We start from the raw sequence: 57,671 nt of genomic DNA on the forward strand, positions 1-57,671 counted from the left end.
CGTTTTTTCTTTCGTCATGAAGCTCATCCTCCTATCCATCTCTTACATGTTAGCGAAATCATAAATATTTGACAAATGTTTAAGACTCAGTTTGCTTGTTTCTCTCCCATACCATATAATATTATCGCTGTCTAAGCAAAAAAAGGAGTGGTCTCTTGCTAAAAGAAATTCGTCTTAAAAATATCGTATTTATTTTAATAGGATCTGCGATTTTTTCTTTCGGTCTTGTTCATTTTAATATGCAGAACAATTTGGCGGAAGGCGGATTTACAGGTATTACACTGCTTTTATATTTTCTATTTCACATTGACCCATCTATTTCAAACCTTGTCTTAAACATTCCGATCTTTTTTATAGGCTGGAAAATGCTCGGCAGAACGATGTTTACTTATACAATTGTAGGAACAGTGAGTCTTTCTGTCTTTCTTGCCATCTTCCAGCGCTTTCAAATACATATGCCTCTCCAGCACGATTTAGCCTTAGCCGCCCTCTTTGCAGGTGTATTTATCGGAACAGGCCTCGGAATCATCTTTAAATTCGGCGGTACAACAGGCGGTGTGGACATCATTGCAAGACTGATCAACAAGCATTATCAGGTGGCAATGGGACGAACAATGTTCATCTTCGACGCATGCGTCATTACCATCTCTTTGACCTACTTAAATTATAAAGAAGCGATGTATACACTTGTCGCAGTGTTTGTTGCTGCGAAGGTCATTGACTTCATGCAAGAAGGCGCTTACGCTGCCAAAGGCGCCATGATTATCTCTGAAAAAGATGACATCATTCAAAAGAAAATCACAGATGAAATGGAGCGCGGTGTCACCATCTTAAAAGGGGTCGGTTCCTATACGAAACAGGAGCGCAACGTTCTTTATTGCGTCGTTCCGAAAAACGAGCTTGTCCACCTTAAAAGCGTCGTGACCTCAGTCGATCCTCATGCGTTTGTATCTGTCAGTGACGTGCATGATGTACTCGGTGAAGGCTTTACATTAGATGAACACAAAAAGCCGCTCAATCCGCATTAAAAAAGAAGCACCAGTTTTGGGCTTCTTTTTTTATGATTTAGGATAATCAGCCTGACGTTTTTGCTTCTTTTCTTTTTCTGCACGATATTTCCGAAATCCAACATACGTTAACGTTAATAAAATGATACTCCCGGTTGTTAAGATGACCCATAAAAGCGATGGATCCGCTTCATCTTCATCGACGTGAGCAAACACACTCGATAAATCCTCTTCCAGCTTCGTGAGACGTTCAAGCTTTGTCCCACTTGATGCTTTTAAAAATTCACCTTGCTCAATCACTTCCATGTGCTGCTTAATTGTCTGCAGCTTTTCAGGCGAAATATCAATGGTTAAACTTGGATAGATCATATCGTATAAAGAAACCAGCTCATTCCAAGTTTCATAAAATGTCGTCGATTCTGGATCTTTTACTTCTTTTTTCAAAGTAGGAAAAGAGCCCATAATAGGCTTCTCCAGCGAACCCCAAAGAGGCTCAGAATCCGACTGGATCGCATCAAGCAGCATTCTAAATTGAGAGGCATAACGAAGCTTTTCGCGCTCATTCAATTCTTCCTGCGGCAGCCCTTTTATCATATCTTGATAGCCAAGTGTAATTTGCCGAATCTGCGTATTCGTCAAAGTTCCACGCCAATTCTCAGCTTTAAATGTCTTTTCAACATACAATGCGACTTGTAACGCCTCATCATATTTAGCTTGTCTCGTTAATTGAAAGATGGAATCTGATAGTTCCGTTAATTCTTGCAGCGTGTTAGCAGCTGTTTCCTCACCTTTGACAACTGCTGGCTGTAATACGAGAAAAAATAATAGAATCATCGCGATTGGCTTTCGTTTCATGCAAGTCCCTCCTAGCCCTTCTCCTTACAGCGTATGAAGAAAAGGACAAGGTTAGACCAACATTGTTAAGGGAGTTCCAGCTTGACCGATTTTTTCGATAGAACGAGATAATACGAAACAAGAAGAACCGCAATACTTAGCCAAAACGTCACGTAGCCGATCTCGTTTGAGTAAGCAGACAGCATAGAATAACGGGGCATCATACCAAATACATAATCAATTACATCATTATGTAAGATCCAAATGCCTGCTACCACGAGATGACGCATTTGAAAACGATAATATGGCGCAAACAATACAGCCTGAACCGCCATCGCAAAGTGAGACCCAATCAGCATGTATCCTTCCCACGGAAAATCATCAACAGATAAAAGCACAAAGATATTCATTCCTACTGCCCATAGCCCATATTTAATCAAGGTTACAAGAGCTAGTGCTTCAAAATAAGGAGCGTTTCGTTTCATCAAAAACGCAAGTAATACAAATAAAAAGAAAAAGCTGGCTGTTGGACTATCTGGTACAAAAGCTAAAAAGACAGCCGGCGTCTCTACGAGCTGCGGAATATACCAATAGTAGCCATACACAGTGCCAAGGAAATTGATCATAAGCACCAGCACAAGCATGTAGCGCGTCGCTAGCAAATATTGAATCCATCTCATATGTCTCTTCACTCACGATCTGTTAAAATCAGAAAAAAGCTGACAGCGCCAGCTTTTTCTCTTTTGAGTATATCCTTGTACTTGCATTTAAACAACTGAATTATTTTGATTTGACCTCAGATAAATATTTAGAGAGCTTCTCAAGTTCTTCATCACTGCCTTTAAAGACACCCTTCGGCATGTTGCCTTTTCCTTCTACAGCGATTTTAGCGATCTCCTCAGGCGAAAGACCGTTGTCAACGAGTGACGGTCCAGCTGCTCCGCCCTGCATGTTATCCCCGTGGCAGGAGATACATGTCTGCTCTTGATAAATTTTATACTCTTCAGCTGAAGTATCAATCTCTGCTTCTTTCTTAATCTCACCTTGTTTTGCCGCTGCTTCCCAATCATGAGTTGCAACAGACTCCCACGTTAAATATGTTGCTGCGCCGACTGCAAGAATCATCATCCCGACTGCAATTGGTCTTCTATACGGTCTGCGTTCTGGACCTGAATCAAGAAATGGTGCGAGCAAAAGTGCACCAAACGCAATTCCAGGCATAATCATCGCGCCGACGACAGTGAAGTTTCCTGCAGCAAATTCATATTTTAATAACTGGTACAAAAATAGGAAATACCAGTCTGGCAGCGGAATATAGCCAGTATCTGTTGGATCAGCCATCCGCTCAAGCGGAGGCGCATGAACAACAGTTAGGACAAGAAATCCAATTAAAAAAACGGCACCTACAAGCCATTCCTTTAAAAGAAAGTTCGGCCAAAAGGCTTCTGTTTTTCCCGGATATTCGGAATAGTCTTTAGGTATGTTAGGTTTTCTTTCTGCCGGTATTCTGGAATCTCCGACAAACTTCATCCCTTTTCCCCTATGCAAAGTCATCCCCTCCTCATTGAACATTCATCAAACGCAGCATTTTATAGCGGTCCAGAAATTCCTTGCTTACGAATCATAATAAAGTGGGCAGCCATCAGCCCAAATAATGCCGCTGGCAAGAAAAAGACATGGATAGCGAAAAATCTCGTCAGCGTTTGTGCCCCTACAATGTCAGGATGACCTGCAAGCAGCGTTTTGATCTCTTTACCAATGAAAGGTGTTGCTTCTGCTATTTGAAGACCAACCTTCGTCGCAAACAGCGCCTTCATATCCCATGGTAAAAGATAACCTGTAAAACCAAGTCCAAGCATCACAAAGAAAATGAGCACACCAACAATCCAGTTCAGCTCTCTAGGCTTTTTATACGCCCCTTGGAAAAAGACCCTTAGCGTATGTAAAAACATCATCACGATGACTAAACTCGCACCCCAGTGGTGCATCCCTCTGACAATCTGGCCAAATGCCACTTCATTTTGCAAATAATAGACAGATTCCCAGGCATTTTTAATATCCGGCACGTAATACATCGTTAAAAACATGCCCGAAAGGACTTGAATGACTGTCACAAAAAACGTTAAACCGCCAAAACAATACACAAAAGCGGAGAAATGATGTGCTGGGTTGACGTGCTCTGGCACCTCGTGATCCGCAATATCTCTCCATATTGGTGTAATGTCCAGCCGCTCATCTACCCAATCGTAAATCTTGTTAAGCATCGTTACCCTTCCCCTTTCGGCACAGCTTTTCCAAGATAGAGGTATCCGTCCTTCACTTGCTGCTTATAATGGTCAAGCGGTGCAAGCGGTGGAGTTCCGGGTACGTTTGTACCATCCTTGTCGTACAGCCCATAATGGCACGGGCAGAAAAATTTGTTTGGATTTTTCGGATCACTGTTCCAGTTCACTGTACATCCTAAATGTTTACAGATTGGCGATAAAGCGACAATTTCATCCCCTTCTTTGTACACCCATGCTGACCTAGATTCCTTTGACTCGTACCATGCATCTACTTGATCAATTTTAAAGTCAAAGCGCTTCGGTTCCTTTGTCAGTTCATCTACACTGACAACTTGAACCATATCCTGATCCTCTGTTCCTTTTAGCACAGGGTCAAGCGCAAAGCGAACCATAGGCATGAGCATTCCAGCGGCCATAAATCCCCCCACGCCGGTCAACGTGTAATTCAAAAATTGACGCCTGGACACTCCATGTCTCTTCTCGCTCATTTTTTTCTCCCCCCCTCAGGTCGTCAGCTACTTTATAACTGAATTAGAAAAAATTTCATAAAACTAGGACACCCTCATAATATATCAATCTATTCACAAGGTCAACATTCTAAAAAGCTATGTACAATGCAAATGTAAGGGTTTTTATGAAGGGTTCCATTTTTGTAACAAAAAGTTCAAAATTTGTTCTACACTGTCTTGAATGACTTTTTGCTTTAATTCAACCTTCAAATGCTCCAGCGGAACCGGCTTGAGCAAAAATAGCGATTCACTGATCTCAGTATGCTCTTTCCACTGGTGATCAGATGTGATCAATACGACATGCTGAAAATGATCCTTGAGCGACTGCTTCATTATGAGTATATCTTCTTGTTTCCGGTCACTCACTTCCAAATATGTATGTGGCGGAAAAAGAAAAACCCGCCCTTTTAACTGTCTTTCAAGTTCATCTGCTACAAGAATAGTAAACTCTCCTAAAGACACGGTTTGTTTCATTTGATCCGCATCAATCCCAACTAATGGAATGATAGCGGTATCAATGTAAGCTTTAGATTGCAAAAAGCGATCCGCGTCCTCTGATTGAAACCTCATCAATTTCCCCTCTTTCATGACATAAGCCCTGCCTGTGTAGGGCAAGGCTTATTCGTTCAGTTTATGACAATAGGCTTAATTCTTTTGCCAGCTTATTAAATGTTTCTTGATCATGACGGTCAAGTGCTTCATCTATCTCTTTCATGAGCCGTTCTTTTTGGAAAGTTGCGATTGAATGCTCAAGCACTTTCTCAGCAAGATCCTTATCTTTTTCGTTCTCATAAAGATCCTTTGGAATATGAGGATTTGTTTCAAGAACAGCTGCATATTCCGGCGAACGATAAGCAGAACGGAAATTCAATTGAATAAACAAATCCTGCTGTTTATTCAAACGAATATCATGAAATGACTTTTCAGCATCTGTCGTCATGATGTTTTCTTTATAAAATCTAAAGGGAACTTCATCCACACAGTGTGTTGACATGATGATTCCCCTTGGGCAAAATTCTGCTTGCTCTACAAAATGAACCTTTTCCATCAAAGAGTCGTGACTCATTAAATAATTTAATATCCAAACACACTCTCTTCGCTTTAGCTGATAATGGTTTAAGAACCACCGGATAAATTCCTTTTTTTCATTGACAGAAACAGGGGTCTGCATGTTATTCCCTCCTCTATCGTAAATTAAATTGCTATACATGAATTATTCAACAAACCAGTTCTTCATTCCTGCAAACTATAAGGAAATTTCGTCTTCAATTCTTAAAATCGTTTCTTCAATTTCTTCATTCGTGCCATCTTTCTCTAGAACTTTGCGTAATAACGGCAATGCTTCTTTTTGTCTGCCCTCTTCTAAAAGGAACGAAGCGTATTCATATAAAAAGTCACGCTCCTCATCAAAATCAGGCAGGGCAAGCTTGAAATACTCGGCAGCTTCTTTGTATTCTTCTCGCCCGACAGAAGCAGATGCAGCATACCAATTCCATTTTGGATCATCTTCCCCAAAGCTTTTAACCTCTTTAATAACATCCAGAATTTCATCAAACAGCTCTTCATTTAAATAGATCGCCAGCAATGTTTGAACTGCTTCAATATAACCCGGATCGAGAGCAAGTGCTTCTTGAAGCAGTTTTTTCGCATCTTCTGAATCCCCATTTTTCAAATCAATCTTAGCACCATATAAATATAATTCTTTGTTATACTCATCAACTTTAATACCCTCTTTTACTACTTCTAAAGCCTCGTGATATAGTCCTTCTTCCTCATAACTTTTCGCTAAAGGCATATAAAGTGACGAATAGGACGGATCAATATCTTTCAGTTCTGTAAGCTGCTGAATGGCTGTTTTCGTTCTGCCAGCCCTCATTGCTGTAAATCCGTAGCCAAAAAGAGTATTTGGGTCTGCTTGATCTTTTACTGCCTTTTCGTACCATTCAAGTGCATCCTCAAATTCTCCAGCTGTGCTGAGCGATTCAGCGAGCCGCTGATACACATTGACACCGCCAACCTCATGCTGCTGATCTGCCACTTTGTAGAAATAATCGGCCGCTTTTTTTGAAAGGCCTTGAGAAAAATACAACTCACCTAATGCAAAATCGATGATGGCTTCATTCGGAAGTAGTTCTTTCGCTTTTAAAAGCTTTTGTTCACTGACTTCAAATAGTCCTTGCATTTGATACAAATCTGCCATTAACAATAAACTCTCTGGGTACGCATCATCATCTTCAGGAATCGTTTCTAATACTGAAATCGCCTTCTCTTCTTCATCAGAGTCAATCAACAGCTCTGCATAAAAACATGTTAAACCTGTTTCCTCTGGATATAAATCATGTAAATCACTGATGAGATGCCGTGCTTTATCGATATCTCCCCAATCATAATATAATTGAGCCGCTTGCGCCTTTTCTTCATCATGCAAATGCTTCTCTGCTTGAGCAAGTGTTTGGAGTCCTTTTTCAGTCTCACCCGCCTCAACTAATTTTATGGCTTCTTGTAATGAACTATTCAAATCAAACCGTTCCTTTCTGTTTCCAAAAACCTAAACTATTGTTACTTCATATCATAATCGACAGGTACACATCCAGCAAATATGTTGCTCTTTTAAAATGAACCCATTTTTGTGTTTTAAAGACTGTTTTTCATTTCATCCTATACGAAACTGATGATTTGTAAACTGCAGACACTATTTTCATCGGACAAAATGTTTTTTTTCAAGGTTTCACCTTGAGACAAGCTATGCTATATTTCTGACAAATATGCAAAAGGAAAGAAAAAGCCTGAGGACCTCCTCAGACTGTTTTCGTTAAATATTCAATGTGTTCAAAGAAATTCGGGTATGAGACACGAACAGCATCTGTATCTTCAATCTCAATTGCTTGCTTTGTCACACATGCGGCAATTCCCAGCATCATACCGATACGGTGATCTCCGTAGCTTGAGACGACTGCGCCGCCTTGAAGCGTTGTTTTACCATGAATCTTCATACCATCATCTGTTGCTTCAATATCAGCACCGAGTTTTTTAAGTTCTGATACGACTGTATCAATTCGATTGGTTTCTTTAACTTTTAACTCAGCAGCATCTTTAATGATCGTTGTTCCTTCTGCTTGGGTCGCAAGAAGCGCAATAATCGGAATTTCATCGATGAGTCTTGAAATCATGTCACCAGAAATTTCAATCCCTTTTAATGATGAAGTAGAAATCGTTAAATCACCATACGGTTCTCCGCCTTTGGCATCTACTTCATTGATCTCAAGGTTTGCACCCATAAGTTTCAGCACATCAATAATACCTGTTCTTGTTTTGTTTAGCCCGACATTTTTTAAGACAATCCGGCTGTTAGGAACGATTGATCCAGCTACAAGGAAAAATGCAGCTGAAGAGATGTCTCCAGGAACAAATATATCTGTTGCTGTTAATGTCTGGCCGCCTTCAATGGAAACACTTTGTTCATCTTCATCTAGTTTTACACCAAACATAGAGAGCATTCTTTCTGTATGATCTCTTGATTTATGTGGTTCAGTTAATGTTGTTGTACCCTCTGCTTGCAGCCCAGCTAAAAGGACAGCCGACTTAATTTGTGCACTTGCCACCGGAGACTCATAAGAGATGCCTTTTAAATGACCGCCACGAATAGACAGTGGTGTATACTCGCCATTTGCTCTGCCGTCTATTTTGGCTCCTAGTTGTTTCAGCGGATCCGTCACACGTTTCATTGGTCTTTTGGCAATACTCTCATCACCAATTAGTGTACTGTGAAACTCACAACCAGCTAATATTCCCATCATTAATCGAATGGTTGTACCAGAATTGCCAACATCGAGAATGTCAGACGGCTCCTTGAGCTCTTTCAGTCCTTTACCATGAATGACAACATCTGTCCCTTTTTGTTCAATTTCAACGCCCATCTTTCTAAAGCAATCAATCGTACTTAAACAGTCAGCTCCAGGAAGAAAGTTTTTCACTACTGTGGTCCCTTCAGCAATTGCACCAAACATCACTGATCTATGTGAAATAGATTTATCACCTGGGATATGAATTTCTCCATTCATAGGAGCATTTTTATGAATTTTCATGTTTGTCACCTCAGTCAGCATAAAATGTATCGTAATTCGCTCTATTTTTTATACAGATTTCTGCACGCTTGCGGTCGTCGTCTGTTTGAAAACTAATGCGTAAAATCCCATTAATGTCTTCCCGCGTCTCAATAATACGGATATTTGTAATACTAATATTTTCACTTGCTAGATGCCCTGTAATCTCCGAAATGACCCCAGGGTGATCCGGAACATCGACATACAGATCATAAAAAGCAGGAATGGCTCCTTTTTTCCTTAGAGGCAGTCCATCACGATATTCCTTTGCATCTTGAAAATAAGAGAACAATCCTTCAGCATCTTCTTGCTCTACGAAGGTTTCAATGCGGTTAATCTCTTTTTTCCATTCATGAAAACGGTCTAAAATCTTGTGTTTATTGTGCAGCAGGATATCCCTCCACATTGCAGGATTGCTTGAAGCAATTCGTGTGATATCACGAAAGCCTCCAGCAGCAAACCGTTTAACAAGTGGGAATTGTTCTTCAAAATGATGTGCTTGATGCACAAGGCTGGCTGCAACAATATGAGGAAAATGGCTAATTACACTTGTCACAGCATCATGTTCTTCTGGTGTCATCTCGATGAAATGAGCATTTGTCCCCTTTAACAAATCCATCAACCGATCAACAGCTTGGCGGTTTGTTTCCTTTGCAGGCGTTAAAATGTAGAACGCATTTTCAAATAAGAAGTCTTTTGCTGCAATAACACCTGACTTATGAGAGCCTGCCATTGGATGTCCACCAATAAATTGGTACTGCTCAGGCAGCGCTTTTTCAGCAAAATGGACGACCTTTTGCTTTGTGCTGCCGACATCAGTGATTGTGAGCTCTCTTTCAATTCCAGAGTCTGCAATATCACTAAGCATCTTTACTGTTTGCTGGACAGGTGTTGCCAAAATAATGGTCGAAGATTCTTTTAAACCAGCCAGAAACGAATCAGCTGTTGCATCAATAATTCCCAGCTTTGTTGCAGCAACCATTTGCTCTTTGGAAACATCAAATCCTACAATTTTTTTATGAGGATACTCTTTTTTAATCGAGAGTGCAATGGATCCCCCAATTAAACCGAGTCCAGCGATTAATATTGTTTCGTTTGCATCATTCATATTCATCACCTGATTTTTCACGAAAATTAAACAACCTATTTCAACAGCTTATATGTATTGAGGTTGGTACAATGAAAGCCATATCCTGCCTTAGGATATGACTTTATGGTTATGCTACGCACGAATGCCTTGCAGTAAATCGGCAAGTGTACTTAGAATGTCTTCATTTTGCTCTTTTGTTCCGACGGTAATACGTAAAGAAGTCGGAAAACCAAGTGCTTTCCCGGAACGAACAATGTAACCTTTTTTCAATAATGCATTGAACAATTCATCTGCATCTCTTTTAAAATCAATCAGCACAAAGTTTGTTTGAGATGGATAGATATATAGTCCAAAACGGTCTGCAAAATCTTGATATTGCTTGAGACCTGCTTCGTTTTTTTGTCTGCATAATTGTATGAAATCTTGATCTTTGATCGCTGCACGAGCAGCTGCCTGAGCGATACGGCTGGTATTAAACGGCTCTCTCGCTGGTTCAATGGCAGTAATCAGCTCTTCTGATGCAATTCCGTAGCCTACTCGAAGCGCTGCAAGTCCATATGCTTTAGAAAACGTTCGAAGGACAATGACATTTTGATAATTGTGTAATAAAGATAAACTGTTTGGAAAATCTTCCGCACGAACGTATTCAAAATACGCTTCATCTAGAACAACAAGCACGTGAGCTGGCACTTCGTCTAAAAACGCCACAATCTCAGATTCTGACAAATGATTTCCTGTCGGGTTATTTGGATTACATACCCAGACAACCTTCGTGTTTTCATCGATCGCATCCAGCATGCCCTTCAGATCGTGAGCTCCTCCTTCTAAAAGAGGCACTTCTCGAATTTCAGCATGTTCAATCACTGCATTGTGACGGTATTGCGGAAAAGATGGAGATGGGATGACGGTATTTGTATGTTGGTCAAGGAATGCTCTCGCAATAATTTGCACAAGTTCATCTGAGCCGTTCCCGAAAATTAATTGCTTTTCACTTACCTGAAGAAACTCAGCAAGCTCCGTTCTTAAACTTGCGCTGTATCCATCAGGATAAATCGCTAAATGTTCGAGCTCAGCTTGTATTGCCTCTCTTGCATGTACAGAACATCCAAAAGGGTTTTCATTTGAAGCCAATTTCACAATTTTGTCTAATTGATATTCTTTTTTGACCTCTTCAATTGGTTTCCCAGGTTGATACGGTTTTAGCTGTTTTAATTGATCTTTGATTTGCAAAATGTTTCACCTCATTTGAATGAATAGAGGGGACTAAATGTTTTTGCATATGTTTCAAATTCCCTTAAAGCCTCTTGGCGTGTATCACTTGCCAGCAATTGTTCTTGAAGCTCTTCAATTTTTTTCACAAGTGCACTTCCGACAACAACACCGTCACTCAGTTTATTCATTGAGTCTACCTGCTCTCTTGTTGAGATGCCAAAACCGACCGCAACCGGTATGCGACTCAGCTGTTTCACTTGTTGAATAAAATCTGTAATTGACGCGTCAAAGGATTGTCTGACACCTGTTACACCAAGAGATGAAACACAATACACAAAACCTTCTGCCTGCTCTACAATGTTTACTAATCGTTCCTTGCTTGTTGGTGCAACGAGTGAAATATATGAAATGTCATGTGTTTGACAATTCTTTTGCAGCTCGCTGCTCTCTTCAAACGGCAAGTCGGGTGTTAAGAGTCCCGAAATATGATTTTTGCGCAGTAAAGCGAAAAAGTATTCTGTGTCTAATTGTAACACAGGATTATAATACGTAAATAGAATTACAGGAATTTTTACACCGTTTTTTTTCATCTTCCCTGCTAATTCTATCGCTTTTACGATATTCATGCCATGATTTAGAGCTCTTTTGGAGGCTCTTTGAATGACAGGACCGTCTGCTAATGGATCGGAATAAGGAACACCGAGTTCAATCGCATGTGCACCGGCTGCTTGAAGGGAGATAGCTAAATCAATTGTGATGTCTTCTGACGGATCTCCAGCTGTGACAAATGGGATAAATAATTTTTCGCCTTGCTCTAATTGAAATCTAATCATTTTGTTTTCCCCTCACTTTCGAGCACGTTCATTAATGTATGCACATCCTTATCGCCTCTTCCTGACAGGCAGACAAGGACGATTTCATCTTCATTCATCGTCTTGCTTACCTCAAACGCCTTGGCTAGTGCATGTGCAGATTCAATTGCTGGCAGAATTCCTTCTTTTTCAGTCAGCAGCTTTAGTGCATCTAGTGCTTCTTGATCTGTTGCACTCACATATTGAACCCGCCCGCTCGCATGTAAATATGCGTGTTCTGGTCCAATTCCCGGATAATCTAAACCAGCGGAAATAGAATATGGCTCAATAATTTGGCCAAATTCATCTTGAATTAAATATGTCAAAGACCCGTGGATCACACCTTTGGTTCCTTTCGTGATGGTTGCAGCATGGAGCGGCGTATCGATTCCTTTTCCAGCTGCCTCTACACCAATGATATCTACCTCTTCATCTAAAAATGCCCGGTACATTCCAATGGCATTACTTCCGCCGCCAACACAGGCAATGACTTTATGAGGAAGTCTTCCTTCTTTTTCAAGCAGCTGCTCTTTTGCTTCATCACCAATCATGCGCTGGAACTCGCTGACGATTTGAGGATACGGATGAGGGCCTACAACGGAGCCGATCATATAAAAATGATCACTGCAGTGCTGAACCCAATAGCGGATGGCTTCGTTGGTTGCATCTTTTAGTGTGCCATTTCCGCTTGTGACAGGTATGACTTCAGCGCCAAGCAGTTTCATTCGGAAGACATTGAGTGATTGTCTTTCCACATCTTCTTTCCCCATAAATACCGTGCAGGATAACCCGAACTTAGCGGCCACCGTTGCAGCAGCTACTCCGTGCTGGCCCGCGCCTGTTTCTGCGATGATGTTTGATTTCCCCATTTTTTTCGCAAGCAGGGCCTGCCCAAGTGCATTGTTAATTTTATGAGCACCTGTGTGATTTAAATCTTCTCTTTTTAAATAGATTTTTGCGCCGCCGAGGTATGCTGATAATTGGTCAGCATATGTAAGCGCAGTTGGTCTGCCTGAATAGTTTCGAAGTAGTGATACATATTCTGCTTGAAAAGCAGGGTCTTCTTTTAATTCACGAAATGCCTGCTCGATTTCTGCAAGTGGCTGCATGAGCGTTTCCGGGACAAATTTCCCTCCGAATTCTCCGTATCTGCCAATCTCATTTGGATATGCGTACATCATTTAACATCCTTTCTTCGAGCGCTTCGATCTTAGCGCTGCTTTTCTTTCCGTTTTCTTCTATTCCGCTTGAAAGATCGATCGCTTCTGGACCATAGGCAAGGAGCTCTGCTATCGTTTCTGGTGTGATGCCGCCTGCAATTATGCAAGTTTTCTCCAGCCGTTTTGCATGCTTAACGTATGCAGGCACCGCCTCCCAAGCAAAAGCTGTTCCAGAGCCGCCTCTCATCCCTTTTACTTTCGCATCAATGAGAAAGCCATCGACAACAGGTGCAAATTCCGTCATTTTTTCAAGCGTGTTTGTGATATTGGATGCGTGGTGGAACACTTTCCAAACGACAGCCCCTGTTTGTTGTTTGATTTCTTTAGCGTCATCCTGCGTTTCATCTCCATGAAGCTGTACAATATCTAAAGGTATATGTTTTGTGATCTCACACACTTTTTCGATCTTTTCATTTACAAATACACCGGCAATTTTTTTCTCACACTTTGTTTGGATGAGCCATTGTTTCACTTGAACTGGCTGGACTTGTCTTTTACTTGGAGCAAAAATAAATCCAATGGCATCTGCGTGAGATTGCGCAATACATTCCACATCATCTTGTGACACTGCCCCGCAATATTTTACATAAGGCTTCATCCTGTTCATTCTCCAAACAATGTCTGAACGGCTTTTTCTTGTGAATGTTCTCTCATTAATGATTCTCCTACAAGAACTGCACCCGCTCCATGTTTCTTCACAAAGGCCAGATCATCAAATGTTTGAATACCGCTCTCACTCACTAGTAAAACATCTTTCGGAACAAGGGGTGCGATCTCTTTTGTTTGTTCGACTGTTGTTGTAAATGTATTTAAATTCCGGTTGTTCACTCCAATGATTTCAGGAGTGAACAACTTTAAAATATTTTCCAGTGTATCTGCTGCATGTACTTCGACAAGGACATCAAGGCCTTTCTCTTTCGCTTCAGCATAGAGCTCTTGCAGCTTTTGCGGCTCAAGTACTTCTCCAATTAATAAAATGGCATCTGCCCCTATACGTCTTGACTCTTCTACCTGTATGGAGTCAATGATGAAATCTTTTCTTAAAATTGGACGATCTACGTGTTTTTTAATGAGGGATAAGTATTCGTTTTTCCCTTGAAAGAACGGTTCATCCGTTAAAACAGATAAGCAATCAGCGTTTGATTTTTCGTAAGCTTTTGCTGTTTGTAAAGGATCAAAATTCGGTTGAATGATTCCTTTGGAAGGAGACGCTTTTTTCACCTCCGCAATGAGACCAATTGAGCGATGAGGATTCATGAGTGCTTCTTTAAATGATCGTCTTTCAAAGTGTCCATCTACTGGTAACTGCAATGTTTGAATATGTTCTTTTTTGCGGGCAATGATTTGATTAAGCATAGATCTCTTCCTCTCTCGTTTTTTGTTTTAATCGAGCCAATTGTTCTTTGGCTGCGCCGTTTTTAATCGTTTCAATCGCTTTTAATGTTCCGGCCATGAGGCTTTCTGACTTCCCTGCGACATATAAAGCCGCTCCAGCATTCAGGGCTGTAATATGAAGCGGCGCCCCTTCTGTTTGATGATTCAATATATTCTGAATCAATTTAGCACTCTCTTCCGGTGATTGGACCTGAATTTCTGATAAATATCCTTTTTGCAGCCCAAAGTCTTCGGGATTGAGTGTATATTCTGTCATGACATCTTTTTTGAGTTCAATCACATATGAATTTGCTGTAATCGTTAATTCATCCAGTCCATCTTCTCCGCAAACAAACAGCACATGTTCTGGCTCTAACGGTGCAAGGGCTTCTGCCATTAATTTTGCCTTTTCCTTTGAGTAAACACCGATGATTTGCTTTTTGGCTTGCATTGGGTGGCAAAGCGGGCCTAAGAGATTAAATACCGTCCGGAAGCCGAGCTGCTTGCGGACTGCGGCTACTTGTTTCATAGATGAATGATACAATGGTGCAAATAAAAAACCCATGTTTTTCTCTTGTATTTGTCTTCTTGTTTCTTCTGGTGTGGATTGAATATGAATCCCAAGACACTCTAGTACATCGGCACTCCCGCTTTTAGAAGAAACTGATCGATTTCCGTGTTTGGCGATTTTGGCTCCAGCAGCGGAAGCGACAATGGCAGCGGCAGTTGATATATTAAAGGTGGAGAGTCCATCGCCTCCTGTGCCGCAAGTATCTACTACATCAAGCGCTCGTTCCATTGGTGCTGCATTTTGCCGCATGGCTTTCACAAAACCCGTCATTTCTTCAGCGGTTTCTCCTCTATGCGCTAAAATCGAGAGACTCGCAGCGACTTCAGCATCTGTTAAAAAGCCGCTCATCATATCATGCATGAGTTTATTTGCTTCATTTTCTGATAGAAAGCCTCCATTAACAAGAGCTGATAGTCGGTGATTCATCCTGCACACTCTCCTTTTCTGAGAAAATATGTTCCGCAAGCTGAATGGCTTTCAGAAGTGCTCCTGCCTTGTTACAGGTCTCTTCCCATTCATTTTCTGGGACAGAATCAGCCACAATGCCGGCGCCTGCTTGTATAGAAGCGGTCTGATTTTTGACGCTCATCGTACGAATCGTAATACAGGAGTCGATATTGCCGTCGAATCCAATATAAGCAATACAGCCGCCATACGTTTCCCTTGGCTCAGGCTCCATTTCATTTAATAATTGCATCGCTCTTATTTTCGGGGCACCTGTTAATGTGCCTGCTGGGAATGCGGACATGAGCGCATCAACTGGATGTGTATCCCGCTTTAGCTTTCCTGTCACAATGGAGATGATGTGCATGACATGAGAGAAGTTCACTACTTTTGTAAAGGTTGGTACGGACACACTGCCGTATTCTGCCACACGGCCTACATCATTTCTGGCAAGATCCACTAACATGTAATGCTCGGCTTTTTCCTTTTCATCTTCAAGCAGCTCTCTTGCTAGTTCAGCATCCTCTTCTCTTGTTGTTCCTCGTTTTCTTGTGCCAGCAATAGGATGAATTTCTAAATGACCATTTTTGGCATGGATTAATCGTTCTGGCGAGCTGCCGACTAAATCACGATCTTTTAATTTCATAAAATACATATAAGGAGATGGATTCACAATCCGAAGCACGCGGTATAACTCAAATGAACTCACTGATACAGGGATATCAAATCGCTGCGAGAGTACGCCTTGAAAAATGTCACCTGCTCGAATGTATTCTTTGATTTTTTCTACGTCTTTTAAAAATTGCGCTTTTTCATAGGTTGACGTCACATGTTCAAAGGATGGCGGCTCATTCATATTCCCTGATAAAATCAGTTCTTTCATATCAACCTTTGAATGGAGCTTGTGAATCATCTGTTCAAGCTGTTTTTGATTTTCTTTGTAAGCTCGAATTTTTTCGTCTTCTGTTTCATGTCCGGCCAGCTGAGTGTATTGGATAAAATGAACATGATTTGTTTCATGATCAAAGGCAATCATCGTTTGGCAGACAAATAATGTGCAATTTTCTGCCAGCGATGCGCTGCGGTGAGGCCTGACAGAAGGTTCAATGTTTGGGATCAGATCGTAGCTTAAGTACCCAACAGCCCCGCCTGTAAATGGGATATCAATATCTGGCGTTTTGATTTGATATTGCTCCTTCATCCAATCCAGCAGTTCTTTCAGCTCTTGCTTTTGCATGACTTCCTGCCCCGCAGCGTCACGTGCAACGTATTTGTTTTGGTCATCATGTAAGGTTAAAAACGGGTGCAGTCCAATGAAGGAATATCTCGACCAGCTGGAAGACTCATCTTTGCTTTCTAGCAAATACACAATATCTTGTTTGAGTTTTTCAACAATTTGAATCGGTGAGAGCGTATCGACTGTAATGGTTTCAACAATTGGGATCGTTTTGTAGGACTCACTGTCCTTTAAAAATCGGGTCAGGTTTGATTGGGAATTCATAAGCACACTCCTTAAATGGGATTAAGGAGAATGAGGGGACATATAGAGGGTTTGTATGAGTATACGAAATAAGCCTAAAAGAGGGTTGCTCTTTTAGGCAGTATGATTAAATAGAAGTATCGTATCTCTGCTCAACTCTACTCATCTCAACTACCCTAGTCTCATTCTCATCTTCTCTAAGCTTGCAATGCCGTTTACACCTGTGTGTAAACTTCGGCTGTTCATATCGTATTATAATTCCTTGTTTTTTGTCAACTGTAAATCAGGGCGAAGCGTCACAGCTTCTTCCAAGTATACATGCTGTATGTCTTCCTGCTTTGTATCCGTCTGGACAGTCATTAAGACACGAATACATTGCTTTAAACCGCCATCAATGTCCAGTTCCTGCATGCAAGTAACTGGTACATATGTCCATCCTTCAAACTGACGAAGTGCTTTTGCCGGAAAAACGGAGTGAATATCTTGTGTAGCTGAAATCAAGATCTGCACGACACGTTCTGGATCTACTTGGTTTCTTGAAATGATCGCTTCTAACAGCTGTTTCGTTTTGTTTAACACTTCTGTTTCTGTATCTTCTATTACAGTTGTAGCCCCACGTATCCCGCGAAACATCATAGACATCCCTCCTCCCGTTTCCATTCTTCGAGCCAGTAGTGCAGCTCATCTTTTGTGAAAGACTGCAAGGTGACGTCTCCAACCTGTTTTAATAAAACAAATTGAACACTGCCGCCCCTTGCCTTTTTATCTCCAATCATCCGGTCAACAAAAGTTTTTGTGGAAATATCTTGTGTGACTTTGACCGGGAACCCGAGCTCTTTCATCCACTCTTTTAGTTCCAAACGATTAAGGCTGAGTCCCAGCTGCTTTTCGCTCACATACAGTGCAAACTGCATGCCGATTGCAATGGCATCTCCGTGTGTGATGGCGCCATATCCATACTCTGCTTCAATGGCATGCCCGAGTGTATGGCCTAAATTCAAAAATGCACGCACACCTTGTTCTTTTTCATCTTCTTGAACGATAGACGCTTTGACTTGAATGCCTTGATACAGCATATGTGCCAGCTCGCTTTTTGATAAATCCGTCAAAGAACGAATGGCCATGAGTTCTGATAAAAATTCTTCACTTGAAATCAGTGCATGTTTGATGACTTCTGCAAAACCTGATCTTCGTTCAATTTGAGATAGTGTCTCAAGCATACTAGTATCATAGATCACAGCTTTCGGCTGATGAAACGCACCGATTAAATTTTTACCGAGCGGATGGTTGATCCCTGTTTTCCCGCCAACTGCACTATCATGTGCCAGCAGTGTGGTCGGCACTTGGATAAAATCAATGCCTCTCATATAAGTGGCAGCAGCAAAGCCAGCCAAATCTCCAATTACGCCGCCTCCCAGCGCAATGATGCAGGAGGAACGATCAAGCTGAAATTGAATGGCTTTCGTATGAATATGCTCAAATTCGGCAAAGGATTTTGACTGCTCTCCGCTCGGCACAACCACTTTGTTCACAGGCCACTTCTGCTGAAGTAAGCGAACCATCTCATCACCATAAATGGCATCAACAGCTGCATCTGTGACGATTAAGAGCTTCGTATAGGAATGCCCAGTGGAAGTTATCAAGTCGACGATATTGCGTTTAATCCCATCACCGATAAATACAGGATAAGTGGCTGAAGACGTCTTAACTTCCAGTGTTTTCATTAAAATTCCCTCTGAAGCTGGCGCATTTTCTCAACATTTTCTTTAATGCGGTCGATTTGGTCAAGGCCAAACTGCTCCACAACTGCATTGGCAATTTCCCATGCAACGACTGCTTCTGCAACAACACTTGCAGCAGGAACAGCACAGCTGTCAGATCGTTCAATACTTGCAGAGAAAGGTTCTTTTGTTTCAATGTCAACGCTTTGAAGCGGCTTATAAAGCGTTGGGATTGGTTTCATAACCCCTCTTACGACAATTGGCATACCCGTTGACATTCCGCCTTCAAGACCACCTAGGCGATTTGTTTTTCTCGTATAGCCCTTTTCTTCATCCCAGATGATTTCATCATGGACCTCACTGCCATTTTTAGAGGCTGCCTCGAAGCCAATACCGAATTCAACCCCTTTAAAAGCGTTGATACTAAGTACAGCACCAGCAAGCTTGCTGTCCAATTTACGGTCGTAATGAACATAGCTGCCAACCCCAACCGGCATCCCTTCAACGATGACTTCAACAATTCCGCCAATTGAATCGCCGTTTTTCTTCGCTTCATCAATTGCATCCATCATTTTCTGACCTGCTTCACTGTCATAGCAGCGAACAGGTGATTCTTCTGTTACCTTCTGCAAATCTTCAATAGACTCATATGCTGTATGAGCTGCTTTCACTCCGCCAATTTCAAGAACGTGGCCAGCTACTTTAATCCCTAGATGCGCCAAGATTTGTTTGGCAACTGCGCCTGCTGCTACGCGAACAGTTGTCTCGCGGGCTGATGAGCGCTCTAATACGTTTCTCATATCACGGTGTCCATATTTGATCGCCCCATTTAAATCCGCATGTCCTGGTCTTGGACGGGAGATTTGACGCTTCATTTCACTTTCTTCTTCTTCTGTGATCGGCTCTGCCCCCATCACCTTTGTCCAATGCTTCCAGTCGTTGTTTTCAACAACAAGTGCGATTGGGGAACCTAATGTTCTCCCGTGGCGAACACCACTTAACACTTTCGCCTGGTCTTTTTCAATCTGCATTCTTCTTCCGCGGCCATGACCTTTTTGTCTTCTAGCCAATTCATAATTGATGTCATCCTGCTCTATGTAAAGTCCCGCTGGAACTCCTTCAATAATTGTGGTCAGTTGTGGACCATGTGATTCACCTGCTGTTAAGTACCTCATGACTCAATCTCCCTTCATCGCATTAACGCTTTTAAGTAAAAATATAATAACACACTTGCTACTAAAAAGTCAGCTACATACCCTTCTTTTGATAAAAGAAAGTATCAGCAGATGTCAGTCCAAACTTTTCTGGGTGAAAAATTTGCTCTGTAGAACCAACAAATAATACGCCATTTTGTTTTAAACTGCTGCTCATTTTTAAGTAAATTTCTTCTTTTGCCTCTTCAGTAAAGTAAATCAGTACATTTCGGCAGACGATGAGGTCAAGCTGTTTTTCATATGGATCTGCTAAAAGGTTGTGCTTCTTAAATTGAATATGCTTTCGAACCTCATCCTTCACAGTGTAAAATGAAGAATCTTCTTTTGTGAAATATTTTTGCTTGATATGATCTGGCACCTCTTGCAGAGAGCGTTCATGATATCTGCCTTTTTGAGCTGACTGCAGAACTTTATCATCAATATCAGTTGCAATAATTTGGAAGTCTTTCACAAGAGGATGACTTGACAGCAGCATGGAGAGTGTATATGGCTCCTCTCCTGTCGAACATGCTGCACTCCAAATCTTTAGGGTGCCGCCATTTTTCGAAAGCAGCGGCAGGATTTTTTGATCAAGTACTTCCCAGCGCTGATAGTTTCGGTAAAATTCTGACACATTTATCGTCATGCGGTCCATCGTCTCATCTAATAATGCTCTGTCCTTTTCAAGCGCGGCCGCGAATGCTTCAAAATCTTTATATCCTTTTTTATCATAAAGTGATGTTAATCTTCGTTTCATTTGTGCTTCTTTATATAAATTTAAATCAACCCCGGTTAGTTTTTTCCATTTTCCAACAAATACTTGATATGGATCCATCAATGTCCTCTCCTGTCTCATCTATCTTTGTCCTAGTATAGCTGTTTTTATCGAAAATTTGTATCTTCTCATGAGAAATTTCGTGTAGAAAGTTCAATATAAAAAAAGCCAAAGTGCTCATTAGATGAACACCTTGGCTTGAAACTTAATAAATCCAGCTTGAGATGGTTTGATCCCAGCTTGTGAGTTCTTCTTGTTTGAAGAATAAGTTAATTTCTCTTTCAGCACTTTCTGGTGAGTCTGACCCATGGATAATGTTTTTCCCAACAGTCAATCCATAGTCTCCTCTTATTGTGCCTGGAAGCGCTTCCTTTGGATTTGTTTTGCCGATAATCTGTCTTGTCACGTCTACTACCTGTTCACCTTGCCATACCATTGCAAATACAGGTCCTGACGTAATAAAGTCAACCAATTCCCCGAAAAACGGTTTTTCTTTATGCTCTCCGTAATGGGTTTCTGCTACTTCCTTTGGAATACTCATTAGTTTTGCACCAACAAGCTGAAGCCCCTTTTTTTCGAATCTTGACACAATGTCACCGATTAATTGTCTTTCCACACCATCAGGTTTGACCATAAGAAATGTTTTGTCCATATACGTTTTCCACCCCGTCGTTATGTATGTATAGGCTTACATTGTTACAAAGTGATCGTATCATTTTTTTTTATAATAATCAATTTTTGACATAAAATTTCACAAAAAAACCAATCAACATCACGTTGATTAGAATTTTCGTTTCCCAATATATTTTGCAATGGAGGCGAGTGACGTTCTCGCACGTCCTCGAGGAAGTTTGTCGAGCTGTTCAAAAGCTTTTTTCAAATACATTTCACTCACTCGAATCGAGCGGTCGATCGCATCTGTTTGTTTGAGGCTTTCAATGACAGGCTCCAGCTGCTTCTCCGTCGTTTCACTATTGATCAGCTTCAATTGACCTTCTAGTGTCGGATTTTTCAGTGCATATAAGACTGGGAGTGTGACATTCCCTTGTAAAAGGTCTCCTCCGACAGGCTTGCCCAGCTCTTCTTCAGTTGATGTGAAATCAAGGACATCATCAATGATTTGATAGGACATGCCGACATAGTATCCAAACCAATAGAGGGCTTTATGTGTTTTTTCATCTGTACCTGCTGCAATGGCGCCTAATTGACAGCTGCCTGCAATGAGCAAGGCTGTTTTTCGTTTGATTCTTCTTAAATATGTACGGAGGTTTTGATCCATATTATATTTATCTTTCACTTGCTCTATCTCACCAAGACAAAGCTCGACGACCATTTTTGACAAAATTTCATGTGCCATTGGGTGATTGATTTTTGTCATGTATTCAAGTGATCTCGCAAACATATAATCCCCTGTGTACATGGCAATTCTGTTATCCCATTTTGCCTTTATCGTTGGTTTGCCTCTTCTCAGCTCTGCATCATCAATGACATCATCGTGAACAAGTGATGCCATATGAATCAGCTCGAGGGCAACGGCAACATATTTAATTTTATTAATGTCATAGTCACCAAACATGCCTGAAAGGAGAACAAAAACGGGGCGGATTCGTTTTCCGCCCGCTTGCAGCAAATGAAGACCTGCTTCACTTAATAATGCATAATCAGAGCGAACTGTTTGTTCAAGCTCTTTTTCAATTATATCGATATCATGATTTAAAAAAGAGATCATTGCTTTTAATTTCATTATCTTCACCCAAATATCGTTTATTCAAAGCTTCTTTCCGATATGTGTTGCTGCTACACCGCCTGTAAATGGATGATACGAGACATCAGACAACCCGGCCTCTTCGAACAGAGCCGCCAGCTCTTTCATGCCAGGGAACGTTTTGGCTGATTCTTGAAGCCATGAATACTCCTGATAGCTTTTGGCAAACAATTTACCAAAGAGCGGCATAATGTATTTGAAATAGATGTAGTAGCCCTGTTTAAAGCCGATCATCTCAGGCTGTGAAGTCTCGAGACAGACAACCATTCCGCCAGGCTTCACTACTCTTGTCATTTCCTTGAGCACTGTTAAATAATCAGGAACGTTTCTAAGTCCAAAACCGATGGTGACATAATCAAATGAGTTGTCCTCAAAAGGGAGCTCCATCGCATTGCCATGAAGCAATTCAATTTGTTTGTAGCCCCCAGTCTTCACCTTCGTTTCTCCAACACTCAGCATGTTTTTACTGAAATCAAGGCCTTTGACCTCGCCTTTTTCTCCAACAGCATCTGCAAGCGCAATTGTCCAATCGGCTGTCCCGCAGCATACATCTAATGCTTTAGACCCTTTTTGCACATTCATAAGTTTCATTGTTTTATCGCGCCATTTTTTATGCTGTTTAAAGCTGATGACAGAGTTCATTTGATCATAGTTTTTATAAATTTTTTCAAATACACCGTGTACTCGCTGTTCTTTTGATTGCTGCATGACTTACCCTTCTTCCACTTTCTGATGGTACGCAGGCTCATTTTTCATATGATCCAAGCGATTTAATAGCTCTTTTTGAACGACCGGAGATGAAACAAGATGCTCCTTGATCGTTCGTTTGGCCTTTTCATAGCCTTCATTCTCAAAATTGTCAAAGCACGAATAGGCGTCCCTATAACGATCGTTCAAAAAAAGTTTTAAATGTTTGTCATTTTCTGCTTGTTTCATGAAGCGTTTATAAACAAGAAAACGACTTGCAATCTCATTCCAATGCGTTAATTGAAAATGCTCAGAAATCCTTTGGAAAAGCGCAGATTCAACTGTAGCTACACTTTTGTAAAAGTGCGCTGCATCTTGAATGGACCGGTCATACAGTCTAATTTTATGTTCATTGATCTCTTTGATCGCCGTAGCGAGCGTGCGGATCATATAAATGTCTTTCATGTCAGAGAGAAGAGAATAATAGAGACCGCTGAAATAGTCTCCTGCCAGGATGGTCAGCTGACGATTTTTGAATTCGTCTTGCTTGATGGCTGCAGCAGTTGTGACTTCGTCATGGGTATCAAGGGCAATTTGCACAAGCATCGCCGTTAAAATATAATTTTCTTTTTTCTCTGCATCAATTTGAGCTTCTTCAAACATTGCATGAAAAAGAAGGAGCTTATCTTCATCGATGAGTGGTGCGCGTAAATGCTTCGCCAAATAAGGATGAGAAAGCTTTTTATTTAATTTTATATTTAGATTAGATAAAATTCCGTAGATGTCTTGCAAAGATATCACCCTTGTCCCAAAAAATTACAGTTTCATATGTAGACCTGCACATTGTATAGAGATTTATTATACCATATCAGCTCTCACTTTTATGCTATCAAGTGCTACAAGTTCTTTATTTCTTTGCTTCGCTTTGAATTTCGCCGAAGCTTGTTTGAATGACAGCATCGCCTCTTACTTTGATCGCTGACGTATGCTCAGTAAATTGTGCAATGATCACTTCACCTTTATCGAGTTTCTCGGAATGGTGAAATCTTGTATCAGAGCCTCTTGTTAGGCCGATGACGTTTACACCATTATCAATGGCTTTAATCACCACAAAATCAGATGCTTTATTTTCACTCATTTTGTTCACCTTCCATCTATTGAATTAGTCGTTTTTAATAAAGGAAAGCACTTCTGCTCTTGCGGCTGCATCATTTGCAAATGTGCCGCGGACGGCTGATGTGACTGTTTTAGCGCCTGGCTTTTTCACTCCGCGCATCGTCATACACATATGCTCTGCTTCAACGACAATCATCACGCCATGCGGATTAAGTGTTTCCACCATACTATCTGCAATGGTTGATGTAATGCGTTCCTGAAGCTGCGGGCGTTTAGCCACGGCTTCTACAGCTCTTGCCAGCTTACTAAGTCCCGTTACTTTTCCTCCGCGCGGAATATAAGCAACATGGGCTTTCCCGTAGAAAGGCACAAGGTGGTGTTCACACATTGAATGGAAAGCAATATCTTTTACAAGGACGAGTTCTTCGTGGTCTTCGCCAAAAATGGTTTTAAAATGTTCTTTTGGATCTTCATTTAATCCCGAGAACACTTCTTCATACATTTTTGCGACTCGTTTTGGGGTATCAAGAAGTCCTTCACGATCCGGATCTTCTCCGATTGCTTTTAATATATCGCGTACCGCGTGTTCAATTAATTCTTTATTTATTTCACTCATGTATTATATCCTCCAAAGGCGATTACATTTCATTCAGATTCTAGCACACTTCAGATCCTAAAAGCAAAGGAGAGCGTTCTAAACGAACCTTTTGATTCAAAAGGAAAAGCCCCTTATGAAAGGGGCTTTTCTAGACCAGTGTGAAACTGTATATGTATAACTCCTTCAACAGGATCATTACACATAACGATTATTTACCTGCCACCGCGTCTTTAAGTGCTTTACCTGGTTTGAAAGCAGGTACTTTGCTTGCAGGGATTTCGATCTCTGCACCAGTTTGTGGGTTACGTCCTTTACGAGCTGAACGCTCACGTACTTCAAAGTTACCAAAACCAATAAGTTGGATTTTGTCACCATTTTTAAGTGCATCTAAAATTGTATCAAAAACAGAATCAACTGCTTTTGTCGCGTCTTTTTTAGATAACTCGCTTGCTTCAGCAACCGCGTTAATAAGTTCTGTCTTGTTCATGCCTTTCACCTCCTCCCAAAAATATGCATTCAGTAGATTGTTATCATTTCTTCACAATTCATCTTCTTTCTATACCCTTTTTCAGAAAAAAAGAGCGTCTAGAAAGCGTTATACATGGCTTTTCATTAGAAAACATCTCTTTGAAGGAATGTTTGTCCAACAAAGTGAAGATTTTCTGTAAGTAGATTAACACATATGAAATACCATATCAAGCATTTTAAAGGGAAGAATCCTTATTCGTCAAGGATTAAGGGCACTTTTGCGAACGAATATTCCTAATTTCAGCCTGAATCTGACTAATCTTTATACAATTGTCTTTTTATGACTCATTCTACACGCAAAAAAAAGACCCCATCAATGAGAGGTCTCACTTGCTATAAAATAATCGCGATCAAACCGCCTGATCCTTCGTTAATGATTCTTTCAAGCGTTTCCTTCAGCTTATATCTTGCGTTTTCCGGCATGAGAGACAGCTTTGCTTGAATGCCTTCTCTGACAAGGGAGCTGAGGGAACGGCCAAATATATCTGAATTCCAGATCGAAAGCGGATCATCTTCAAAGTCTTGCATTAAGTAGCGGACGAGCTCTTCACTTTGTTTTTCTGTTCCGATAATCGGTGCAAATTCGCTCTCTACATCTACTTTGATCATATGAATAGATGGAGCGACCGCTTTTAATCTCACGCCGAATCTTGATCCCTGCCTAATGATTTCCGGCTCATCTAAACTCATATCTGATAACGCTGGCGCTGCAATCCCGTAACCAGTCTGCTTCACCATTTTTAATGCGTCTGATACTTGATCATATTCTGTCTTAGCATGAGCAAAGTCTTGCATGAGCTCTAGAAGATGGTCTTTTCCTCTAATTTCTACACCAACCACTTCTTTTAAAATATGATCATATAGATCATCTGGCGCATACAGGTCAATCTCCGCAATCCCCTGACCCATTTCAATTCCTGCTAAACCCGCTCTTTCGATAAAATCAAATTCACTGAATTGACCAACGACACGGTCGACATCTCTTAATCTTTTAATATCCTTTACAGTTTCCTTTACTGAATCCTGATAGCTCTCTCTCAGCCAGTGATCTTCTTTTAGCACCATCACCCAGCTTGGCAGGTTCACATTCACCTCTAGAACTGGGAATTCATATAATGCTTCACGAAGAACGCTGAGTACGTCTTGCTCTCTCATACTTTCTACGCTCATGGCGAGTACTGGAATATCATACTTTTGGCTAAGTTCCTGCCGGAGCGCTTCTGTTTCAGGATGATATGGCCTCACAGAGTTAATGACCATAATAAACGGCTTTCCAACCTCTTTGAGTTCATCAATTACACGTTCTTCAGATTCAATATAATCATGTCTTGGAATTTCTCCAATGGAACCATCTGTTGTAATGACTACACCTATTGTTGAATGCTCTTGAATGACCTTGCGTGTACCAATTTCCGCTGCTTCATGAAACGGGATTGGCTCTTCATACCACGGCGTATTGATCATTCTTGGGCCATTTTCATCTTCATACCCGCGCGCACCAGGGACAGTGTATCCCACACAATCGACAAGTCTGATGTTGACATCAAGGCCGTCACTCACGTGAATTGATGCTGCTTGATTCGGTACAAATTTTGGCTCTGTGGTCATAATGGTTTTTCCTGCTGCGCTTTGCGGCAATTCATCCTGTGCTCTTGCACGATCTGCCTCATTATTGATATTCGGGAGCACCACGAGCTCCATAAACTTTTTAATAAACGTAGATTTCCCTGTACGAACAGCGCCAACGACTCCTAAATATATATCGCCTCCTGTTCGTTCAGCGATATCCTTGAAAATATCGACTTTTTCCAAGTGATCCCCTCCCGGACTTGCTATCCTCGTTTTCAAATTAAATACTCTATTCTTCAATCAAACTGTGCTTGAAAGGTGTCTGGACAATATATGTGTATGACGTTGTCCTATTTGAATATGACACCTTTTTGTTTTGAGAGTAAGTTTAGCCATAAAAAAACCTTTCTCCTCATTTATATGCAGAGGAAAAAGGTTCATTCTTGTTTATGACGTCTTTTTTTCTAAAAAGGCAGGCTCACCTTTTTTGTTGATGGTATATGGGACAGAAAACGCGGGTACAAACGGGGTTTCCTGCCAATATACATCTTGAATGTTTTCACCTGGTTTCAGCTTTTGCTTCGTATTCTTCAAAATGTGAGCAAAATCACTGCGGTAGTCCACATAGATGTCACCGTTTGATGAAATCAGTAATGGGAGGGAATTCCCTGTCACAGGACTTATCACCGCAGGCGGCGATTTTAATCCTAGTTTTTTTTCATTTAACGTATATAAATTGGCTGATACGACTTTGCCGTATGGCGGATATGTATGTTCATCTTGATACATCTTGATTCTAAGCCGTAATTCATTGATGGTCTGTGTCATTTTGACATCAAGCAGTTTCACTGTGGGTTTCTTTTCGACGTCTGTGAGGACATAAATATATTCGCCCCCGCCTTCATAAGATGTAGACGGTACATCGTGTAAATATCTTGGTGACAAGCGCTTAAAGTCGATGACATATTTCTGATAAACCGGCGTGTCTGCTTCTTTCGTTTCTATAGGCAAAAGACCATTTGTTGCTTTTTGAAATTCCTCAATCGCTGTCTGTACACTTTGCAGCTGCTCTTCGTATGGCACCCGGTTCTCAGCTTTGCGATTTTCTGGATACAGACATCCTGTTAATAAAATAAGTGCTAACAGTGTGACACTGACTTTTGCTTTGATCATCACATTCTTCCTTTTTCTTTATTCATTGACCGGTCCGCTAAAGACAACTAAAAACACAATGATACCTGATATCAGCATCAAGCTGTATGCAACGGTCGAGGCCGTTATTTTAAGAAATTTGCTTTTCAGCTTAAACCTGCTGAGATAAATGGTTACTACGGCTAAAAACATGAGCCCCATTGAACCAAGCGCAAACCACATCTTGATTAAAGCAAAACTCATCGTGCCTGTCCCCCTTCAAAACGAACGAATTGTAAGCGTTTATATTTCATTTTAAACCAAAAATAAGGTAAATATCAATCATTTTTCCAATCATTCAGAAAAAAGCGCATAAAAAAACTGAAGCAAAGAGGGGGACTCTGCTTCAGTCATTGGATCGACTATTTTCCTCATTCTGTAGAGGCAAAGCTCTATTCAAACTTCATTGCTATGTTATGCAAGTCTTCCCCTTCTTGCATCCTCTACATGCCTAAGTTCAGTCTTTCCTTTTATTTTGTTTGGTTTTCAAACATGTTCACAAGGTCTTCCATCTCATGTGTTTTCACACGTGCCATCAATGATTCTACAGCATCGTCCACCTTTTTCCCCTCAAACAGGACGCCGTAAAGAGCCTCTGTGATCGGCATGCTGACCTTGTATTCTTTGGAGAGCTGATAAGCGCCTTTTGTTGTGCGGACGCCTTCGACAACCATGCCCATTTTTTCAAGCACTTCTTCGAGCTTATATCCTTTACCGAGTAAATTCCCGCAGCGCCAGTTACGCGAATGAACACTTGTACATGTCACAATCAAATCGCCAACGCCTGTCAATCCAGCAAATGTAAGGGGATTCCCTCCCATTTTTGTGCCAAGACGTGCGATTTCAGCAAGTCCTCTTGTGATAAGCGCCGCTTTTGCATTGTCACCATATCCAAGTCCGTCTGTGATACCAGCCGCAAGAGCAATGATATTTTTCAATGCGCCGCCAATTTCCACCCCAATCACATCAGGGTTGGTGTACACTCTAAAATGATTGTTCATGAACAAATCTTGAACAAATTGAGCTGCTTCAATGTTTTCTGACGAGACAGTGACAGTTGTCGGATGACGCAGACCTACTTCTTCTGCATGACTCGGCCCTGATAGGACAACGACAGCCTCTCTTTTCTCAGATGGGACTTCTTGTTCAATCATTTGAGAAATTCTAAGAAGTGTATCTGGTTCAATTCCCTTACTGACATGGACAAATGGCACCTTCGATGAGATCAGCTCATTTGCCTGCTTCAATACCTCACGAATGGCCTTTGTTGGCACAGCGACAATAACCGCCTCTGTCCCCTCTAAAGCCTGCTTCATATCGGTTGTCGCCTGAATAGACGCTGGCAGTTCGACATTTGGCAAGTAATCATGATTTTCATGTTTCTCATTGATTTGATCAATGAGCTCTTGTCTATGTCCCCACATGTGTACATCATGATGATTATCAGCTAATACAAGCGCAAGAGCTGTTCCCCAGCTGCCTGCTCCAAGTACTGAAATTTTCTTCATCCTGCTCACCCTTTTTATTTTCTCGCTCTCGCAAATATTTTAATCGGTGTTCCTTCAAAACCAAATGCATCTCGAATGCGGTTTTCTAGGAAACGCTCATAAGAAAAGTGCATAAGCTCTGGATCGTTGACAAACACAACGAAGGAAGGAGGCTTAATGGCCACCTGTGTTGCATAGTAAATCTTTAGGCGCTGTCCGTTATGGGTCGGCGTTGGATTCATCGCCACCGCATCCATGATGATATCATTTAAAATATTGGTTTGAACGCGCATTGCATGGTTTTCGCTTGCTGTGATAATGGACGGCATTAATGTATGAATTCTCTTTTTCGTAAGAGCAGACATAAACAAGACAGGTGCATAATCAAGGAATTGAAAATGCTCGCGGATGTTTTGCTCAAATTCCTTCATCGTACGCTCATCTTTTTCAACAGCATCCCATTTGTTCACGATGATGACAACAGCTTTACCAGCTTCGTGTGCATAGCCAGCAATTCGTTTATCCTGCTCAATAATGCCTTCCTCGCCGTCAAGTACAACAGCGACAACGTCAGAGCGGTCAATGGCTTTTAATGCACGAAGTACACTGTATTTCTCTGTTGTTTCATATACTTTCCCTTTTTTCCTCATACCTGCTGTATCAACAATGACAAAGTCACGCTGATTGTACGTAAACATCGTATCGACAGCATCTCTTGTTGTACCAGCGATGTTGCTGACAATGACGCGGTCTTCTCCGAGCATCGCATTCACTAAAGAAGATTTCCCTACATTCGGACGGCCAATTAAGCAGAACTGGACAACTTCTTCATCATATTGCGTATCCGGTAAATTCTTAAAATGTTCTGCCACTGCATCAAGCAGATCACCAAGACCTAATCCGTGTGTTCCAGAAATCGGATACGGCTCGCCAAATCCGAGTGCATAAAAGTCATACACGTCGCTTCTCATTTCAGGGTTGTCCAGTTTATTGACAGCAAGTACAACTGGCTTTTTCGTGCGATATAAAATTTTTGCGACTTCTTCATCCGCAGATGTCACGCCATCTCGGCCATTCACCATAAAGATAATGACATCCGCTTCGTCCATTGCGATTTCTGCCTGATGGCGAATTTGCGCCAAGAATGGCTCATCTCCAATATCAATTCCACCAGTATCTATTAAATTAAAGTCATAATTTAACCATTCAGCAGAGCTATAGATTCGATCTCTTGTTACACCAGGTGTGTCTTCTACAATCGATATTCTTTCGCCTGCGATTCGATTAAAAATTGTAGATTTTCCAACGTTGGGCCTTCCAACAATGGCTACGACAGGTTTACCCATAGTACCCTTCCTTTCAATCCAGCCGCGATTCAATATGTTCATCATCATGTTTCAACCGGGATTTATAATTTTCATTCAGTTTTATGAAATAAACCCTTCAAACATGAAGGGTTCAACTTATATATTATATCAATTTTTAATCAGACCACAATGAATAACTTAAAAATGTTTGACAATCAAGTAAAGATCTTCTCCAATGCCGTGTGCAATTCCATCTAAAATGGCCTCTAAATTCATGGCATACATGTCGAGCTCTTCTTTATTTTCACAGAAAAAAACCGCTGTTCCGCCAATGACCCGCTCTTTATTAGTTGTTGCCACAGCCAATATAAATTGTTCAATGGTGTTCGCCATGCCCTATTACCTCACTTTCTTTTTAATGAAATCTGTCGGCATTCTTATGGCATTTTCTAAAATAGGCACCTCTTCTAATACACGGACAGCCAAATCTTCACGCTGCCATTGCGGTAAAATGAACACACCAAGTGTACCGGTATTCAGATCACGTTTTGCGAGCGGACAGAGCGATGGTTCACCAGAATCGCGGTACACGCCAAGCACGTTCGATAAATCAAATAAAATGGCTTGCCGCTGTCCAAGGTTAGCAATCGTTGTAGCAGAGTTGAAATTTTTCGGTGTCAAAATAAAACCCATCCCATGCTCTAAAATGAGCTTTTGCTTTTCAGGCAGCCCGATATTCATAATGTATATATCATTCACATAAAGCCCTGCCCCATCAAAGCGAAGTTCCCCTTTTTGAATGCTGACGATATCCTTTAATTGACTGCCTGACATTAATAGCTTTGCCATGAAAAAACAAAGAATACCGACTACTGTTCCAGCAACAAGCGAGAAGAAAATACAGGCTGTCGTTGTAATAAGTGCAGTGAGAATCGCAATATAATTTCGACTTTCAAAGGCAATGGCAATGCCTTCTATATATGTACTGCCTCGTGAGACAAGCTCATACGAATCCATTTGGGTTAACGTATTTCTTTCCATATTTCGGACATCTCGAAATTGCGTGGCTGCCAAAGTGAGAAAAGTAATCGCTGTAAATTCCTCCTGAATTAGTGCAGGCATAATGATCGCACCTAATCCTGACGCAATAAAACCAAGTGCAATGTGAATCACTTGTCCATGAATATACGTAGGGTATTGCCGGTAATCCGTTCTTAACATGTAAAGTCTGGCCGCCATCCCAAAGATGACACCAATAATCACAGGAAACGTATAGTCTGTCATGTTGATTTTGCAGCCCCTTTTACTGATTTTCTTGATGAACGGGCGTTCAAGAGCTTTTCAAACTGATCGACACCTAATAGGAAGACGGCTCCTTGTACAACGAAGGAAAGAAAAGAGAGATCCCCTATGACAATTGATGATGTGAGGCGGTGAATCGTCAGCGCATAAAGGGCTTCGCCAAGACATACTGACATCATCCATAAGGTGATTCTTTCCGTTAACGGCTGTCCATATGTCATACACATTAAGATCAGCAGGGCAAATACGACCCAATCCACCTTTATTATCGTGAACCAAACAGGGTCATATAATGCAAATATCATAAAAAAGGCATACGCGCTCACCATCGAGCCCAATTGCATGATTCTCATCATTCGGTAACTAGGCCTGAATATGACGAAAGCAGCACATGCATATAAAAAAGTCATCAAGAAACCCGCATTGATGCTTATATCTAAAACGGATATCATGACATGACTGAATATAATATGGACAAGTACACAGATGCCCAGCACGCTGCGCCACAAACTTTTTTCCATGATAAATGTCACCATAATCCAAACGAACCATATAGACCAATAATAGTACAAAGCCTCCAACGCCTCATCACCTCAATTACATTATGGGAAAATCCCCAATTTTTAAACATGCGGATCGTTACCCGCTTTGCATGAAATAAACAAGAGGTGACACCCTAATAACCTGAGGAGGGATGCATGATGGGAAAAGATAGACAGGAAAAGCGTTTAAAGGCGTCAAAAAGAGTGGAATCTGACCGTGATCAATCCATTCATCATAAGGGTGCAACAACATTAGAAGGTCCAGAAAGCGCTCGAAAAAGAAATCAATAAAAAAAAGGCATGTGATCATCACATGCCTTAGATTTGTTGACAAAGGGCTAAAATGATGTTTATTTTAGCCCTTTGTCTTCTTTTCAGCGTGATAGAAAACCTTTGCAGCCCTAGGAAGGACGAGTACCGGAGCGGAGCGAATTGTACATTCGTGAGCACCGGCACGCAGGACTGACACCGAATGCGAGGGTTTGTCTACGCGCTGAGGCATGTGATATCACATGCCTCTCTTACTATAGTACGTTGTGTCAACGCCTCTTTCTTTAAGCCAATGACTTGTTTCCCCTGAGATCACAACTTGAGCCTGTCTCAGTTCTTCAATCGTCTTCACGCCAAGCACTGTCATCATCATCTTGATATCTTCTTGAAGTTCCATGATATCTGCGATGAGGCCGCTTTCTCCTCCACTGGTCAATGATTTTAAGAAAAATCCAGCTAGACCAGCAGCAGATGCGCCAAGAGCCATTGATTTGGTTACATCAAGAGCATCTTGAATACCTCCGGAGGCTAAAATCGTTTGATTCGGAAAGGCTGTATGTACTTCAGCAAGACTCGCTGCAGTTGGAATTCCCCATTGATCAAAATAACGAAGTGCTTTTTGGCGGCGGAGATTTTCAATCTTAGAAAAGTTCGTTCCACCAAATCCGCCTACATCTACGGCTGCAACCCCAGCATGGAATAACTTTCCTGCCGTCTCCTTACTCATGCCAAATCCGACTTCTTTTACAACAACAGGCACACCAACAGATTCAACGATAGCTGCAATCCGCTCAAGCGCCCCCCTGAAATCGCGATCGCCTTCAGGCATGACAATCTCTTGGATGACATTCAGATGAATTTGGAGCATATTTGCCTCGAGCATGTTGACTGCTTCTTGAGCTTGCTTCATTGTCGCTTCACTGCCTAAATTCGCAAATACAATTCCATCCGGATTGACTTTACGAACGACTTCATATGTTCGTCTTTCTTCTTTATCTTTCAGTGCAGCCATTTGTGATCCAACTGCTACTGGGATATTGGTCTCCTTCGCTGCGATCGATAAAGAGCGGTTGATCTCATAGGTGGATTCTCCGCCTCCGCCAGTCATTGCATTGATAAAAATTGGCGAACCGAAAGTCAGTCCGCCAATTGTCGTATGTGTATCAATTTGTGATGTCGCAAGATCTGGTAAACTGGCGTGAACGAAGGAAACATCATCTAAACCTGTTGCTGCATGCTGGCCAGTGGACAGCGCATGCTCAATATGCTGCTTCTTTCTTTCTGCTCGCGTCAATTTTGATCACCAAATTATTTTAGTTTATTGAGTTTATCGCCGATCAGGTCACCAAGCTGGAATCCGCTTGTGTTTTCTTCTTTCGCCTGATATTGACGATAATCCTCTTCGATTTGTTTTTCAGGATTTTCCTCTAAATCACGGATGCTTAGTGAAATACGCTCTTCGTCTTCATTCACATCAAGCACTTTCACTTTCACAGTCTGCCCTTCTTCAAGGACTTCTTGCGGCGTGCCGATATGTTTATGAGAGATTTGGGAAATATGCACAAGCCCTTCTACACCTGGCAGAATTTCAACAAATGCACCAAAGCTCACAAGACGTTGAACGGTTCCTTCAAGCACATCACCTTGTTTTACCTTTTCACCAATTTGGCTCCAAGGTCCTGGTAATGTTTCTTTAATAGATAGTGAGATACGTTCGTTATCACGATCAACAGCAAGTACTTTGACCTTGACTTCCTGTCCTTCTTCTACTACGTCAGATGGCTTTTCAACATGCGCATGGGATAGTTGAGAAATGTGAACTAATCCATCAATGCCGCCAATGTCAACAAATGCACCAAAATCAGTAAGCCTCTGCACTTTACCATCAATCACACTGCCTACTTCAAGCTTTTGCAGGAAGTCTTGCTTTTTGTCTAATTGCTCTTGCTCAACGACTGCACGGTGCGAGAGAATCACGCGATTTTTTTCGCGGTCAAGTTCTACCACGACAAGTGAGAGTGTTTTCCCTTTGTAATCTGTAAAGTCTTCTACATAGTGTGCTTCTACAAGAGATGCAGGAATAAATCCGCGCACACCAATGTCAACGACAAGACCACCTTTTACAACGTCTTTTACTTCAGCTTCAAATACCTCTTTTGTTTCAAACTTTTTCTCTAGGTCTTCCCAAGCGCGGTCTGCATCAACAGCACGTTTAGATAAAATCAAAGCATCGTCTTCGACCTTTGTTACTTTAAGCTCTAACTCGTCGCCATCTTTCACGACATCTGATGCTTTTTCAACGTGAAGACTTGATAATTCACTGATTGGGATGATACCAGGTTGTTTCACATTGACGATATCTACATTGACATGCTTGTCCTCAACTTTAGAAACAATCCCTTTCACTACATCTCCAACCTCTGGTACCTGAACATCGATTTGATTCATTTCCTCTGTCATTTCGATAACCTCCTTGGTCCAAACCTACACAGCTTAGTTAAAACGACTAGGCGAATATGTGTCTTAAGCATGATGATTGCCAGCCGAATATGTATTATAGAAACATTCAAATCAATATAATTGCTTGAATGATCAATAAAAATAGTATTAGTATAAACTTCTAATAAAAGGCCTTGTTTGTCAAGAGATAAACCTCTAACTTATAAAAGTTTTCTAAAATTTCTTACTGTTTCTCCACGCGGTCTGCTGCATCTAAAATTTTCCCTGCCACCTCTTGAATAGAAAGGGAAGTGGTGTCAATTTCAATGGCGTCATCTGCTTTCTTCAAAGGTGAAAATTCGCGCTCAGAATCAAGCTTATCGCGTCTTGCAATCTCTTCGATCAGCTGATCGTAATTGACATCGTAGCCTTTTTTCTGATTCTCTTCAAAGCGGCGTTTTGCTCTTTCTTCTACTGATGCAAGCAAGAAAATTTTCACTTCAGCATCTGGAAGTACGTGAGTGCCTATGTCTCTTCCGTCCATAACGACGCCGCCTCGTTTGCCAAGCTCTTGCTGCCTGCGGACCATTTCTTCCCGAACAGCTCTGTGCTTTGCAACAACCGATACTTGGTTGCTTACGCGGTCTGTGCGAATATCCTCTGTGACATCCGTATTGTTTAGATGGACTTTTTGACCCTCGTCTGTTGTGACTAGTTCAATGACCGTTTTTTTCAGTAATGAATCAAGTGCCTGTTCGTCTTCAAGGTCTACACCTTGATTGAGTGCCGCAAGTGTAATCGCGCGGTACATAGCACCTGTATCAATATAAATATATGATTTTTTGGCTGCGACAATTTTTGCCACAGTGCTTTTGCCTGCTGCTGCAGGACCGTCAATTGCAATAGATAATTTCTTTTTCATAATACCTCTCCTTGATTGAATCTCCCTTATGAATTGTAACACGATCACCGCTCAAACGGGGGAATTTTCTATCAATCCTTCTGCTTAAACGTTTCAATCCATTCTTCAATGCTCATGTTGTTCACACCCTCATACTGCACGACTTTTGACAAAAAAAGTTCTCCTTTCGTCAAATGAAGTGTGATCTGAACGGTGAGCAATAAAACAAGCTGAATGAGCACCACTTTCAATAACCATCTTTCCATTGTCTTCATACAAAAAGCCTCCACGCTAGATTCTTTCCTCTCTAGTATGGAAGCTTTTTACACCCTTTATTCTTATGCTTTTTTCACACGTGTTAAAAGCTGCTGCTGGAAGCAGTATTTCATGATGTGCTGCTGGTGGTCATTTGTGATCTCTGAAAACTCCATGATCGCTCTTTTTTTGCCAGACTGTTCATCTTCATATACTCGATTCATCTCTGCAACCGCTTTTATTTTCACGGGCTCTTTTAGGGGAAGTTCAAACTCTGTGACCACTTCTCCATATTCTTTCAATGACACGCCCTCAGGAACAGAGATTGCTACGCCGCCAGCACTCATATTTACAATAAACGTCTCAAAGGCCTCTTCGTCCGTTTGCATGATAGTAGCTTTGACCATCGTATCCACTCTCAGATATTCTCTACGCTGAAGGCGAATCATTTCTTCTTTTGGCGGAATGGAAATGACAATCATCGGAATATCTTCTTTTCTTTTTCCGATGACTTCGCTTGTACATTTGTATGGAATTTGGTTTTCGTCAAAAAAGAAGACGGTGATTTCTGTTTGCTGGTTTAAGTAGATGGTGCGTCCCGTTTCTTTATCAGCTGGATAATTAATGCAAATATCATCGTTATTATTTTCCAAAACCTTCGATTTTGCTGTTTTCACTTCTTTGTTCTCATTGACATATTCGATTGTGATTGCATCCCCTATTTGTAACATTCCTCATCACTCTTTTCATCTGTGAAATCGTATCCTCTCCTATATTAAACCATGTCTAAAACAAAAGGAAAAGACTTATTAGCCTTTTCCTCGTTTCCTTTTTTATAGGTCTTTATATATAGGTTCTGCGTTTTTTAGTTTATCTACTCGCTCTTCTTTTCCAGTATCTGCATTAATGAACATGCGATACGTATCGTTTTTTATCGTTCCGAGGAACTCATAGCACAGAACTTCCTCTGACATATCATTTTGCACAATCGCTAAATGAGTATCTTCGATCTTTACATGCTGATTTAATGTTTTCTTCGCTTCTTTTTGCGAGATTTTAGGTGCTTTAATGTCGCGTGTTTTATGATTCGTTAAGTAATCCTTCGCTGAAAACCCAACAACCTCACCATCGTCCAATGCGACTTTCATGCGTATACTATCTGGATAAAGCAGAACATTTTTCTGAAGAGGAACATAGGTAAATACACCGATATTATCAAATTGTGCACTTTCATCTAAATGGAACGATTCTGTGTCAAACCCTTGCTTCTTTAGGAAGCTGAGTGCTTTTTCTGATGCCTCATTCAAACTGATTTTCTGTTTTTTCACGTCACGATTCTGAAGAAGGTAGACTGGGTGTCCTCCTTTTTCAGTTAAGTCTAGATAAAAGTTTGCATGGCTGTCTGGATCAGACATCGATAAGCTGTACACGTCGCGATTGGTTTTGCTGCCGCTTTTTCTCACTTTAAAATGTTGATTATGGTCTGGTGTGAATTGCTGTGCAATGCGGATCGCTTCTTTTTTTGAAATCTTATCGCCTTTTAAATGATTGTAGCCTTGTGTTTCTTTTTCTGTGGACACATTTGTAGGCCCAAGATCGACATCTGCAAATGCATCTGCATTTCTCTCGACTGTTTTCAGCCCGTCAATGATGGTGTTGTCGTTCTTTCGATCGCCGTCAGCGAGCGCCATTTCAACATCCATCCATTTTAAGTTTTTATTAAGTACGAGGTGCTGCACTTGTCTAAGTTCGTTTTGGATATCTGACGCTTGATTATATAGAGCTGTAATGGTTTTGTGCGTATCTTTATTTAATGGTTCATCTGATAAAGATTTGACTGATGATTTGTAGCTAAAATCTCCGACATTCGCCAGGAATTCTTCCGTTTTATTAAAAGGCATCAATGTAAGCGGGAGCTGGCTGACATTGTTATGCGCTTCTGATGACATTCTCCATACATCTGCAAGTGCTGGTGAGATGGACGTTTGGCTGTTCATCGCAAGTGTTGCGCCCAGTTTGTCATGCAGCTGATCCACCTGATACGTTAAATCATGGAATGCTCTTTGGTAGTTGTTCTCAGCATGAAGCAGTACGGCGTCTTTTTCTTGATGTTCTTTATAGCCCCAATAACCTGTTGAGATGACAGCAATTCCTAAAATAGCAATCAATATTCCTCTGATCATTTATTTACACCTCTTTTTATTCGCAGAATATATGTTTCCCGATTCGTTTAATTTGTGGTCTTCCCCAAATCCATGGACTTGTTGCTGTATCAGGATTAAAGTAATAGATGGCGCTCTCAGATGGATCCCAGCCATTGATTGCATCAAATACAGCTTTTTTTGCCGTTTCATCTGGCGTCATATAAAATTGTCCATCTGCTACAGCAGTAAACGCAAGCGGTTCAAAAATGACTCCTGCGATCGTATTTGGAAAGGTCGGATTGTTCAAACGGTTTAAGATAACGGCCGCGATGGCCACCTGTCCTTCATACGGCTCACCTCTTGCTTCACTGTACACAGCTTGCGACAAGAGCTGAATGTCATTACTAGAAAAACCACCAGGCATGTTGGCTGCTGTTTGTTTTGGTGTTTGATTTCCCTGCTGGCTGCCTGACTGATTGCCAGACTTCCCAGATGATCCACTTTGACTTTTTTGATTTTCGTTTGTACCTTGGGCTGTCTTTTTTTGCGAACTTCTTTGCGCAGGAGCCTTTGTTTGCTGATCAAGAGGCTTCCCGCCATAATGGGTAAACTGGTTCCCTTCCTGCAGCTGCTTTTGAACAAACTCTTTGTAGTATTTCGTCTTTTGAACTAATAAGCTTTTTGTTTTCTCACCTACAAGTCCATCGACCTTCTTCATGCCAAATTGGCTTTGAAAGTTGCGAACGGCCCAGTACGTTCCCCAGCCATAGACGCCATCGATTTTGCCATTGTAAAAACCATTGTATTGGAGCCGCGCTTGCAGCTCGACTACATCTTCTCCTGTTGCCCCGCGCTGGATGACTTGGGCGGTGAAGGCTTCACTTTTACTGGCTGTCAAAAGTGAAGACGCAAGAAGAACGATTGAGAAGATAAGAACAATTTGTTTCATGAAACGAGCTTTATCCATATTTGATCCTCCTGTACTTTTGATGTTTGAATATATGTTTCTTCCGATCCCTATTTTTATACATTCAACACAGGAGAGAATTGGATGGAAAAGACAAAAAAACGCCCTATAAACAAATAGGACGTTTTCCAAAATTAAATTTGCACCATTTTTACCGCACGGGCTTTTTTTGCTTTCCTTAAACCAAACCACCATAAAAAAATCATGAACGGCACCATGATATATCCCCAGTTTTTCATCCCTAATAGAATGAAATCATACAGGCCGTGAAACAGCACAGGGAGCGTTAAAGAAAGGATCAGCCATTTGCGCTGCTCTTTTTTATCAGAGAAGCGGGCTTTTCCGATATAAAAACCCATCACAACACCAAATAATGCGTGACTTGATACAGGTAATAAAGCACGGGTAAACGCATATTCGACCCCGTGACCGACTAAGTAAAGGATATTTTCAAGTGTTGCAAAACCAAGTGAGACACTCGTTCCATACACAATTCCGTCATAGTGTTCGTCAAACTGGGCATGTGCATAAACGCTGACCATTAAAATAAACCATTTTAATGATTCCTCTAAAAAGCCCGACGTCACAAATGAAATCAAGATAGGGTTTGTTGCGATATTTTCCTCTTGAAGGACATATTGAATAAACATGGTTGGAAACACAAGTATGACACCTAGCATAAAAGATCTGATGACCATGTGAACCGGCTCATTGTCGTACTGATCTTTCAAATAAAAATAACTTAAAAGTGCGATGCCGGGAGCTAAACCTGCTGAGATGATTGCGATCATAACCAGACCTCTTTCCCTACATTATCCTTCATTATCGTACCATGATTTACCCTTTTTTTATATGACTCGGGCCCATTTTTCTAAAAATATCTTTCTATATAATCCCAATTTATAAAAAAAAAGAACCGAACCCCTTTGAAGGATTCAGTTCATTTTTTATCCGTTGATTCTTTTGTTGATTTCTTCTGCAATGAGTCCGCCATGAAATCTTCCATTTTCAATGAAAATTTCATTGGCATTATTTCCAGCAGCAATGACTCCCGCAATGAAAATACCTTCAACATTCGTTTCCATCGTCTGTTCATCAAATGCTGGACGGCCTGATTCTGGATCAATCGTGACACCCATTTTTTCTAAGAAAGAATGATCTGGGTGATAGCCAGTCATAGCAAATACATAGTCACTTTTCACTCGATCCGTTTGATTTTGCTGGTTTGTAAAGATCACATCTTCTTCTGTGATTTCTTTCACCTGCGCACCAAACTCCATTCGAATGGTTCCATTACGGACAAGCGCTTCAAACTCTGGTAGTATCCAAGGCTTGATGCTGGATGAATATTCAGTTCCTCTATACAGCACAGTGACTCTGCTTCCGCATTTCACAAGTTCTAGCGCAGCATCCACACTGGAGTTCTTTCCGCCGATCACCGTCACATCTTTATCAAAATATGGATGTCCTTCTTTAAAATAGTGATATACGTGAGGAAGGTCTTCTCCTTTGACGTTCATATAGTTTGGATGATCATAGTAGCCAGTCGCAATGACGACGTAATCACATGAATAGTTGTCTTTTGATGTATTCACCGTAAAACGGCCATCTTGTTTTGTCACGGCGTTTACTTTTTCAAAAGCATGTACACGCAGTTTTTTTCGTCTGACGACCTCTCGGTAATAAGAAAGTGCCTGAATACGAACGGGCTTACGGTTCTCAGTAATAAAAGCGACATCACCGATTTCAAGCTTTTCACTTGTACTAAAAAAGGTTTGATGTGTTGGGTAATGATAAATACTGTTCACGACATTCCCCTTTTCAATCACAAGTGCATCAATCCCAATTTGCTTGAATGCGATAGCAGCTGATAACCCGCATGGGCCGCCTCCTATTATGATCGCTTTTTCTTGTTTCATTTGTTCCACTCCTGTCATTTCACTGCAATAACAATTGCTGGGCTGTTTGATTCTTTGTTCCATTCCATAAAAAAATCTCCTATTTAAGGATAGGAGATTTTAAGGCGCGATGCAAATCAGCCGCTTAAATCCAGCCTCTGAATCGAGAAGCTTCAGCCATTTTACGTACACCGACCATATATGCAGCAAGACGCATATCAATTCGGCGGTTTTGCGCCATTTCATAAATATTATTAAATGATTTCACCATCATATCTTCTAAACGAGTTTCAACTTCTTCTTCAGTCCAGTAAAACCCTTGGTTATTCTGAACCCATTCAAAGTAAGAAACAGTTACACCACCCGCGCTCGCAAGCACGTCTGGAACAAGTAGTACACCACGATCTGAAAGAATTTTGGTTCCTTCCAGTGTCGTTGGACCATTTGCTGCTTCTACGACAATTTTGGCTTTAATATTTGCCGCATTATCTTCTGTGATTTGGTTTTCAATGGCTGCAGGTACTAAGATATCACAATCCAGCTCAAGCAGCTCTTGGTTTGTAATTGTATCGTTAAATAGTTTAGTGACGGTTCCAAAGCTGTCACGTCGGTCAAGCAAGTAGTCAATGTCTAGACCATCTTCATCGTATAATCCGCCGTATGCATCTGAAATCCCTACGATTTTTGCTCCAGCATCATACATGAATTTAGCTAAGTAGCTTCCTGCATTTCCGAATCCCTGTACGACAACACGAGCTCCGTTAATGTCAATTCCTTTTTTCTTCGCCGCTTCTTTGATGCAGATCGTCACACCTTTTGCTGTTGCAGTATCACGTCCATGTGATCCTCCAAGAACAATTGGCTTCCCTGTAATAAATCCTGGCGAGTTAAATTCATCAATTCTAGAATATTCATCCATCATCCATGCCATAATTTGAGAGTTCGTAAACACGTCTGGTGCTGGAACATCTTTTGTTGGTCCAACAATTTGACTGATGGCGCGAACATAGCCGCGGCTTAGTTTTTCAAGCTCTCTGAATGACATTTCTCTTGGATCACAGATAATACCGCCTTTTCCTCCGCCATAAGGAAGATCCACAATTCCACATTTTAAACTCATCCAAATTGAAAGCGCTTTTACTTCTTTTTCCGTAACGTTCGGGTGGAAACGGATTCCGCCTTTTGTTGGACCGACAGCATCATTGTGCTGTGCACGGTAACCAGTGAAAATTTTCACCGATCCATCGTCCATACGTACTGGAATTTTGACCGTTAATAGACGAATTGGCTCCTTCAGCAATTCATACACTTCCTGCGGATACCCTAATTTGTCAAGCGCTTTATGTATGACGGTTTGAGTTGACTTTAAAACATCTAGCTTATCTTCTGCGTTATGAGCGGCGTTTTGATCGGCTGCCATTAAAATAAACCCCCTAGAAATCTTTCATGATCTACTGCTCCCTTTCAAGCAATAGTATACACCTTCGTACTGGTAAAGCAAAGGTAAAAAGCGTTTTTTATCAAAATAAAATATCAGCGTTTATAAATATAAAAAAGGATATAAAAAAATACTGTTGTTTCATCACAACAGTATTAAATATAATAGAAAAAAGTGATTAAAAATACATTTGAATCGTTTTCACAGCATCTTCTTGCATGATCACTTTTCCATATTCTTTTAGCCGGTGAATGGTGAGTGTCGTAGGTGAACCAAACTCTGCTAAAATCGAAATGACTGTATCAGCAGATAATTCTCCAACATCATCCAGGCTGAGATAATATTGACCTTCATAATGGTAAACTGTACCCCCTAAAAGTCCAATACGACTTAAACTATGGGACAGTTGAATCACATCTTCAAACGAGGCAAATTGATAGAGCACATGCTTACTCTCGTCGAGCTTGACTTGCATCTCAATGTAATCTTCATCAAACTCATCATCAGCATCTTCCTGCTGACTCTTTGTGACAATGACGACCATCCCCTGCGCCTGAAGAGAAAATACTTCAACAGCAATCGGTCCATTCGCTTCAAAACCGAGCTCCTGATTCGCCTCGTTCATCATGTCTTTAAACAGCTGATGGACTTTGAACGAATCTTTCCAAAGGTCTTCTTTCGTAAGACCTCGGTCTGTCAGGTCATCTAGTGTGAGAAAAATTTTGATTTTATTATAATTCAGACGCTCCAGTCGCATAACGTTCCCTCCTGCCTCTTCTAAACACACATCATACTGTAGTATATGAGATGATGAGTCATAGGTTCTTAATTTTGTATTCAGTTTACACTGTGTCAAGACGGAAGACAAGCATGAAGCTATGCTTACGGTGACTTTTATGGAAAATATTGAGGGTGCCGCAAGTTAACGCGTTTTTAGAGGCATTAAATAGATCAGATGGGTTTCTGGTTCTGCTCCGAGACGCATGGGAATTTTTGTGGTCCCGTAGCCATTACTAATGAGAAAGAACGCACCTTTGACCTGGCCTGTTCTTCCTTTTTCATACGGACCAAATTTCCCAATTCGGATCTGTCCCCCATGCGTATGACCGCTCAGGACAAGGTCGATTCCCTCTTCTTCACTCATCAAATGATGCACATCTGGATTGTGTGATAAGAGAATATTGACATCATCTTTCACAAACTCAGGCCGTATGGCTTCATAATCTGCTTTTTCAAGCCGAATATCATCAATTCCTCCGATTTTGATTCGCTGGCCTTCGAAATTCCATACAGCCGTTTCATTTTGCAAAGTCGTGACATCGTATGCATGAAGAATTTCTTTAAACCTTTGCTGGTGCAGCTCATGATCATTATTTCCCCAAACAAAATAAACCGGCGCAATTCTTGATAAACGTTTCACATTTTCTTCAATCCTTGCGTAGGGCACACCTTTTTCTGCTAAATCTCCGCCAATCATAATCACATCTGGCTCTTCCTGTCTGATTTCTGCTAATAAAGTGTCACTGATGAGACGTCTGTGTGTATCAGAAATAAAGAAAATGACAGCAGGCCGGTCTGATTGAAGTGCTTCTATTGTAAAATAATGCTTTTTGATGTTGTTTTGTTTTGCCGTTTTCACCATTTTTGCCGTTACACACACACCTGTTGTAACAGCCGCAATGGCGGCAGTAAATCCGATGGCATATTTCATCACAAATGGCTCCCTTACGTATCTTTCTTTCATAAGACGCTTGAAAGAAAAAAGACGTTTCAACTGTTAAACGTCTTTTTTCTCATTTATTTACTTTCATAATAGAGATTAATGTCATACTGCTTCTGCATATAGTGAAAAACCGTCTCGCGCTCTTTCCACTGATTTGACTGCGGCCATAAATCTGTGCTTTTTTGTATAATTTCACATCGAAGCCGATGATATTCATCCTCAGCCTTTTCTTCTTTTTTCTTATAGTAATAAGATGCGTAAAAAGCAAAGACCTCGGCCATGATCCAAAACAGAAATACTTCATGCCCAAGCAGTGTGGCAATCATGGCTTCCAGCTGAAGCGAGCCGCCTCCCGCATTTGCCGTGATCACAAAATAAAACAAAAGAATGGCCAGCGATAGAAGGGCTGTCCATTGCCATCTTTTGCACTGCTTGGCAAAACCCTCATATTTATACTTTCTTTTGATCAATGTTTCCATCATCTTCTGCGTCGGCTGATCCATATATCGGCTGATTGCGTGTAATGTCATCACATACACCCTGTCCCTTTTTTCTACATATGTATGTGCGTGCTTCTTCATTCATGTCAGGTGATTAGTTTTCTAGTGGAATATTCAGCACTTGACCACTGTATACGCTGTTACCTTTTAAGTGATTATAGGCTCTAATTTTCTCTTCACCCGAACGGTTTTTGTAATACTTCATTGAAATTCGATACAGGTTTTCCTCTGGACCAACAGTGTGCTGCACGACACGGACTGGCTTTTCTTCCTGCTTCTTTTTCTCTTCGGCTTCTTTTCTTTTTTTCTCTTCCTGCTGCTTTTGCAAGGCTAGTTGCTGCTGTTCACGCTTTTTGGCAGCTTCAGATCTCGCGCGTTCTTTTTCTTTCGCTGCTTGTTCACGCTCTTCTTTCTCTTTAGCAGCTTTTTCTTTTTTCTTCTGTTCAGCTTTTTCTTTCGATCGCTGTTTTTCTTCCTCTTTCTTTTGCTTCTCATCATCAGACGCATCCGCTTTATCAGCGCTTGAGTCATTTTTTGTTTCGGCAAGTGCTGACGGGACTGGGTCTGTGTCAGCACTTGATGTAGAATCAATATTATATACATCTTGATTATTATTATGGTTGATTTCCTTTGATGTGTAGTAGATCAAAAGGAAGAACACCGTGACGACAATAATAGGAAAGATAATAGCCAGTGTTGTAAACAATGGATTGCGCACCTTTTTCGTGCGCTGCTTTTTATATTCATGGAAATCTTCTCGTGTAGGAAAGTGAGAGTCATCTGAAGGCTCTACTTCTTCTTCAAAAATTTCCTCTACATCGTCATGGATGTTTGTCAGCTGCTCCTTCTTTCTCTTCATTCTCGACATTTCTTCCATGTTCATCCCTCCCCCTATATTTCAAACGAATTTGACAAGCAAAGACTAAGTCAATGACAAAATGGGTCATGACAGGAACAAATAAATTCCCCGTCCACTCGTATAAAAGTCCTAAAAAAATACTAATAGAAACCACAAGGATAAACAAGAGTATTTTTGATAAGTAGCGAAAGTGAAGGAGCGCAAACACAATACTGGCAATTTCCAGTCCAAATTGCTGCTGGACGATCCCTCGGAATAGAATTTCCTCTGAAAAGGCGATGAGCAGTGTTAACCAAACAATATGCGGGATGCTGCGGTTTTTGAACATTTTTTCATTTAATCCGCCATCATCATACATATGAGCAGGAAACACCTTCATGACAATCGCATCCACAATAATCACAACCGCAGCGCCGCCAATTCCATAGGTCAGTATCCGCGCATCTTGGATCTCCCAAAGAGATGTGAAATCTGTCCAATGATCGAACATAAATATACCTAGTAAAAAGGAAATGACCAGCATCAGCAGCTGCGTGAAATACAGCTGTTCTACCACTTGTCGATCGGTTAATTTTTCGATGATCCGGCGATGTTGTTCAATCAATGCTGCGCCTCTTTTGTCAGATGAAACATACGATCCAGCACGGTCTTCCAGTGTTTCATTTCATTCAGCTCCAATGGTTGATCTTTTTTTTCATAATCAGACAGGTCAAGTCCGCAAGAAGAGCAGCAGCTGCCAGAGAATGCGCTCTCTGGTTGATCAAGCTGTTCGTAAAAGTATGATAACAGAGATTGTCTAAAGCAGCCATGATCTGTGATCCGCTCCTTAAATTGCCACACTTTTCTCAGTTTTTCTGTTTGTCTGTCCTGCAATTTCTCTTTCAGTTTCATCAGCAGCACACGCGGCTCGTCAGACTGATACATCCTGTAATAATGGATCAGCATTCTTGCACGTGTCTCCTGAAGCCCTGATTCCATCAATTGTTCACGTAATTTCTTTTCATCATTTGTCTGCATTTGTGTCAGCCTGGCTAAGAAGAAATCAATTTCTGGCTCATCAAAGCCCTCTGCTTGTATTAAATGCTGTTGAATATCCGCATCCTCTTCTGTATATAAAAGAATGCTGACACTCTTTTTCCCGTCCCGTCCTGCTCTTCCAATTTCCTGCATAAATGCTTCAATTGACTGCGGCGGGCTCATATGAATAACAAATCGTATATCTGCTTTATCAATTCCCATTCCAAAAGCACTTGTACAACAAATAAGATCAAGCTGTCCGCTGATAAATTGCTGCTGAATAAGCATACGGTCTCCTGCATCCATCCCGCCATGGTAATACTCTACACGCTGATGGGTTTTTTGTTTCATAATGAGCGCCATATCTTCTGTCATTTGCCGGGTTGGGCAATAAATCAGACCGGGGCCTTGCAGATATTCAACAAGCTCAATGGCCCGTTTTTCTTTTGCTTCTTTCGTTTCGTGCGCTTCTTTGACCAATGCGATGTTTGGCCGGTTGACAGAATGGATATGAAAGTCTGGATGCTGCAATCTTAACGTTTGTACGGTATCTTTTAGCGTTTGTTTTGTTGCAGTTGCCGTCAATGCTAAGGCGACAGGATGACCTAACGCTTCTCTCCATTCTCCCAGCTTGGAATATTCCGGACGGAAATCATGCCCCCATTCGGATATACAATGGGCTTCATCGACGACGAACAGACCAATATGCATCGATTTGAGCTGTTCTAGCAGCATCTCTGACATTAATGCCTCAGGGGCGACGAATAAAAATTTATATGATGGCAAATGCCGAATGATATGCCGTCTCTCCTGAAAAGACAATGTGCTGTTCAGTGCCGCCACTCGTTTTTCTCCGCGCATTTTCATTCGTTCGACTTGATCCTCCATAAGCGATAACAGCGGCGAAATAATGAGAACTAATCCATCTGTCATATAGCCGGGAATTTGATAGCAGATGGATTTCCCGCCGCCAGTAGGCAGCATGGCAACCGTATCCTTTTGATTCAGTACACTTTGAATAATGTCCTCTTGACCCGTTTTAAATGAGTCGTAACCAAAATATCGCATGAGCGTCTGATGAAGCTTATCCATTTGCTTTCACCATCCTTGTCAGAGCCAATCGTATTTGAAAATAAGTAAATGGATGTTCGAGTTTTTCTTTAATCAGCTTCATCTTATTTGTTTGAAGCTCTCTAGCTACTGCATGAATGGCCTGCTGCTGTTCTTCGCTCACATACGGCTCTATTGAGAAGCTCGGTTCATGTATGGAAAGCTCGACAATATGGTCTTCGATCGTTGCCTTTTTTAAAGAGCGAATGTGAGCAATTTGATCAATATCAAAGCCTTTTTGCACAAGCTCGAGCGTTTTGTGCGTAGAGGTTGTCAGCACGCGTTTGAATTCAAGGTCACCTACGAGCTTTTGCATGAGCTGCGCCTCACCTTTTTGGGCAGCATGAATAAAATAATGGAGGACATTCCAAAAAAGCAGGTACACATACCACACATCTTCTTTTAGCCACTCTGCCATTTGCTGATACGTACGCCCAATTCTTTCATTTGAGGTCAATGAATAAACAAATATCAGCGCCTCTTGATCACTTATACGGCTAAGGAGCTTTTCGAGTTCATGATGCAGCTCTTCCGAAAGCATATTCTTCTCGTGATGCTGTTTTAAGAAGGATTTCGTCCAGCTTTGTACAGATACATCTCTTTGTATTGGGACATATTGATGCGATCCAGCCAGATGGTGAGACAGCACTTGTACAAGTAACGAGAGCCTCATCCATAACACCTTTGCTTTATCATGATATTTGGCACCATGAAAATAAGCGGGCATCGGTTTTTCTGAGAAATGCTGGTTTAGCATTTGCTGTCCTGCATCTGTAACAATGAATGTCTCCCCTGTTTTTTTGATGTAGTGCTTTTCGTCAAGCTTTATAGTAGAGCGATTCAGCTGATCCCTCGTAAACCCCGGGTAACAGCCGAAATACTTTGAAAGCTGAAACAAACTGGCATCCTGTATGGTTTGTGATGATTTTTTTCCTTTAAAAAGATGGTAGACAGCACTTATGGAGCGTTCGCCGTTCAATTTATATACGCTGTCCATTAACATGACATCCAAGTAATGAAGAGTCATTCGCCAAAGCACCTGTCTTCCTGACAAAATTCGAATATTTTCTCCCTTTATTTTAACAGATTTCATAGAAGAAGAAATGTTTAAACTCAATTTGTGGGGGAAAGTTATGAACAAACCCTTATGTGATAAGCATTCTCAATCACTTTACAGTTGAAATGTGAAATTAAAATCATTACAATAAGGTTTGAGGAAATTGTTTTTTATCGGTGAAACTAAAAAGGTTAGACCATTTGTTCCATCGAACAATCTGGGAGGTATTTTTTTAACATGGCAAAATATACAATTGTAGACAAAGACACATGTATTGCTTGCGGCGCATGCGGTGCAGCTGCTCCAGACATTTATGATTATGATGATGAAGGCATTGCATTTGTTACGCTTGATGACAACCAAGGGACTGTAGAAGTTCCAGAAGTACTTGAAGAAGATATGCTTGATGCATTTGAAGGATGTCCAACAGATTCAATCAAAGTTGCGGACGAATCTTTCGATGGTGACCCGCTTAAGCATGAATAGTATAAAAGCCCCTTATACAGGGGCTTTCAGCATGTAAACAAACCCTCGCATTCGGTGTCAGGTCTGCGCTCCAGTGCTCACGAATATTCAATTCGCTCCGCTCCGGTACTCGTCCTTCCTAGACTGCAAAGGTTTTCTATCATGCTGAAAAGAAGACAAAGAGCTAAAATAAAGATCATTTTAGCTCTTTGTCAACAATCCAAAAGCCCCTTATACAGGGGCTTTTTTTATATTAACTATTTTGAAGTCGGCGTTTATTTTCAAACCATGGACGCATTTTCACAAAAATGAGGCTAAACACGATGGTAATGATGATGCCTTTAATAAGATTAAAAGGCAATATCCCTGCTGTTATCGTCGCCTTGAGCATATTATCCGAAAGTTGAGGTGCATTTAAAAACCATGTGTAAGCCGGCAGAAACAGGAAGTAATTTAAAATACTCATCATCACAGTCATAAGCACTGTGCCCAAGAACATAGACCATACAATTCCCTTTGCCGATTTGATTTTTTTGAAAATGAAGGCCACTGGTAAAATGAACAATACACCTGCTGTAAAGTTCGCTACTTGATCAACAGGAACACCAGACATACTGCCATGGATGAGGTAATGCAGTACATTTTTTAACGCCTCAACAGCAATACCTGCACCCGGCCCATAAATTAAAATCGCAATAATCGCTGGAATATCGCTGAAATCAATTTTCAAATATCCTGGAAGCCCAGGGAACGGGAAGTTTAATAACATTAAAACAAATGAAATACTGCTAAGCATACTGATTACGACTAAACGCTTTACTTTACTTTGATTCAATATTCTCTCTCCTTTTCGATCAAATCTTTCGAAAAGAGGATTGTTCCATTTTAGCCACAAAAAAACCGCCCTTGAAAACAGGAGCGGGGAAATTGGGCTAGACAAATAAACGTGTGAACATCAATGTTTTCAACGTTTATGAACCTCCATCTTCTCCCATCCAGACTATACTGTCGGCTTCGGAATCACACCGAATCCTGCCAAAAAGGCTCGCGGGCTTAGAGACTATGCTCATCACCGCCGGTAGGGAATTGCACCCTGCCCCGAAGATTGATCATTATTCAATTCGACATTATTATATATGATATATGAGCATTTGTACAGATAAAAATCCTGAGCAAATTCATCAGTTTTAAGAAATCGTAAAAAACACAAAAATTCTAATGACAAATGCGTAAAAATTGGTTATCTTTTGTTTAAAGGTGTTCATTCTTTATAAAGACACAAAGAAATGTTCGTGTTTCCTTTTTCACTTTACTGCTTTAATTTGATTGACACAGTGAAAAGGAATATGGTAAATTATCAGATATTTATGACGTTTATTTTAGGAGGAAATCTAACGATGTTTCGAGTATTAGTCTCAGATAAGATGAGCAATGATGGTCTTCTACCACTTTTAGAATCAGATTTTGTTGAAATTGTCCAAAAAAATGTAGCAGAAGCAGAAGATGAATTACACACGTTTGATGCCTTACTTGTCAGAAGTGCCACAAAAGTAACGAAAGAGCTTTATGAAAAAATGACTTCATTAAAAATTGTCGGCCGTGCCGGTGTCGGAGTAGACAATATTGACATTGATGAAGCGACCAAGCATGGCGTCATTGTAATCAATGCACCAAACGGTAATACGATCTCGACAGCTGAGCATACGTTCGCTATGATTTCATCACTTATGCGTCATATTCCGCAGGCCAATATTTCTGTCAAATCAAAAGAATGGAACAGAGGTGCATATGTTGGTGCTGAGCTTTACGGAAAATCTCTTGGGATTGTCGGTTTAGGCAGAATCGGAAGTGAAATCGCCCAGCGTGCAAGAGCATTCGGCATGACAGTCAACGTGTTTGACCCATTTCTCACAAAAGAACGTGCAGAAAAAATTGGCGTCAATGCGAAATCACTTGATGAAGTACTCGAAGTATCAGATATTATTACTGTACATACGCCATTAACAAAAGAAACAAGAGGACTTCTCAATAAAGAAACGATTGCAAAAACGAAAAAAGGTGTTCGCCTTGTAAACTGTGCGCGCGGCGGCATTATTGACGAAGCTGACCTTCTTGAGGCACTTGAAAGCGGCCATGTCGCAGGAGCTGCACTCGATGTATTCGAGGTAGAACCTCCAACTGATAATCCGCTTGTGGATCATCCACACGTCATTGCAACTCCGCATCTTGGTGCCTCTACAAAAGAAGCACAATTAAATGTAGCGGCGCAAGTATCTGAAGAAGTCCTTCAATTTGCAAAAGGCCTTCCTGTCATGTCATCTATTAATCTACCAGCGATGACAAAAGACGAGTTCAAAAAGATTCAGCCTTATCATCAATTTGCAGGAAAACTTGGACGTCTTGTCTCTCAATCCATGAGAGAACCTGTAAAAGAAGTAGGCATTTCTTATGAAGGCTCTATTTCAAAACTCGAAACATCCTTTATCACAAAGAGTCTCCTGTCAGGCTTTTTAAAAGAGCGTGTTGATTCGACTGTGAATGAAGTAAATGCTGGAATGGTCGCAAAAGAACGAGGCATTAGCTTTAGTGAAAAAATTTCTTCCAGCGAATCTGGTTACGAGAACAGTATTTCTATTGAAGTCAAAGGTGATCTTTCAACCTTTACTCTAAAAGCGACTTACATCCCGCATTTAGGGGAACGCGTCGTTTCTATTAATGGCTTTAATATTGATTTTTACCCAGATGGACACCTTGTCTACATCCAGCATACAGATGCACCTGGTGTGATTGGAAAGGTTGGACAGATTTTAGGCGACCACGATGTCAACATCGCAACAATGCAGGTGGGACGTAAAGAAAAAGGCGGCGAAGCCATTATGATGCTTTCTTTCGACAAGCATCTAGAGGACGAAATTGTGAAAAAATTAACTGAAGTGCAGGATATTCTTTCTGTCCGCCTGATTGATCTATAAAAAACAGTGATAAACCTCATGCTTTGCATGAGGTTTATTTTGTTGAAACCATTAAACGGTCCCCTGTTCGAATGAGGTGAGTGGTCAGCTCATTGATCTTTTTCAACTGTTCCACAGTCATTTCATGCGCCTTTGCTATCGACCAAAGGGTATCCCCTTGTTTAATGACATATGTATTTTTTTCATGTCCATTTACATGAAGAGCCGGCTCTTGGAAACGTTCCACAGCAATCATTTTGAGCGGATCTATTGCATCCTCTTTGCTGACTGACCAATTGCCACGATGTACTTCAAAATGCAAATGTGTGCCTCTGGAGGCCCCTGTGTTGCCAATTATACCAATCGGCTGTCCTGCTTGTACATGGTCACCCTTTTTCACAAAACGCTCGTGTAAATGAGCATAGACAGTTTCGTATCCGTTTGGATGCTGAATAAATACAACTTCTCCATATGTAGCCGATACATACGAACGCGTGACCACACCTTCACTTGCAGCAAAAATGGATTCTCCTTCTGGCGCAGCTATATCTAATCCCTTATGCGAGCCGCCCCTTGTCCCAAACAAGTCAGTGACTTCTCCTTTCACTGGTTCCACCCATTCGGTTGTCTTCTGTGCATGGGCAAATGGTGCTAAGATCAAGAGCAAAAAACAGCTGGCACCTATGAAGCAATACCTTTTCATCAGTGACTCCCCTTCTTTGAGGTTCTTTTCATGACAGCTTAGTATACAGCAAGAAGGCCATTTTCTATACATCAAAAAAGAACGCAATGAAATGCTTGCGTCCTTTAACGTTCTTTGATGACAACTGGATTCGGCAGAGCCGGCACCTCTATTGGTTCATTTAATTCATATGGTCCTACTTGATCTGTTCCTGCATATTGAATGGTGACATCTGTAAAACCAAAATCTTTCGCTGTGAGCAGCAGACCTTCAATGAGTAGAGTATGATCAATTGAGTCCGATAATTGCGCTGATGCTCCAAACGTGATGGTTACATGCTTACCTTTTGATGTCACTTCTTTAATGGGTTCTTCTTTAATTAATGGTTCAAGTCCAGAATCACTCGTGCGTTTCATGGCCTCTACCGCATCTTCATAAGTAGAATAATGTGTTTTTGAGGGCACCAAAAAAGTCCCGCTCTTATTTTCTAACACGTAATAAGCTTTCTTCGTTTGTTTATCAATTGATATCGTGCCAAAGCTGCTAGTCCCTAATTGAAGATGAGAACCTTTAACTGACCTGACCTCCACTTGTTTATACCTGCTCCATTTGAGCGTTTCTTTTACCATATCTTTAAATCGATTGGCTTCCTTTATCGTATCAAGGGACAAATCATTTTTTAACTGAAAAACAAGTGTATTCCCATTTTCACGAAGGTCCACCATCTCAAGATAAGATTGAAGAGGCTTTGTCATTTCAGGCAGCTGCACCTGTTCATATGTGTTCATCATTTCCTGCAAATGGCCATGTTCATTCTCTTTTTCAATACTTATGGGAACCACTTGAGATGTCGATTCATCTATGTATGCAACCGTCATATACTTTTGCTTGTCTTCATGAGAAACAACGTGTGTGGTACCATTTGCCTGTTTGACCGGCTCTAATGTGGCATTTGCCTGTCCTTTGTCAGCACTTGATTCCATTTTCATCTGTTGATGCTGTTCTTGAGCAGCCGGCTGAAATAAATGAGGAGAAATTAAAAACGCCATAAATAAAACCACAACGGTTGCCACCGCTGGACCGATCCATTTGACACTTTTCTTTTTCTTCCCGCTTGCCATCAGCACCTGCTGGTATATCTGCTTAGATGAACGGTTGTCCTCCACCTTTGGAAGCTGACTTAGTAACACCTTGATTCGTTCTTCGCTCCAATCGGACCTGTTCGTTTTCATTCACTAGCTCCTCCTTCAAAAGCTCCATATGTTTTCGGAGCACTTTCAGGCCTCGGTGCTGCGTTGTTTTGACTTTGCTTTCCGAGAACTTTAGCGCCTTTGCCGTCTCCATGATTGAGTAGCCCTGGATAAACCTTAAAATGATGACAGCTCTTTGATCAATCGTGCAGTGATCAAGCGCGGCATAAATTTCTTTAGTATTTTCATCCTGTACAGCCAGTTCGTCTGGGAGCAAGTCTGGGTCTTTTACATCCTGCTTATCCCAATCAAACGTGCCGAGTACCCGTTGTCTAATGGTTTGCTGCTTGCGAAACCAGTCAATCGCCACATGCCTTGCAATTGAAAACAGCCATGTTTTCTCGCTGCTTCTTCCTTCAAAAGTTTTATATGAGTGAAGTACCCGAATGTAAACCTCCTGTACGAGATCCTCTGCCTGATTTTTATCTTTAACCATATAAAATAAAAACTGGTACAAATCTTGATGGTACGAATCATATATTTTTTGAAAGGTTTCATGCATAGGAAACCCCTCCGTTCACTTATTTTTGTCGAGTGACTCTTATAAAACGTTACATTACAACTTTATGACAAATATATTACAAGTTCGACAGTTTGGAAAGGGCTTTTTGTTTAACTTCTCCTTAAAAATTTGAAAATAGAAAAAACACTTCATTTTCTTTACGAAAAGAAGTGTTTCTCATGTAACAAGATTCTTCGTCAAGATTAGACGAGTTCCTGCTTTTTTCTCGGAATATAGAATGTGAAGTGTGTACCTGCACCCGCTTTGCTATGAGCATGTATAGAGCCTTGATGTGCCTCGACAATGTTCTTCACAATCGCAAGGCCAAGTCCAGTACCAGAACGTCCTCTTGTCCTTGCTTTGTCGGCTTTATAGAAGCGTTCGAAAATAAAGGGCAGATCCTCTTCCGGAATTCCGCTCCCCGAATCTTTTACATCCATTTTCAGTCCGTTCTCCACCGATTGAACCGAAAAGTGAACCTCGCCGCCCTCTGGTGTATGACGAATGGCATTATCAATGAGATTCGTAAACACTTGCTCAATCTTATCCGGGTCGAATACAAAGTACGGTTCATCCACTTGAATATCATACGTAAGGTCGATTTGTTTTTCTTTCGCAATCCCGAGAAACTTACGATAAATCTTCTCTGTCAGCTCTTCCGTATCTGTTGATTCAAGATTCAGTGTAATGTGACCTGCTTCCATTCTCGCTAAATCTAGAAGATCATTCACAAGACGTCCCATTCGCAGTGATTCATCATAGATAATTTGCGCAATCTCTTTCTTTTCCTCTTCTGATCCTGCAATATCATCTACAATTGCCTCACTGTACCCTTGCAGCATGGCAATTGGTGTACGAAGTTCATGACTGACATTGGCAATGAAATCTTTTCTCAGCTTATCAAGTCTTCGTTCCTCCGTCATATCACGAAGGACTGCAACTGCTCCCCTGACATCCTGCTGATTATACAGCGGAGACATGAGAAGAACCCAGGTACGCCCTTGCAGCGTAACTTCGATCATTTGCTCTTTTTCTGTGCTGACAGCTGTATGAAATAGCTCGCGCGCTTCTGGCGGCAGTTCATCTCCATCTTTGATCTTCATATTTTGCTCATAATACCATGCCTGTAAAAATCGTTCTGCTGGAGGATTTGTCATCAAGATCGTTCCATCAATATTGATGGTGATGACGCCATCAGCCATACTGCTTAAAATATTAGATAAATGTTCTTTTTCTTGATTTAAGGCTGTGATATGGAATTTAAGCTGCTTCCCCATTTGATTAAAGGCGATCGCCAGTTCTCCAATTTCATCTTGCGTTAAAATAGGAATCTTTGTATCAAATTTCCCTTTCGCCAAATCTTGTGCACCCTCTCTCATCTTTCTGAGAGGATAGGTGACACGTGTTGACAAGAAGAAAGCGAATATAGTGGTCAGTACAATCGCAATTCCGGCGGCTAAAAAGATGTAGCGTGTCGTATGTTTCGTTGTTTGTTCTACAGCGAGGAGTGACTGAGAAAGAAAGACCATGCCTTTTTTTCCGTTCGCCTCATATGGAACACCGACTACAATCCGTTCATCTTTTTGATTGCCTGCATCAGGTTCTGCACGTTTACTGATTTTTTTACGATCTTTCAGTGCTTGATTTAAATCGCTGTCTGCTTCAATTTGTTTCTTTGTAATCGCAGGAAGCTTCCCGTCTTTTTCAGACGAATACCACTCTAGCCCGTCTTCTTGGATGATCGCAATACTCGTCAATTTGTCAGCGAGCTCTGATGTAATTGACCTTGCAAGCGATTGATCCTCATGGCTTTCTAAAATGACCGCTACTTTGTTTGCCATTTGTGTTAAATCAGATTTTGCTTCTTCTACATGATAATTTTCAATGAACTCTAAAAGAAGCACAGTTAAAATAGATAAAACGATCAGGACGAGGAAAAGAATGGTTAACCATAGCTTTCCTACAACACTTTTCCACAGTTTCATTCAGCGCCGACCTCAAATTTGTACCCGACACCCCATACAGTTACGATTTTTTTCGCTGCTTCTGGTGACACTTTATTCAGTTTTTCACGAAGTCGTTTGACATGAGTATCAACTGTTCGTAAGTCTCCAAAGAATTCATATTGCCATACTTCTTTTAGCAGCTTTTCTCTGTCATAGACCTTATCTGGTGTTTTTGCAAGGAAATATAAAAGCTCATATTCCTTCGGCGTGAGGCTGACTTCTTTGCCATCAGCCGTCACTCTATGTGCATCATGGTCAATAGAAAGATGAGAAAACACAAGAACATCCTTTGTTGTTGTCCCAGTATTCAAATAAGACGTTTGAGACGATCTTCTGAGCAATGCCTTTACACGTAAAACCACTTCACGCGGGCTGAAAGGTTTGACGATGTAGTCATCCGTTCCTGCCTCAAATCCTTGAACGCGGTTGGCTTCTTCTCCTTTTGCCGTCAGCATAATGATTGGAGTCGCTTTTTT

The 57,671-nt window shown here is 41.1% G+C and carries 64 protein-coding genes and 1 riboswitch (2 of these 65 only partly in view); of the genes, 4 read left to right on the forward strand and 60 right to left on the reverse strand.

The window, feature by feature from the left end; translation table 11 throughout:
- A protein-coding gene (locus NSU11_RS10325) for a nucleotide pyrophosphohydrolase (RefSeq protein ID WP_342493574.1) crosses the window boundary here: on the reverse strand, positions 1–18 show its 5' end (the start). It extends 318 nt beyond the left edge of the window; 18 of the gene's 336 nt are visible here — the first part of the coding sequence; it begins with the start codon at positions 16–18; its stop codon lies off the left edge, out of view.
- Between the two features lie 137 nt (positions 19–155).
- Here NSU11_RS10325 and NSU11_RS10330 point away from each other — a divergent pair, with 137 nt between their 5' ends.
- Entirely contained in the window at positions 156–1,028 is an 873-nt protein-coding gene (locus tag NSU11_RS10330; RefSeq protein WP_024422789.1) for a YitT family protein, read from the forward strand.
- Between the two features lie 30 nt (positions 1,029–1,058).
- On the opposite strand, the gene ypjB is transcribed toward NSU11_RS10330, so the two are convergent.
- From ypjB to NSU11_RS10510, 36 genes are all read right to left on the reverse strand, one after another.
- The gene (gene ypjB, locus NSU11_RS10335; protein ID WP_024422790.1) at positions 1,059–1,862 is read right to left on the reverse strand and encodes a sporulation protein YpjB; all 804 of its coding nucleotides are present in this window, start codon (positions 1,860–1,862) and stop codon (positions 1,059–1,061) included.
- Between the two features lie 65 nt (positions 1,863–1,927).
- Entirely contained in the window at positions 1,928–2,521 is a 594-nt protein-coding gene (locus NSU11_RS10340) for a DUF1405 domain-containing protein (RefSeq protein WP_024428102.1), read from the reverse strand.
- Between the two features lie 100 nt (positions 2,522–2,621).
- Entirely contained in the window at positions 2,622–3,389 is a 768-nt protein-coding gene (locus NSU11_RS10345; RefSeq protein ID WP_024422792.1) for a menaquinol-cytochrome c reductase cytochrome b/c subunit, read from the reverse strand.
- A gap of 41 nt (positions 3,390–3,430) precedes the next feature.
- Entirely contained in the window at positions 3,431–4,105 is a 675-nt protein-coding gene (qcrB, locus tag NSU11_RS10350) for a menaquinol-cytochrome c reductase cytochrome b subunit (protein ID WP_003215804.1), read from the reverse strand.
- Positions 4,106–4,107: 2 nt separating this feature from the next.
- Complete coding sequence (locus NSU11_RS10355) at positions 4,108–4,614, reverse strand: ubiquinol-cytochrome c reductase iron-sulfur subunit (protein ID WP_007500911.1); 507 nt, start codon at positions 4,612–4,614, stop codon at positions 4,108–4,110.
- 144 nt (positions 4,615–4,758) lie between these two features.
- Positions 4,759–5,205 carry a YpiF family protein gene (locus tag NSU11_RS10360; RefSeq protein ID WP_056767126.1) on the reverse strand — a complete coding sequence of 149 codons (447 nt, stop codon included), beginning with the start codon at positions 5,203–5,205 and terminating at the stop codon, positions 4,759–4,761.
- A 61-nt stretch (positions 5,206–5,266) separates the two neighbouring features.
- Complete coding sequence (locus tag NSU11_RS10365; protein WP_008344562.1) at positions 5,267–5,806, reverse strand: ReoY family proteolytic degradation factor; 540 nt, start codon at positions 5,804–5,806, stop codon at positions 5,267–5,269.
- A gap of 75 nt (positions 5,807–5,881) precedes the next feature.
- On the reverse strand, positions 5,882–7,153 hold the full coding sequence (locus tag NSU11_RS10370) for a tetratricopeptide repeat protein (RefSeq protein WP_056767128.1): 1,272 nt from the start codon (positions 7,151–7,153) through the stop codon (positions 5,882–5,884).
- Positions 7,154–7,433: 280 nt separating this feature from the next.
- The gene (aroA, locus tag NSU11_RS10375; RefSeq protein ID WP_056767130.1) at positions 7,434–8,720 is read right to left on the reverse strand and encodes a 3-phosphoshikimate 1-carboxyvinyltransferase; all 1,287 of its coding nucleotides are present in this window, start codon (positions 8,718–8,720) and stop codon (positions 7,434–7,436) included.
- 10 nt (positions 8,721–8,730) lie between these two features.
- Positions 8,731–9,846: a prephenate dehydrogenase gene (locus NSU11_RS10380; protein WP_056767439.1), complete on the reverse strand. Its 1,116-nt coding sequence runs from the start codon at positions 9,844–9,846 to the stop codon at positions 8,731–8,733.
- Between the two features lie 114 nt (positions 9,847–9,960).
- A complete protein-coding gene (hisC, locus tag NSU11_RS10385) occupies positions 9,961–11,058 on the reverse strand; it encodes a histidinol-phosphate transaminase (RefSeq protein ID WP_056767132.1) in 1,098 nt (365 codons plus the stop codon).
- Between the two features lie 11 nt (positions 11,059–11,069).
- Positions 11,070–11,873: a tryptophan synthase subunit alpha gene (gene trpA, locus NSU11_RS10390; RefSeq protein ID WP_149126517.1), complete on the reverse strand. Its 804-nt coding sequence runs from the start codon at positions 11,871–11,873 to the stop codon at positions 11,070–11,072.
- Positions 11,870–13,069: a tryptophan synthase subunit beta gene (trpB, locus tag NSU11_RS10395; protein ID WP_122631040.1), complete on the reverse strand. Its 1,200-nt coding sequence runs from the start codon at positions 13,067–13,069 to the stop codon at positions 11,870–11,872. Before trpB ends, trpA begins: the two co-directional genes overlap by 4 nt.
- Positions 13,050–13,718: a phosphoribosylanthranilate isomerase gene (locus NSU11_RS10400; protein WP_187470525.1), complete on the reverse strand. Its 669-nt coding sequence runs from the start codon at positions 13,716–13,718 to the stop codon at positions 13,050–13,052. The genes trpB and NSU11_RS10400 overlap by 20 nt, the downstream gene beginning before the upstream one ends.
- Positions 13,715–14,467 carry an indole-3-glycerol phosphate synthase TrpC gene (trpC, locus tag NSU11_RS10405; protein ID WP_149126515.1) on the reverse strand — a complete coding sequence of 251 codons (753 nt, stop codon included), beginning with the start codon at positions 14,465–14,467 and terminating at the stop codon, positions 13,715–13,717. The genes NSU11_RS10400 and trpC overlap by 4 nt, the downstream gene beginning before the upstream one ends.
- Positions 14,460–15,482: an anthranilate phosphoribosyltransferase gene (gene trpD / locus NSU11_RS10410; protein ID WP_024422802.1), complete on the reverse strand. Its 1,023-nt coding sequence runs from the start codon at positions 15,480–15,482 to the stop codon at positions 14,460–14,462. The genes trpC and trpD overlap by 8 nt, the downstream gene beginning before the upstream one ends.
- Complete coding sequence (gene trpE / locus NSU11_RS10415; protein ID WP_149126514.1) at positions 15,454–17,001, reverse strand: anthranilate synthase component I; 1,548 nt, start codon at positions 16,999–17,001, stop codon at positions 15,454–15,456. The genes trpD and trpE overlap by 29 nt, the downstream gene beginning before the upstream one ends.
- Positions 17,002–17,232: 231 nt before the next feature.
- On the reverse strand, positions 17,233–17,616 hold the full coding sequence (aroH, locus tag NSU11_RS10420) for a chorismate mutase (RefSeq protein WP_024422804.1): 384 nt from the start codon (positions 17,614–17,616) through the stop codon (positions 17,233–17,235).
- Complete coding sequence (gene aroB, locus NSU11_RS10425) at positions 17,613–18,704, reverse strand: 3-dehydroquinate synthase (protein ID WP_025093055.1); 1,092 nt, start codon at positions 18,702–18,704, stop codon at positions 17,613–17,615. Before aroB ends, aroH begins: the two co-directional genes overlap by 4 nt.
- The gene (aroC, locus tag NSU11_RS10430) at positions 18,704–19,876 is read right to left on the reverse strand and encodes a chorismate synthase (RefSeq protein ID WP_024422806.1); all 1,173 of its coding nucleotides are present in this window, start codon (positions 19,874–19,876) and stop codon (positions 18,704–18,706) included. Before aroC ends, aroB begins: the two co-directional genes overlap by 1 nt.
- A 73-nt stretch (positions 19,877–19,949) precedes the next feature.
- A complete protein-coding gene (locus NSU11_RS10435) occupies positions 19,950–20,729 on the reverse strand; it encodes a protein-glutamate O-methyltransferase CheR (protein ID WP_024422807.1) in 780 nt (259 codons plus the stop codon).
- 145 nt (positions 20,730–20,874) lie between these two features.
- Positions 20,875–21,321 (reverse strand): nucleoside-diphosphate kinase, encoded by a 447-nt coding sequence (ndk, locus tag NSU11_RS10440; RefSeq protein WP_024422808.1) that lies wholly within the window; start codon positions 21,319–21,321, stop codon positions 20,875–20,877.
- A gap of 129 nt (positions 21,322–21,450) precedes the next feature.
- Positions 21,451–22,413, reverse strand: a complete 963-nt coding sequence (gene hepT, locus NSU11_RS10445; RefSeq protein WP_024422809.1) for a heptaprenyl diphosphate synthase component II — start codon at positions 22,411–22,413, stop codon at positions 21,451–21,453.
- 24 nt (positions 22,414–22,437) lie between these two features.
- Entirely contained in the window at positions 22,438–23,142 is a 705-nt protein-coding gene (locus NSU11_RS10450; protein WP_024422810.1) for a demethylmenaquinone methyltransferase, read from the reverse strand.
- 3 nt (positions 23,143–23,145) lie between these two features.
- Positions 23,146–23,913, reverse strand: coding sequence for a heptaprenyl diphosphate synthase component 1 (locus NSU11_RS10455; RefSeq protein WP_149126512.1), 768 nt, complete (start codon positions 23,911–23,913; stop codon positions 23,146–23,148).
- Positions 23,914–24,028: 115 nt separating this feature from the next.
- Entirely contained in the window at positions 24,029–24,259 is a 231-nt protein-coding gene (gene mtrB / locus NSU11_RS10460; RefSeq protein ID WP_008344541.1) for a trp RNA-binding attenuation protein MtrB, read from the reverse strand.
- Between the two features lie 24 nt (positions 24,260–24,283).
- On the reverse strand, positions 24,284–24,853 hold the full coding sequence (folE, locus tag NSU11_RS10465; protein WP_003215789.1) for a GTP cyclohydrolase I FolE: 570 nt from the start codon (positions 24,851–24,853) through the stop codon (positions 24,284–24,286).
- 190 nt (positions 24,854–25,043) lie between these two features.
- Complete coding sequence (hbs, locus tag NSU11_RS10470; protein ID WP_003215863.1) at positions 25,044–25,322, reverse strand: non-specific DNA-binding protein Hbs; 279 nt, start codon at positions 25,320–25,322, stop codon at positions 25,044–25,046.
- Between the two features lie 374 nt (positions 25,323–25,696).
- Positions 25,697–27,175: a stage IV sporulation protein A gene (gene spoIVA / locus NSU11_RS10475; RefSeq protein WP_008344534.1), complete on the reverse strand. Its 1,479-nt coding sequence runs from the start codon at positions 27,173–27,175 to the stop codon at positions 25,697–25,699.
- 204 nt (positions 27,176–27,379) lie between these two features.
- Complete coding sequence (locus NSU11_RS10480) at positions 27,380–28,105, reverse strand: hypothetical protein (RefSeq protein WP_024428087.1); 726 nt, start codon at positions 28,103–28,105, stop codon at positions 27,380–27,382.
- Positions 28,106–28,123: 18 nt separating this feature from the next.
- Positions 28,124–28,327 (reverse strand): DUF2768 domain-containing protein, encoded by a 204-nt coding sequence (locus NSU11_RS10485; protein ID WP_024422813.1) that lies wholly within the window; start codon positions 28,325–28,327, stop codon positions 28,124–28,126.
- A 266-nt stretch (positions 28,328–28,593) separates the two neighbouring features.
- On the reverse strand, positions 28,594–29,631 hold the full coding sequence (locus NSU11_RS10490) for an NAD(P)H-dependent glycerol-3-phosphate dehydrogenase (protein WP_024428086.1): 1,038 nt from the start codon (positions 29,629–29,631) through the stop codon (positions 28,594–28,596).
- Positions 29,632–29,645: 14 nt separating this feature from the next.
- Positions 29,646–30,956 carry a ribosome biogenesis GTPase Der gene (der, locus tag NSU11_RS10495; protein WP_024422815.1) on the reverse strand — a complete coding sequence of 437 codons (1,311 nt, stop codon included), beginning with the start codon at positions 30,954–30,956 and terminating at the stop codon, positions 29,646–29,648.
- Positions 30,957–31,115: 159 nt separating this feature from the next.
- Positions 31,116–31,310, reverse strand: coding sequence for a hypothetical protein (locus NSU11_RS10500; protein WP_008344527.1), 195 nt, complete (start codon positions 31,308–31,310; stop codon positions 31,116–31,118).
- A gap of 6 nt (positions 31,311–31,316) precedes the next feature.
- The gene (locus NSU11_RS10505) at positions 31,317–32,201 is read right to left on the reverse strand and encodes a YIEGIA family protein (RefSeq protein ID WP_149126511.1); all 885 of its coding nucleotides are present in this window, start codon (positions 32,199–32,201) and stop codon (positions 31,317–31,319) included.
- Positions 32,198–32,740 carry a hypothetical protein gene (locus NSU11_RS10510; protein ID WP_149126510.1) on the reverse strand — a complete coding sequence of 181 codons (543 nt, stop codon included), beginning with the start codon at positions 32,738–32,740 and terminating at the stop codon, positions 32,198–32,200. Before NSU11_RS10510 ends, NSU11_RS10505 begins: the two co-directional genes overlap by 4 nt.
- Positions 32,741–32,920: 180 nt before the next feature.
- Here NSU11_RS10510 and NSU11_RS10515 point away from each other — a divergent pair, with 180 nt between their 5' ends.
- Positions 32,921–33,052 carry a YpzI family protein gene (locus tag NSU11_RS10515; RefSeq protein WP_075611569.1) on the forward strand — a complete coding sequence of 44 codons (132 nt, stop codon included), beginning with the start codon at positions 32,921–32,923 and terminating at the stop codon, positions 33,050–33,052.
- A gap of 217 nt (positions 33,053–33,269) precedes the next feature.
- Here NSU11_RS10515 and fni read toward each other — a convergent pair whose 3' ends face one another.
- From fni to NSU11_RS10600, 17 genes are all read right to left on the reverse strand, one after another.
- Entirely contained in the window at positions 33,270–34,325 is a 1,056-nt protein-coding gene (gene fni, locus NSU11_RS10520; protein ID WP_024428084.1) for a type 2 isopentenyl-diphosphate Delta-isomerase, read from the reverse strand.
- Between the two features lie 14 nt (positions 34,326–34,339).
- Positions 34,340–35,491, reverse strand: a complete 1,152-nt coding sequence (rpsA, locus tag NSU11_RS10525; RefSeq protein ID WP_024422818.1) for a 30S ribosomal protein S1 — start codon at positions 35,489–35,491, stop codon at positions 34,340–34,342.
- Positions 35,492–35,714: 223 nt separating this feature from the next.
- Complete coding sequence (gene cmk / locus NSU11_RS10530) at positions 35,715–36,392, reverse strand: (d)CMP kinase (protein ID WP_149126508.1); 678 nt, start codon at positions 36,390–36,392, stop codon at positions 35,715–35,717.
- Between the two features lie 71 nt (positions 36,393–36,463).
- Positions 36,464–36,646: a DUF5359 family protein gene (locus NSU11_RS10535; RefSeq protein ID WP_024422820.1), complete on the reverse strand. Its 183-nt coding sequence runs from the start codon at positions 36,644–36,646 to the stop codon at positions 36,464–36,466.
- 63 nt (positions 36,647–36,709) lie between these two features.
- Entirely contained in the window at positions 36,710–37,357 is a 648-nt protein-coding gene (locus tag NSU11_RS10540; RefSeq protein ID WP_041117839.1) for a flagellar brake domain-containing protein, read from the reverse strand.
- A 102-nt stretch (positions 37,358–37,459) separates the two neighbouring features.
- Positions 37,460–38,809 (reverse strand): germination protein YpeB, encoded by a 1,350-nt coding sequence (ypeB, locus tag NSU11_RS10545; protein ID WP_024422822.1) that lies wholly within the window; start codon positions 38,807–38,809, stop codon positions 37,460–37,462.
- Between the two features lie 16 nt (positions 38,810–38,825).
- Positions 38,826–39,737 carry a spore cortex-lytic enzyme gene (gene sleB / locus NSU11_RS10550; protein ID WP_024422823.1) on the reverse strand — a complete coding sequence of 304 codons (912 nt, stop codon included), beginning with the start codon at positions 39,735–39,737 and terminating at the stop codon, positions 38,826–38,828.
- A 134-nt stretch (positions 39,738–39,871) separates the two neighbouring features.
- Complete coding sequence (gene prsW / locus NSU11_RS10555; protein ID WP_024422824.1) at positions 39,872–40,528, reverse strand: glutamic-type intramembrane protease PrsW; 657 nt, start codon at positions 40,526–40,528, stop codon at positions 39,872–39,874.
- 156 nt (positions 40,529–40,684) lie between these two features.
- A complete protein-coding gene (locus tag NSU11_RS10560) occupies positions 40,685–41,656 on the reverse strand; it encodes a YpdA family putative bacillithiol disulfide reductase (RefSeq protein WP_024422825.1) in 972 nt (323 codons plus the stop codon).
- A 124-nt stretch (positions 41,657–41,780) separates the two neighbouring features.
- The gene (locus tag NSU11_RS10565) at positions 41,781–43,055 is read right to left on the reverse strand and encodes a Glu/Leu/Phe/Val dehydrogenase (protein ID WP_007500982.1); all 1,275 of its coding nucleotides are present in this window, start codon (positions 43,053–43,055) and stop codon (positions 41,781–41,783) included.
- Positions 43,056–43,251: 196 nt separating this feature from the next.
- Entirely contained in the window at positions 43,252–43,830 is a 579-nt protein-coding gene (locus tag NSU11_RS10570) for a genetic competence negative regulator (protein WP_024428080.1), read from the reverse strand.
- Positions 43,831–43,995: 165 nt separating this feature from the next.
- Entirely contained in the window at positions 43,996–44,784 is a 789-nt protein-coding gene (locus NSU11_RS10575) for a metallophosphoesterase (RefSeq protein WP_025093049.1), read from the reverse strand.
- Positions 44,785–44,870: 86 nt separating this feature from the next.
- Positions 44,871–45,326: a DUF2663 family protein gene (locus NSU11_RS10580; protein ID WP_342493575.1), complete on the reverse strand. Its 456-nt coding sequence runs from the start codon at positions 45,324–45,326 to the stop codon at positions 44,871–44,873.
- Between the two features lie 64 nt (positions 45,327–45,390).
- Positions 45,391–46,173: a LysM peptidoglycan-binding domain-containing protein gene (locus tag NSU11_RS10585; protein ID WP_197172693.1), complete on the reverse strand. Its 783-nt coding sequence runs from the start codon at positions 46,171–46,173 to the stop codon at positions 45,391–45,393.
- Positions 46,118–46,759 carry a CPBP family intramembrane glutamic endopeptidase gene (locus tag NSU11_RS10590; protein ID WP_024422830.1) on the reverse strand — a complete coding sequence of 214 codons (642 nt, stop codon included), beginning with the start codon at positions 46,757–46,759 and terminating at the stop codon, positions 46,118–46,120. Before NSU11_RS10590 ends, NSU11_RS10585 begins: the two co-directional genes overlap by 56 nt.
- The gene (locus tag NSU11_RS10595) at positions 46,756–48,264 is read right to left on the reverse strand and encodes an ATP-dependent DNA helicase RecQ (protein ID WP_197172692.1); all 1,509 of its coding nucleotides are present in this window, start codon (positions 48,262–48,264) and stop codon (positions 46,756–46,758) included. Before NSU11_RS10595 ends, NSU11_RS10590 begins: the two co-directional genes overlap by 4 nt.
- Positions 48,257–49,309 carry a helix-turn-helix domain-containing protein gene (locus NSU11_RS10600; protein ID WP_041117847.1) on the reverse strand — a complete coding sequence of 351 codons (1,053 nt, stop codon included), beginning with the start codon at positions 49,307–49,309 and terminating at the stop codon, positions 48,257–48,259. Before NSU11_RS10600 ends, NSU11_RS10595 begins: the two co-directional genes overlap by 8 nt.
- Before the next feature lie 267 nt (positions 49,310–49,576).
- Between NSU11_RS10600 and NSU11_RS10605 the strand changes: the two genes are divergently transcribed.
- Positions 49,577–49,825, forward strand: a complete 249-nt coding sequence (locus tag NSU11_RS10605; RefSeq protein WP_008361239.1) for a ferredoxin — start codon at positions 49,577–49,579, stop codon at positions 49,823–49,825.
- A gap of 232 nt (positions 49,826–50,057) precedes the next feature.
- Here the strand turns inward: NSU11_RS10605 and NSU11_RS10610 are convergent, their stop codons facing one another.
- The gene (locus NSU11_RS10610) at positions 50,058–50,639 is read right to left on the reverse strand and encodes an ECF transporter S component (RefSeq protein ID WP_024428075.1); all 582 of its coding nucleotides are present in this window, start codon (positions 50,637–50,639) and stop codon (positions 50,058–50,060) included.
- Between the two features lie 144 nt (positions 50,640–50,783).
- A riboswitch (FMN riboswitch) is annotated at positions 50,784–50,914 on the reverse strand.
- Positions 50,915–51,201: 287 nt separating this feature from the next.
- On the opposite strand from NSU11_RS10610, the gene serA reads away from it, so the two are divergent.
- Positions 51,202–52,776, forward strand: a complete 1,575-nt coding sequence (gene serA / locus NSU11_RS10615) for a phosphoglycerate dehydrogenase (RefSeq protein ID WP_024422834.1) — start codon at positions 51,202–51,204, stop codon at positions 52,774–52,776.
- A gap of 34 nt (positions 52,777–52,810) precedes the next feature.
- On the opposite strand, the gene NSU11_RS10620 is transcribed toward serA, so the two are convergent.
- From NSU11_RS10620 to NSU11_RS10640, 5 genes are all read right to left on the reverse strand, one after another.
- Positions 52,811–53,458 (reverse strand): M23 family metallopeptidase, encoded by a 648-nt coding sequence (locus NSU11_RS10620; protein WP_024422835.1) that lies wholly within the window; start codon positions 53,456–53,458, stop codon positions 52,811–52,813.
- Between the two features lie 104 nt (positions 53,459–53,562).
- Entirely contained in the window at positions 53,563–54,669 is a 1,107-nt protein-coding gene (locus NSU11_RS10625) for a hypothetical protein (protein ID WP_029706041.1), read from the reverse strand.
- Positions 54,581–55,189 carry an RNA polymerase sigma factor SigX gene (gene sigX, locus NSU11_RS10630; protein WP_024422837.1) on the reverse strand — a complete coding sequence of 203 codons (609 nt, stop codon included), beginning with the start codon at positions 55,187–55,189 and terminating at the stop codon, positions 54,581–54,583. The genes NSU11_RS10625 and sigX overlap by 89 nt, the downstream gene beginning before the upstream one ends.
- Before the next feature lie 203 nt (positions 55,190–55,392).
- The gene (locus tag NSU11_RS10635; RefSeq protein ID WP_025093043.1) at positions 55,393–57,174 is read right to left on the reverse strand and encodes an ATP-binding protein; all 1,782 of its coding nucleotides are present in this window, start codon (positions 57,172–57,174) and stop codon (positions 55,393–55,395) included.
- On the reverse strand, positions 57,171–57,671 hold the 3' portion of the coding sequence (locus NSU11_RS10640) for a response regulator transcription factor (RefSeq protein WP_003215596.1). 222 nt of this gene lie beyond the right edge of the window; the window shows 501 of its 723 coding nt (coding positions 223–723); its start codon lies off the right edge, out of view — the gene reads right to left on this strand; the stop codon is at positions 57,171–57,173. The genes NSU11_RS10635 and NSU11_RS10640 overlap by 4 nt, the downstream gene beginning before the upstream one ends.

It is taken from the genome of Bacillus sp. FSL R5-0712 (assembly GCF_038593285.1).
Lineage (GTDB): Bacteria > Bacillota > Bacilli > Bacillales > Bacillaceae > Bacillus > Bacillus safensis.

Excerpts from the sequence above, each read along its gene's own strand:
- folE (WP_003215789.1), bottom strand. The coding sequence starts at position 24,853 with ATGAGTGAAATAAATAAAGAATTAATTGAACACGCGGTACGCGATATA.
- NSU11_RS10560 (WP_024422825.1), bottom strand. The coding sequence starts at position 41,656 with ATGAAACAAGAAAAAGCGATCATAATAGGAGGCGGCCCATGCGGGTTA.
- NSU11_RS10595 (WP_197172692.1), bottom strand. The coding sequence starts at position 48,264 with ATGGATAAGCTTCATCAGACGCTCATGCGATATTTTGGTTACGACTCA.
- ndk (WP_024422808.1), bottom strand. The coding sequence starts at position 21,321 with ATGGACAAAACATTTCTTATGGTCAAACCTGATGGTGTGGAAAGACAA.
- NSU11_RS10535 (WP_024422820.1), bottom strand. The coding sequence starts at position 36,646 with ATGAAGACAATGGAAAGATGGTTATTGAAAGTGGTGCTCATTCAGCTT.
- NSU11_RS10365 (WP_008344562.1), bottom strand. The coding sequence starts at position 5,806 with ATGCAGACCCCTGTTTCTGTCAATGAAAAAAAGGAATTTATCCGGTGG.
- der (WP_024422815.1), bottom strand. The coding sequence starts at position 30,956 with ATGGGTAAACCTGTCGTAGCCATTGTTGGAAGGCCCAACGTTGGAAAA.
- NSU11_RS10355 (WP_007500911.1), bottom strand. The coding sequence starts at position 4,614 with ATGAGCGAGAAGAGACATGGAGTGTCCAGGCGTCAATTTTTGAATTAC.
- NSU11_RS10500 (WP_008344527.1), bottom strand. The coding sequence starts at position 31,310 with ATGGCGAACACCATTGAACAATTTATATTGGCTGTGGCAACAACTAAT.
- trpB (WP_122631040.1), bottom strand. The coding sequence starts at position 13,069 with ATGTACGCATATCCAAATGAGATTGGCAGATACGGAGAATTCGGAGGG.
- trpC (WP_149126515.1), bottom strand. The coding sequence starts at position 14,467 with ATGCTTAATCAAATCATTGCCCGCAAAAAAGAACATATTCAAACATTG.
- NSU11_RS10570 (WP_024428080.1), bottom strand. The coding sequence starts at position 43,830 with ATGCGACTGGAGCGTCTGAATTATAATAAAATCAAAATTTTTCTCACA.
- NSU11_RS10435 (WP_024422807.1), bottom strand. The coding sequence starts at position 20,729 with ATGGATCCATATCAAGTATTTGTTGGAAAATGGAAAAAACTAACCGGG.
- serA (WP_024422834.1), top strand. The coding sequence starts at position 51,202 with ATGTTTCGAGTATTAGTCTCAGATAAGATGAGCAATGATGGTCTTCTA.
- NSU11_RS10380 (WP_056767439.1), bottom strand. The coding sequence starts at position 9,846 with ATGAATGATGCAAACGAAACAATATTAATCGCTGGACTCGGTTTAATT.
- rpsA (WP_024422818.1), bottom strand. The coding sequence starts at position 35,491 with ATGACAGAGGAAATGAATCAAATCGATGTTCAGGTACCAGAGGTTGGA.
- hbs (WP_003215863.1), bottom strand. The coding sequence starts at position 25,322 with ATGAACAAGACAGAACTTATTAACGCGGTTGCTGAAGCAAGCGAGTTA.
- sleB (WP_024422823.1), bottom strand. The coding sequence starts at position 39,737 with ATGGATAAAGCTCGTTTCATGAAACAAATTGTTCTTATCTTCTCAATC.
- NSU11_RS10360 (WP_056767126.1), bottom strand. The coding sequence starts at position 5,205 with ATGAGGTTTCAATCAGAGGACGCGGATCGCTTTTTGCAATCTAAAGCT.
- trpA (WP_149126517.1), bottom strand. The coding sequence starts at position 11,873 with ATGATTAGATTTCAATTAGAGCAAGGCGAAAAATTATTTATCCCATTT.
- NSU11_RS10400 (WP_187470525.1), bottom strand. The coding sequence starts at position 13,718 with ATGAACAGGATGAAGCCTTATGTAAAATATTGCGGGGCAGTGTCACAA.
- trpD (WP_024422802.1), bottom strand. The coding sequence starts at position 15,482 with ATGAATCACCGACTATCAGCTCTTGTTAATGGAGGCTTTCTATCAGAA.
- NSU11_RS10635 (WP_025093043.1), bottom strand. The coding sequence starts at position 57,174 with ATGAAACTGTGGAAAAGTGTTGTAGGAAAGCTATGGTTAACCATTCTT.
- NSU11_RS10580 (WP_342493575.1), bottom strand. The coding sequence starts at position 45,326 with ATGACATTACACGCAATCAGCCGATATATGGATCAGCCGACGCAGAAG.
- qcrB (WP_003215804.1), bottom strand. The coding sequence starts at position 4,105 with ATGCTTAACAAGATTTACGATTGGGTAGATGAGCGGCTGGACATTACA.
- NSU11_RS10450 (WP_024422810.1), bottom strand. The coding sequence starts at position 23,142 with ATGCAGCAATCAAAAGAACAGCGAGTACACGGTGTATTTGAAAAAATT.
- prsW (WP_024422824.1), bottom strand. The coding sequence starts at position 40,528 with ATGATCGCAATCATCTCAGCAGGTTTAGCTCCCGGCATCGCACTTTTA.
- trpE (WP_149126514.1), bottom strand. The coding sequence starts at position 17,001 with ATGAATTCCCAATCAAACCTGACCCGATTTTTAAAGGACAGTGAGTCC.
- NSU11_RS10575 (WP_025093049.1), bottom strand. The coding sequence starts at position 44,784 with ATGAAATATGCCATCGGATTTACTGCCGCCATTGCGGCTGTTACAACA.
- ypjB (WP_024422790.1), bottom strand. The coding sequence starts at position 1,862 with ATGAAACGAAAGCCAATCGCGATGATTCTATTATTTTTTCTCGTATTA.
- NSU11_RS10565 (WP_007500982.1), bottom strand. The coding sequence starts at position 43,055 with ATGGCAGCCGATCAAAACGCCGCTCATAACGCAGAAGATAAGCTAGAT.
- NSU11_RS10600 (WP_041117847.1), bottom strand. The coding sequence starts at position 49,309 with ATGACTCTTCATTACTTGGATGTCATGTTAATGGACAGCGTATATAAA.
- NSU11_RS10490 (WP_024428086.1), bottom strand. The coding sequence starts at position 29,631 with ATGAAGAAAATTTCAGTACTTGGAGCAGGCAGCTGGGGAACAGCTCTT.
- cmk (WP_149126508.1), bottom strand. The coding sequence starts at position 36,392 with ATGAAAAAGAAATTATCTATTGCAATTGACGGTCCTGCAGCAGCAGGC.
- ypeB (WP_024422822.1), bottom strand. The coding sequence starts at position 38,809 with ATGATCAGAGGAATATTGATTGCTATTTTAGGAATTGCTGTCATCTCA.
- sigX (WP_024422837.1), bottom strand. The coding sequence starts at position 55,189 with ATGCATGAAACCTTTCAAAAAATATATGATTCGTACCATCAAGATTTG.
- NSU11_RS10340 (WP_024428102.1), bottom strand. The coding sequence starts at position 2,521 with ATGAGATGGATTCAATATTTGCTAGCGACGCGCTACATGCTTGTGCTG.
- hepT (WP_024422809.1), bottom strand. The coding sequence starts at position 22,413 with ATGAAATTAAAAGCAATGATCTCTTTTTTAAATCATGATATCGATATA.
- NSU11_RS10605 (WP_008361239.1), top strand. The coding sequence starts at position 49,577 with ATGGCAAAATATACAATTGTAGACAAAGACACATGTATTGCTTGCGGC.
- aroC (WP_024422806.1), bottom strand. The coding sequence starts at position 19,876 with ATGAGGTACTTAACAGCAGGTGAATCACATGGTCCACAACTGACCACA.
- NSU11_RS10505 (WP_149126511.1), bottom strand. The coding sequence starts at position 32,201 with ATGACAGACTATACGTTTCCTGTGATTATTGGTGTCATCTTTGGGATG.
- NSU11_RS10540 (WP_041117839.1), bottom strand. The coding sequence starts at position 37,357 with ATGTTACAAATAGGGGATGCAATCACAATCGAATATGTCAATGAGAAC.
- NSU11_RS10515 (WP_075611569.1), top strand. The coding sequence starts at position 32,921 with ATGGGAAAAGATAGACAGGAAAAGCGTTTAAAGGCGTCAAAAAGAGTG.
- NSU11_RS10620 (WP_024422835.1), bottom strand. The coding sequence starts at position 53,458 with ATGAAAAGGTATTGCTTCATAGGTGCCAGCTGTTTTTTGCTCTTGATC.
- NSU11_RS10510 (WP_149126510.1), bottom strand. The coding sequence starts at position 32,740 with ATGGAAAAAAGTTTGTGGCGCAGCGTGCTGGGCATCTGTGTACTTGTC.
- NSU11_RS10585 (WP_197172693.1), bottom strand. The coding sequence starts at position 46,173 with ATGGAAGAAATGTCGAGAATGAAGAGAAAGAAGGAGCAGCTGACAAAC.
- NSU11_RS10480 (WP_024428087.1), bottom strand. The coding sequence starts at position 28,105 with ATGATCAAAGCAAAAGTCAGTGTCACACTGTTAGCACTTATTTTATTA.
- aroA (WP_056767130.1), bottom strand. The coding sequence starts at position 8,720 with ATGAAAATTCATAAAAATGCTCCTATGAATGGAGAAATTCATATCCCA.
- NSU11_RS10485 (WP_024422813.1), bottom strand. The coding sequence starts at position 28,327 with ATGAGTTTTGCTTTAATCAAGATGTGGTTTGCGCTTGGTTCAATGGGG.
- NSU11_RS10625 (WP_029706041.1), bottom strand. The coding sequence starts at position 54,669 with ATGAAAACGAACAGGTCCGATTGGAGCGAAGAACGAATCAAGGTGTTA.
- mtrB (WP_008344541.1), bottom strand. The coding sequence starts at position 24,259 with ATGAGTGAAAATAAAGCATCTGATTTTGTGGTGATTAAAGCCATTGAT.
- aroH (WP_024422804.1), bottom strand. The coding sequence starts at position 17,616 with ATGATGTTTCGCGGGATACGTGGGGCTACAACTGTAATAGAAGATACA.
- aroB (WP_025093055.1), bottom strand. The coding sequence starts at position 18,704 with ATGAAAACACTGGAAGTTAAGACGTCTTCAGCCACTTATCCTGTATTT.